A 56,552-nucleotide genomic window follows, 5' to 3' on the forward strand; every position below is an offset into this window, starting at 1 on the left:
AGCCGGTGAAGTGGCGCCACACGGCGTTGCGCTCCTCGTCGCGGGCGGCGGGCTCGCCCAGCAGCGCGACCCACGGCCGGTTCCACGCGATGAGCGTCCACATCGCGTCGTGCACGGCGATCGGGTGGTCGTCGAGGCGTTCCAGCAGCCGCCGGGTGCTCTCGGGCACCAGCCGCCCGACGCGGCCGCCGCCCAGCTCGTGGCCGGCAAGCCGGAACAGCCGTTCCTGCTCGGCGTCGGACAGGTGCAACGCCCGCGCGAGCGCGACGCACACCTGCACCCCGGGAGCGGGCGCGCGGCCCTGTTCGAGGCGCACGACGTGATCGACCGAGAGCCCCGCCAGCACGGCCAGCTCCTCGCGCCGCAGCCCGCGCGCCCGTCTCGGCCCGTGCACCGGCAGGCCGGCCCGGCCGGGCACCAGCCGTTCCCGCCAGCCCCGCAGCGTCGACGCCAGCTCGTCCGGGCTGTTCACACCACCCATCCTCGCAAATCGCGGCCGGTGATCCTACCGCCGCTTTTCGCAAGCCTGGGAAGGCGTTCGGCTCCGGACGGGTCGGCCACCCGCCCGGAGCCGCACCGCCGGGCGCACCACTCAGTGGCGCAGACCTGCCTGCTTCAGCAGCGGCATCACGTTGTCGCCGAAGTACTTCAGCTCCTCGTTGTAGTCGATGAGACCGAAGATCATGCCCTCCATCCCGGCCTCGTTGAGCGCGCCGAGCTCCTCGGTCACCTGCTCCGGAGTGCCCACGATCGGGTAACCGCCCCAGCCGGCGATGAAGCGCTCCTGCATCTCCTTCACCGCGTGGTCGAACGACTGGCTCGCGCCCGACCCGGCGATCTTGATGACATTGCCCGCGGCTCCCCAGTCGCCCTCGTCCACGACCTGCTGGAAGGCGCGCTTGGCTTCTGCCTCGGTGTCGCGGCAGACGACGAGGCCGTAGGTCATCACCTTGATGTCGCGCCGGTAGTCGTCGCGGGCCTTGGCCTTGACCTTCGCGGTGTAGGCCTTGATGTTCTCCAGCGTGTCGAGCGAAGCGAAGTTGATGTCCACGTTGCGCGCGGAGAACTCGATGCCCGCGGGCGAGTTGCCCGCGTTGAGCAGCGCCGGGCGGGGGCCCTGGTGCGGCTTGGGGTAGGCCTCGACGTCGTTGCCCTGGAAGTACTTCGAGGCGACGTCGAACGAGCCGGGCTCGGTCCACAGCCGGATGGCGTAGTCGATCCACTCCTGCCCGAACGCGTAGCGCTCGTCGTGCTGGCGCTGCTCGCCGCCGAACATCTCCATCTCCGGCGGCACCCAGCCCATCACCAGGTTGAGCGCGAAGCGCCCGCCCGAGATGTGGTCGATCGTGGTGGCGGCCTTCGCCGCGACGATCGGGTGCACGGTCGGCAGGTGCGAGGTCGACGCGATGGCGATCCGCTCCGTCGCCTCGGCCAGGCCGGCGGCCCAGGCGTAGGTCTCGAAGCAGTTGCCGTTGAAGTTCGTGGAGCCGCCGAAGCCCTTCCAGCGCGCGACCGGCACGAGCACGTCGAAGCCGAGGCCGTCGGCGCGACGGGCGATCTCGCGGGTGTGCTCCCAGGTGATCTTGTAGGTGCTCGGGGCGTGGCTCATGATCAGCCCGTAGGAGCAGTTGGTGCCGAACAGGCCCAGCTTCATCTTCTGGTCGCCGAACAGCGGGTTCGTCTCGGCCCGGTCCACCAGCGGCCGGGTCTCCTCGGCGGGGCGCGGGTCCGTCGGGGCGAGGCCGAGGCGTTCGTTGGCGGTCATCGTCATGGGGGTCTCCTTCGTGGAACGGTGGTGGCTCAGCCGAGCTGGAACGGGTCGCGGGTGCCGCCGGTGAGCTCGACGAACACGGATTTGTTCTCCGTGTACTCGTTGATCGCGTCGACGCCGTTCTCGCGGCCGATGCCGCTGGCGCCGAAGCCGCCGAAGGGCATGTTCGGGGCGATCACGCGGTAGGCGTTGATCCACACGGTCCCGGCGCGCAGCTTCGCGGCGACGCGGTGGGCGCGGTGCACGTCCTTCGTCCAGACCGCACCGGCCAGGCCGTAGGGCGTGTCGTTGGCGAGCTTGAGCGCCTCGTCCTCGTCGTGGAACGGGTAGACGGCCAGCACCGGGCCGAACACCTCCTCGCGGACGATGGTGTTCTCCGCCGTCACGCCCGTGACCACGGTCGGCTTCACGAACAGCCCACCGCGAGCGGCGTCGGGCTCGCCGCCACAGGCGAACGTCGCGCCCTCCGCGGCCGCGCCCTGCAGGTAGCCGAGCACCTTCTCGTACTGCGGCCGGTTGGCGACCGGGCCCATTTCGGTGCCGGCGTCGGTCGGGTCACCGAGCTTGATGGCGTTGGCCCGCGCGACGACCTTCTCGACCAGCGCGTCGTGGACGTCGGCGTGCACGATCAGGCGCGAGCCGGCCATGCAGGTCTGCCCGGTGGCCGCGAACACGCCCGCGACCAGGCCGTTGGCGGCCGCGTCGAGGTCCGCGTCGGGGAACACGACCTGCGGCGACTTCCCGCCGAGCTCCAGCGTCACGCGGTTGAAGTTCGCCACCGCGGCCTGCGCGACCTTGGCACCGGTCGCCGACGAGCCGGTGAACGCGACCTTGTCGATGCCCGGGTGCTTGGCCAGCGCCTCGCCGGTGGCGCGGTCCCAGCCGGTGACGACGTTGAGCACGCCCGCGGGCAGCCCGGCCTCGTGCAGCACCTCGGCGAACGCGACGGTGGAGGCCGGCGCGTGCTCCGACGGCTTGACCACCATCGTGCAGCCTGCGGCGAGCGCGGGGGCGAGCTTGAACGTGAGCAGCAGCAGCGGCGAGTTCCACGGCGTGATGGCGCCGACCACGCCGACCGGTTCGCGCCGGGTGTAGCCGAAGTAGTTCGGGTTGACCGGCGGGACCGTGCGGCCCTCGATCTTGTCGGCCAGGCCGGAGAAGTAGTAGTACCACTGCGGCAGGCTGTTGAGCTGGCCCAGCATCTCGCGCAGGAGCTTGCCCGAGTCGTTGACCTCCAGCCGGGCGAGGCGCTCGGCGTTGGCGGCGATCGCGTCGCCGCAGCGGCGGATGATCGCGGCGCGCTGGAAGCCGGTCATCGCGCCCCACTCGCCCTCGAACGCCGCCCGGGCCGACGCGACGGCCTCGTCGACGTCCTCGGGACCGCCGTCCGCGAGCCGGGCCCACGGCTTGCCGGCGTAGGGGTTCTGCGACTCGAAGGTCCGGCCCGAGCGGGCGTCGACGGACTTGCCGTGGATGAAGAGCTTGAGTTCCTCCAGCGGTGGCGCTGAGGTGGTCGTCATCGACCTCTCCTTCGTTGCAGGGGGCTGGCGCCTGGGGATGCCGGGAAACGCTAGGGATCGGCGGCGGCCCGCCGATATCCCCGGACGGCAGCCGCGGATCCGCTCCGTGCGAAGGTGCCCGTCCCACCGGGCGAGACGAGAAGCACACGCGACCGCGCAGTGCTGCACTCAGCGGATAGCGCCACGCGCTTTCGGGCTAGTAAGGGGCCTCGGAGAGCACCTACTGTCGAGCTGCCCCGATCACCGCAACAGACGACACAGAGCAGATGAACGACACAAGGAGGTGTCGGATGGCTGCCCGTCCCGAGGGCGTCCCGGCCGAGGCGCCGCTGTCGCGCTACCGGGTGCTCGGCACCCGCTCGCTCGAGGAGGCCCGCGACGCGGTCACCAGGATCTACCTGGACCACGACCTGACGGTGCCCGGCAACGAGCTCGACATGACGCTGAACTCGACCGCCGACCGGATGTTCACCGTCGGCTACCTCAGCTACCGGTCGTGCGCGAAGCTCGTGATGCCGCCGACCGAGGACTGCTACCACGTCAACCTCACCATCGCCGGCCGCACCGACGCCGACCGCACCGACGGCCGCCGCGCCACCACGCGGGCGCACACCAGCGGCGTCGTGCTGCTGCCCGACCAGGTCAACACCGTGCGCTGGTCGCCGGACGCGGAGCAGCTCATCCTCAAGATCGGGCGCCGGACGCTGGAGACCCACCTCGGTGAGCACCTCAACCGCCCCGTGGACGACGTGCTCGACTTCGACTTCGGCATCGACTTCACCACGCCCGCCGGCAGCACCCTGCTCTCGTCGGTGGAGTTCCTCGCCCGCGAGCTCGAACGGCCCGGCGGCCTCGCCGACATGCCGATCGCGCGGGAGCAGCTCGAAGCGTTCGTGATGACGCAGCTGCTGCACGCCGGGCGCCACCAGTACGCCGACGACCTCGCCGCGCCCGACGACCCCGTGCGCCAGAGCCGCCTCGGTCCGGTGATCGAGTACATGGAGGCCCACGCCGACGAGCCCCTCACCCCGCAGGAGCTGGCGAAGGTCGGCTGCATGAGCGTGCGCACGCTGCACGCCACGTTCCAGCAGGTCCTGGGCGAGTCGCCGATGAACCACCTGCGCCGCATCCGCCTCGACCACGTGCGGGCCGAGCTGCTGCGCAGCGACCCGGCCCTCACGCGGGTCACGGACATCGCGCTGCGCTGGGGTTTCTTCCACCAGAGCCGCTTCGCGCAGCAGTACCGGGAACGCTTCGGCGAGCTGCCGCGCGAGACGCTGCGGGCCGTGTCGGCCTGAGCCTCAGTCCTGCAGACTGATCCCGTACGCACCGCGGTGGAACAGCAGCGGCGCGCGCGAAGGATCCGCCCCCAGCGCGTGCACGCGGGCGGCGACGATCGTGTGGTCCCCGCCCGCGTATTCGTGTTCCAGCGTGCAGTCGATCCACGCGGCGACGCCGTCGAGGACGGGCGCGCCGGACGGGGCCGGACGCCATTCGACGCCGGCGTACTTGTCGGTGCCGGAGCGGGCGAACGCGGTGCTCAGCCCGGCGTGGTCTTCGGCGAGGACATTGACGCAGAAGCGGCCGGCGGCCCGGATCTTCGGCCAGCTCGCGGACGAGCGGGCGGGCGCGAACGACACCAGCGGCGGGTCGAGGGAGAGCGAGCTGAACGACTGGCAGGTGAACCCGGCGGGGCCGCCCGGCGCCAGCGCCGTGACGACCACGACGCCGGAAGCGAAGTGCCCGAGGACTTCGCGCATGTGCGTGGGCTCGACCTGTGGCGGCTCGCTGCGTGTCCGGTTGTCCATGCGCCGCAACGGTAAGAGCAGTTCCGTCCCGGCACCATCCGCCAACCGCGGGCGAATAGCCGCGGCGCGCGGACCGGTTTCCGGCGGCGGCGCACGGGACGGATAGTCCGCCACCGCGATCGGATATCTCGCCGTGCGCCCGCGTTCCTACGGTGTGCGTCGTGTCTGCCACCGACCTCCCCGCCGGCGCGCTCGCCGGGATCCGCGTCCTCGAGCTCGGCACGCTCATCGCCGGCCCGTTCTGCGGCCGGCTGCTCGCCGACCACGGCGCGGACGTGATCAAGCTCGAAGCCCCCGACCGGCCCGACCCGCTGCGCGTGTGGGGCCAGGCCGAGCTCGACGGGCACCACTTCTTCTGGACCGTCCACGCCCGCAACAAACGCTGCGTCACGCTCGACCTGCGCCGCCCGCAAGGCCGCGAGCTGTTCCTGCGCCTGGCCGACTCCGCCGATGTCGTGGTCGAGAGCTTCCGCCCCGGCACGCTCGAACGCTGGGGCCTCGGCTTCGACGTGCTGGCCGCCCGCAACCCCGGCCTGATCCTCACCCGCGTCTCCGGCTACGGGCAGACCGGCCCGCACGCCGGGCGGCCCGGCTACGCGTCGGTCGCCGAGGCGATCGGCGGAATGCGCTACCTCAACGGGTTCCCGGGCGGCCCGCCGCCGCGCGCGGCGCTGTCGCTGGGTGACTCCCTCGGCGGGATGTTCGCCGCGCAGGGGGTGCTCGCGGCCCTGCACGCACGCGGGACGAGCGGGCGCGGCCAGGTCGTGGACGTCGCGCTGGCCGAGGCGTGCCTGGCGATGCTCGAGTCCGTGATCCCCGACTACGACGCCACCGGGCTGGTGCGCGAGCCGTCGGGCACCCGGCTCGACGGCCTCGCGCCCTCGAACCTCTACCGCTGCGCCGACGAACGCTGGATCGTCATCGCCGCCAACCAGGACACGGTGTTCGCACGGCTGTGCGCGGCGATGGACCGCGAGGACCTCGTGACCGACCGGCGCTTCGCCACCCACGTGGCCCGCGGGCGCAACCAGGACCGGCTCGACGCGCTCGTCGGCGAATGGGCCGCGCGCCACGATTCCGCCACGCTCACCTCGATCCTGGAAGCCGCCGGCGTGGTCGTCGGCCCGGTCGCCACCGTCGCCGACGTGGTCGCCAACCCGCAGTTCCAGGCGCGCGACATGCTGCTGCCGCACTTCGACGAAGCGATCGGCAAGGAAGTGCTGGGGCCCGGGGTGATGCCGGTGCTGAGCGGCACGCCGGGCGCCGTGCGCTGGGCCGGGCCCGCTCGGCCGGGCTCGCACAACGCGGAGGTCTACACCGGACTGCTCGGCCTCACCGGCGCCGAGCTGGCCGAGCTCACCGAAGCCGGAATCGTCTGAGAGGCAAGCATGAACCTGCGTGAAGTCGGGCTGCGCGACGGCCTCCAGCTCGAAGCGCCGATCCCGCTGGCCGCCAAGCTGGACATCCTCGACGCCGTCGCCGCCACGGGCGTGCGGCGCGTCGAGGTGACGTCGTTCGTCTCCCCCGCCGCCGTGCCCGCACTCGCCGACGCCGAGCAGCTCGCGGCCGAGCTCGGCCGCTGGCCGGATCTCGCGTTCTCCGCGCTGGTGGCCGGCCGCGGCGGCGCGCGCCGGGCCGTGGCCGCCGGGATGGCCGACCTCGAGTATGTGATCTCCGCGTCCGACGGGCACAGCCTCGCCAACGCGCGCCGGACCACGGACGAGGCCGTCGCCGCAGTGCCGGACATCGCGAAGCTGGCTCACGACGCGGGCGGCCGGCTGGAGGCGATCCTCGCCGTGGCGTGGGACTGCCCGTTCGACGGGCGCACGGCGGTGAGCCGCACCGTGGACCTCGCGCGACAGGCCGTCGACCTCGGCGCGGACGAGCTGTGTTTCGGCGACACCATCGGCACCACCGTGCCCGGGCGGGTCACCGAGCTGCTGAGCCGGGTGCGCGAGGCGTGCCCGGACGTCGAGCTCGGCGTGCACTTCCACAACACCCGCGGCGCCGGGCTCGCGTGCGTGCTCGCCGCGCTGCAGGCGGGGGTCACGAAGATCGACGCGTCGGTCGGCGGGCTGGGTGGCTGCCCGTTCGCGCCCGGCGCGAGCGGGAACATCGCGACCGAGGAGGTGGTGTACCTGCTCGAAGAGTCCGGTGTGGACACCGGCGTCGACCTCGGCAAGGTGCTCGAAGCCGCCGCGGTGGTGGAACGCGCCGTCGGCCACGACCTGCCGGGCAACCTCTACCGCGCGGGCGGACCGAACCGGCCCCGCGGGCGCGGCTGACCGATACGCACAACGGCCATTCCGCTGCGGGTTACGGCTATTGCGGCCGCCGCGGTCCTCGTACCCTCACGCCCACGCCCACCGACCTCCCAGGAGCCGACGATGACCCAGCCCCGCACCCCGGCCGGCCTGCCCTCGACGCTCGCGGTGCAGCGCGCGGTCGCGGCGCTCGCGGCGGGCCGGATGATCGTGGTGACGGACGCGGCCGACCGGGAGAACGAGGGTGATCTGGTCCTGTCCGCCGCCGTCGCCGACGCGGAGCGGCTCGCGTTCGTCGTGCGCCACACCACCGGCATCGTGTGCGCGCCGATGACCGCCGAGCGCGCCGACGCGCTGCGCCTGCCGCCGATGGTCGAGGACAACACCGACGCCCACGGCACCGCGTTCACGGTCACCGTCGACCACGTCGGGAGCGGCACCGGCGTGTCGGCGGCGGACCGGGCCACGACGCTGCGCGCGCTCGCGGCACCGGGCACCCGGCCCGGCGAGCTGCGGCGGCCCGGGCACGTGTTCCCGTTGCGCGCCAGGGAAGGCGGGGTGCTCGTGCGTGCCGGGCACACGGAGGCGGCCGTCGACCTGCTGCGCCTGGCCGGGCAGGAACCGGTGGGCGTGATCGGCGAGATCGTCGCCGAGGACGGCTCGATGTGCCGCGGCGAACGGCTCACGCGCTTCGCGGCCGAGCGCGGCCTGCCGGTGCTCGCGATCGCCGACCTGGTGCGCTACCGGCGGGTCACGGAACGGTTCGTGGAGCACGTCGCCACCTCCGCCATGCCCACCGTCTTCGGCGAGTTCCGCGCCGTCGCCTACCGCTCCACCACCGACGGCACCGAGCACCTCGCCCTCGTCCACGGCGACGCGGCCGCCGCGAGCCGCGGCCCGCGCGGCGCTCTCGTGCGCGTGCACAGCGAGTGCCTCACCGGCGACATCGTCGGCTCCCTGCGCTGCGACTGCGGTGCCCAGCTCGAACAGGCCCTGCGCGCCATCGCCGCCGAGGGCGCGGGCGCCGTGGTCTACCTGCGGGGCCACGAGGGCCGCGGCATCGGGCTGGCGCACAAGATCCGCGCCTACGCCCTGCAGGAGACCGGCCTCGACACCGTCGACGCCAACACCGCCCAGGGCCTGCCCGTCGACTCCCGCTCCTACGGCGTCGGCGCCCAGATCCTCGCCGACCTCGGCATCACCCGCCTGCGCCTGATCACCGGCAACCCCGCGAAATACGGCGGTCTCGACGGCTACGGCCTCGAGATCGTCGACCGCGTCGGGCTGCCCGCCGCCGCCACGGCGCACAACCTGCGCTACCTGCGGACCAAGCAGCAGCGCCTCGGCCACACCCTCGACGTCGACGAGAGCACCGGCTGAGCCGTTACCGAACCAGTACGCGCCGCGGACAGCCCGCGCACACCCGCCCGGCACCGTCGGACCCGACGAAGACCGATGACGGGAAGGCGGACGACGTGGCCAAGGGTGCGGCCGTGGTACTGGCGGTTCTGGCGGTGCCGTTCACGACGGCGGTGGCGCCGCCACCGGCGCAAGGCATGCAGTGGCAGCAGTGCGCGCAGATCGCCGAAGGCTGGGCGAACGGCGAAGTGAGCGAGTGCGCGACGGTCCGCGTACCGCTGGACTACCGGCAGCCCGGCGGCCGGCAGCTCACGATCGCCGTCAGCCGGGTCCGCGCGAGCGATCCCGCGAACCGGCAAGGCGTCGTGCTCGTCAACCCCGGCGGCCCGGGGGAACAGGGCACCACCTTCCCGGACGAGCTCACGCGGACGGAGCTGGCCGGCATCGGCCGCACGCACGACCTGATCGGCTTCGACATCCGCGGTTCGGACTACAGCGACAAGATCCTCTGCCCGGAACTGGATCCGGCGAACGTGCCGCGCCCGCCCTCCACCGGCACCGCCGAGCAGCGCTTCAAGGACCAGGCGAAGACCGTCGCGGACCGCTTGCGCACCTGCGCCGGGAAGGACCCCGACCTCGCCCGGTCGATGACCACGGCGAACGTCGCCCGCGACATGGACGTGATCCGCCGGACACTGGGCGAGGAGAAGATCGGCTACTTCGGCAACTCGTGGGGCACGGCGCTCGGCACCGCCTATCGCAGCCTGTTCGGCGAGCACGTGGACCGGATGCTGCTGGACTCCGTGCTCGCGCCGGGCGAGGCCGTCGCACGGTCCGACGACCAGGCCGCCGCGTCCGAAGCCCATTTCGACGACTTCACGAGCTGGCTCGCCGAGCGCGACGCGACCTACGGGTTCGGCAGCACCGGCCCGGCCGTCTCGCACGCCTTGCTGGCGCTGCGGAGCCGGCTCGCGGCCCAGCCCCTGGGCGACCACGACGACCACTGGGCCAACCGGCAGCTGCTCGCCGCGCGCGCCGACTGGGCGACGGCCGCGCAAGCGCTCGCCGACGCCCGCGACGGGAAGCCGCCGGCGACCACGGCACCGCCCGCGTCCGCACCAGCCGGCAACGGGTTCGACGTCGGCTACCGCGACGGGGAGATCGGGTTCGTCCTGGCCGCCGTGAACTGCAACGACTCCCCCGGCGCCCGCGACATCGACCAGGCGTGGGAGCACGGGCTCGAGCTCGCCGCCCGGTACCCGGTGGCCGCCTTCGAACCGGGTGGCGACGCGCGGTGCGCCGGCTGGCCGTTCGCGCCGCGGCCCACGAAACTCGTGCGCGGCTCCGGCCCGCTGCAGCTCGTCGGGCACGAGTTCGAGACCAACACCCCGTTCCCGTGGGCACGCGAGATGCGGGCCAAGGTCGGCGGTGCGCTCCTGACCGTGACCGACGACGTGCACTCGTCGTTCGCCCACCTCCCGTGCGCCGTTGAGGGTGTCGAGTTCTTCAGCACCGGGGCGACGTCGAACGGCACCTGTGCCGGATAGTCCTTTGTGGACCTGGCAGCTGGGTACCCCAGCACGGTTTCGGCCAAGGCGCCCGGTCCGGACCTGTCGGAGGCGACGCCGACCGCCCGGGCCGAGCGGGACGGGAAACCCGGCCTCCGGGCGGAGCACTCCGGCGGTCACCCTGCGTGACATTTCACGGGATCCACTCGGCGTAGCCGGAGCTAGGCCGTTTCGTGGCCCAGTCGTTGCTCCGCGCGAAGCGGCGCGCGGAGCGGTTCGCCGGGTCCTGTGAGGGCGATCACTGCAGCGTAGGGGCCGGATGTGGGCGGTGTGCCCCGGTTTCCACCTGGTTGGCGGCGTCTCTAAATGAGACTCCCGCCTTCCGGGGACAGGCGTATACCGAGCGATGTGCCACCGCGACGACCAGGCACACGACCAGGCACATTCCGGATGCCCGACCAGGGAGCCCGCTCATGACCACCCTCGATACCAGTGCCGAAAGTGTCCCCCGAGTACCTGCCCAGCACACTGCGGAGGCCGCTCCCGAAGCGCCCCCGGCCGCCGACCCGATGATGGTCGGTCTGCCCAGTTTCGTCGTCGGATCCGTCGCGCTGGGGCTCGTCCTCATCGGCTACGTGCCCGCGACCGCCGTCGGCGCGTCACTCGCCGTCATCATCGCCGCGACCGGCCTCGGCCTGGTCATCGCGGCGGTCTGGGCCGCCGCTGTGGGCCAGAGCGCGGTGGCGGGCGTGTTCGCCATCTTCTCCGGGTTCTGGCTGAGCTACGCACTGCTCGTGCTCGGCCTGACCCACAACTGGTTCGGGATCGACGCGTCAGCGGCCGTCGCCACCCAGGGGTTGTTCCTCATCTCCTGGCTCGTCATCGTCGGCATGCTGACGCTCGCGACCCTGCGGTTGCCGGTGGCCTACACCCTGTTGTTCGTCCTCATCGAGGTCGCGCTCGTGCTCGTGCTGGTCGGCACGCTCCAGGGCTCGGCCGGCATCCTCCAGGTCGGCGGGTACGTCGTGCTCGTGTTCGCCGCCGTCGGGGTGTACCTGTTCTTCAGCTCGGCCTCGACGGCCACGGGCGGGTCCGCGCTCCCGCTCGGCCCGCCGATCATGCACTGAGCGAACTGCGTCACACGTGCCCCGGAGTCCGCGACTCCGGGGCACTTTCCTGCGACGATCGCGGTCTCGCCCAGGGGACACCAAGACGTGACAGGAGGACCATGCCCGACGGATTCCGCGACATCCCGACCACGACCCTCGCCGACCTGCTGAGCCGCGACCAGGTGATGGACATCGGCGTGCGGCCGCTGTGGGGCCCGGTGCCGCGCGTCGCCGGCCCGGCCTACCCGGTCCAGTGCCCGGCGGGCGACAACCTGATGCTGCACGCGGCCATCCACCGCGCCCCGGCGGGCTCGATCGTCGTGGTGGAGTCCGGCGACCTGGACTACGCGCTGGCGGGCGGGAACGTCTGCGCCGTGGCGCAGCGCAACGGGATCGCGGCGTTCGTGCTCGACGGCGTGATCCGCGACCTCGCCGAGGTGCGCGAGCTGGGGTTCCCCGTCTTCGCCCGCGGCGTGATCCCGATCCCCGGCACGAAGGCGGCCGTCGCGCCGCTGGGCGAGCCCGTGAGCTGCGGCGGGGTCACCGTGCACGCCGGCGACATCGTGACCGCTGACGAGGAGGGCGTCGTGGTCACGCCGGCCGCCGACGCGGAGCGGATCCTCCTGGCCGCGCAGGCCCGGCTCGCCAAGGAGGAGGCGCAGACGCTCGACGAGTGGGACGCCGACCACGCGGCCCGGATCGACGCGATCTTGAAGGAGCACGGCTTCGAAGGCTGAGGGTCCCGCGCCGCGACCGTCGGGTGTGGACGGTCGCGGCGCGGTTTTCGTTGTCCGGAACAAGTGTTACGGGTACGACTTCAGCATTGCCAGGCCCGTGACGGCGTCCGACGGGCCACCCGTGTCGTTGACGACGTGGGCGATCGTGCCCTGGCCGCCGCCGAGCGAGAACGTGATCATGCTGTGGAACCGCACGCCCGGGCGGTGCGGTGCGGCGATGGCGCGGTCGGACACGATCGTGCGGTCCTCGGCGAAGATGCAGTAGCTGCCCAGGCCCCACGCTTCGTGCGTGCGGACGTGGTCGCCCACCGCATAGGCGGGGAAACCGCGGTGGGTCCCGTCCATCCACGCGGCCTGGTTCGGCGGGTCGTAGGGCATCTCGTTCTGGAAGAAGTAGGTGCGGCCGCCCTCGCCGTTCCACTGCACCTGCGCCTTCTGGTGGTGCTCGACGAACAGGCCGTAGGCGATCACGCCCGAGCCGTTCACGACCAGGCCGACGTCGGAGGTGTTGGCGTCCCAGCCGACGCCCGCGCCGTGGTCGGCCCGCCACAGCCACATGTTGTCGATGAGCACGTCGTCGCTGTTGACGACCACGCACCGCTTGGCCTTGCCCACGCCGGCCCCGCCGACGCGCACGAACACGTCGTGCATGGAGCTCGGGTTGCGCGCGTGGCCGCGGCGCGACCCGTCGGGCCCGAAGCGGATCAGCGGGTCGGACGCGACCGGTCCCGCGTCCACGAGCAGGCCGGCGACGCGCACGCCGTCCACGTCGGCGACGTCCAGCGCGGTGACGCCGTTGTCCGGGATCAGCGTGGCGTAGCCGAGGCCGAGCACGACGGTGTTCGCGCGCGTGACGGTGAGCGGCCGGTCGAGGTGGTAGATACCCGGCGTGAGCAGCAGGTGCTTGCCCTGCGCGAGGGCGGCGTTGAGGTCGGCGGCGGACTCCGCCGGCTTGGCGATGTGGAACGCGTCGATGGGCAGCGACGTGCCCTCGGGCTTGCGCGCCTCCCAGCTGGTGGCCTCCGCGTCGGTGCGGACGGCGGGCACGAACACCTGGTAGGCGCCGGCTCCGTCCACGTACAGGAACGGCTTCTCGCAGATCACCGGCGTGCGTTCGACCGAGGTGTAGGGCGGCGTCGGGAACGAGGTCGCGGGCGAGCCGGGCGAGCCGACGAACACGAAGTTCCAGTTCGAGCCCACCCACGAGCCGACCACGGAGTTGCGCGTGAGCCACTGCTGCTGGGTGCCGGAGTTGACCTGGCCGGTGAGCTGGCAGTCGGCGATGAACCCGCCACTGGAGTAGCCGCCGTCGGACAGCTTGAGGTCTCCGAGCAGGTAGATGCGGCGGTAGTAGGTGGCCTGCGAGACGGCCCAGGTGTCGACGCCGCTCTTCGGCACGGCGTTGAGGTTCTCGGCGCCGCGCCAGAAGTTCACGAGCGTGCCGTTGCCGTGCGCGTCGCCCTCCACGCCGAGCGAGCCGGTGATGCTGGCGCCGCTGGGCTGCAGGCCGAGGCCGGCGACCTGGGTGTAGTAGCCGAGCTTGACGTCGACGGAGTAGGCGCCGGGCTTGAACAGCAGCGCGTAGCGGCCCTCGCCGAACTGGCTGCCGCGCTGCTGGGCGTAGACGGCGTCGAGGGTGGCCTGGATGTTCGCGGTGCCGGAGTCGAAGATGTGGACGTTGGGGCCGAAGTCGGGCTGGCCGGCGGCGTGGGCGGCCGGGGGCGGGGCTTGCTTCGGGGTTTCCGTCGCGCGTGCGGCCCCGGCGGGGCTCGCGAACGTGAGCCCGGACGTCGCCGCGAGGGCGGCGCCGGAGCCCAGCGCCAGGAAGCTTCTTCTCGCGAGTGTCTGATCGGGGTGTTCGGACTGTGCTGGCACTGGGGAGGACCGTCCTTTCGACACGACGCGACACGTGGCGGCGTGTGCGGGCCGAGGAATCCGTGCGGCATCGACATTTCCGAGCCGGGTTCACCGGTGTCAAGGCGGCTGTCGGTGACCGGGACAGCCGAAAGTCCTGAACACCGCGGCCGCGCCGCTACCGGGCAAAGGCGACTGGTTGCGGACACGGCTAGGGTCGGGGGTGGGGACCGCGACGGCAGGAGAGCCACATGACCACGAACCAGCCCGGCGACAACCAGGAACCGCTGGACGCCGAGATCGTCGAGAGCCCGGCGAACCCCGGCGTTCCGGCGGCGGACCTGCCCGAGCCCGACTACAGCGAGGGCGGCGTGCCGTCGTTCGACTTCGTGCGCGACCGCATCGAGAACCGCTACAACACCTCGGTGGGCGCGCAGGAGCTCGCGGGCATCGGCGGGCCGGAGACGATCGAGTCGCTCGACAAGAAGATCGCCGACCGCGACAAGGCCGCGAAGGACAAGCTCGCCGAGATCCGCCGGTCGATGGGCAAGCAGTAACGTCCCTTGTGGACGGTCAGCCCAGCAGGCCCAGCACGGCGCCGGCCGCGGCTTTCGCGCCGCCCGCGGCGGTGATCTCCTTGGCCATCCGGGCCAGCCGGTCGTGCAGGCCCGCGTCGCCGGCGACGCGCAGCACCGTCTCACGCACGAGCTCCGGGGTGAGGGCCTCGGAGTCGAGCGCCTCGCCGAGGCCCAGCGCCCGGACGCGGCGGGCGTTGACGGCCTGCTCGGGCACCTGCGGCAGCGTCACCAGCGGCACGGCTCGCGAAAGCGCCTCCATGATCGAGTTCATGCCGGCGTGGGAGACGAACGCGCTCGCGTGGCCCAGCACCGCCTGCTGCGGCACCGACGGCAGCGCCTCGGCGTTCGGCGGCAGCTCGCCCAGCAGCGCCGGGTCCGTGCGGCCCAGCGCCATCACCACGTGCCACTCCGTGCCGGCGAACGCCCGCGCGCACGCGCGGAACACGTCGGGCCGGTCGGTGAACGCCGTACCCAGCGACACGAGCAGCACCGGCTTCGCGGCCGGCGGCGCCCACTCCTCGGCACGCACCGTCGGGCCCACGAACCGGTAGGTCGCGTCGAAGGTCTCCGCCGCGATCGGGAACGCGGCCGGCACGGACACCAGCGTCAACGGCACCGGCGGCGCCGCCGTCGGCACCAGCGGCGCGGGCAGGCCCTGCTGCCGCGAGAACCCGTGCAGGCGCGTCGCGAACCGGACCAACGCCTCGTTGTCCGGCCGGAAGTCGGGCGGCAGCAGCTCCGCCGGCGGCAGGTGCTCGTTCACGGCCATGCTGGCCACCATCGCGACCGCCGGCACACCCAGCCGATGCGCGACCGCGGCGGCGACGGGCGCCACGGTCGCGTCGAAGCACACCACTTCGGCATCCCGGACCGTTTCGACGAGCGCGTCGATCTCGGGCGCCGCCGCCTCCAGCAGCCCGTCCAGCAGGTTCACGAAGCTCGTGGTGCTGAACGTCTCCCGCGACAACGCCGTGGGGCCCAGCGTCCACGGCAACCGCACCGCCTCCGCCCCGGCCCCCTCGACGGCCCCCGCATGCGCCGGCCCACTCGCGAACGTCACCCGATGCCCCCGCTCCACCAGCTCCGCCACGAGCGGCAACGCCGGGTTGACATGCCCCGCCGCCGGCGCGGCGACGAAGAACAGGCGCTTGCCCACAGGTGCTTTCCCCTCGCAGTCCGGACAAGATCACCGTAGCCGCGCCCGGGGCTCTCCAGGCTGGACGCTTCCCGTTCGACCACCACGCACCACCCCGGCCCGACACCCTCTTGCCGGGGTCTGGGTGAACGGACTGCTCGCGGCACCGGCCCGCCGTGATGGACCGTTCGTGGCGTGTTGGTAGCACGAACCTCCCCCTCGCGCGTCGCCGATCCCGCGACGGGACCGTTCGGGCCGCAGCAACAGCCCGACCGGACCGCTCACACCACCCACCACCCGACCAGATGACACGGCGCAGGCCCGCCTTCGGCCGTGCCCGCACGCTCAGCTGCACCCCGCGATACCGACTGCCAACGCGAGCGGACGACTACCCGCGCGGACCGGCCGTTTGCCGCCCACCACCAACCCACGACCCGACCACCCGCGCAGCAGCAGCGGCGCGATCGGACCGCCCACACCGCCCAATGAGACGGCCCAGCGCGGAACCGCCTGCACCGCGCACCAGCGCCGCCGCCACGCACCCCGGCTGCCGCCGCGACCGGACCACTCGCCGCGGGGACGCTGCACGAACCGTCCGCTCGCACAGCATCAACCCCACGGGCGTGACCACTCGCGCCGCAGCAGCAGCCCGACAAGACCCTTCATCCGGTCCGCCGCAGGCGACCGGTCACGCCGCACGCCCGGTCACGATCGGTCCCGCCGCGCCGACGTTGCGGCGCCGACCGCCCGCTCGCACACCACCAACCCCGCGACGGGACCGCTAACGCCGCACCAGCAGCGCAAGCCGACCGTTCGCGCCACCAACCCGCCAAGCCCAGGCGGTGGAGCCCGCCGAAAACCACCCCGCCCGGCCGGCTCAGGCGTGATTTGATCGACCCCATGCCTACCTCCGTGCGTGTCCCCGGTCTGGTTCTCACCGAGCACGAGTTCGACGTCCCGTTGGATCACGGGGACCCAGGGGGTGAGCGAATCACCGTGTTCGCGCGGGAGGTCGCGGCGCCGGACGGCGGGGAGGAGCGGCCGTTCCTCGTGTTCCTGCAGGGTGGGCCCGGGCACGAGGCGCCGCGGCCCTCAGGTGGGGCCGCGGGGTGGCTGGGGCGGGCGCTGAGGGACTACCGGGTGCTGTTGCTGGACCAGCGGGGCACCGGCAACTCCACCCCCGTCGGCACGTTGCCGGGGCGCACACCCGCCGAGCAGGCGGAGTACCTCGCGCACTTCCGCGCCGACTCGATCGTGCGGGACGCGGAGCTGGTCCGGCAGCGGCTGGGCGTGGACCGGTGGAGCGTGCTGGGCCAGTCGTTCGGCGGGTTCACCGCGCTCGCCTACCTCTCGCAGGCGCCGGAGGGCCTGCGGGAAGCGTTCTTCACCGGCGGCCTGCCGCCCGTCGAACGCCATCCCGACGAGGTGTACAAGGCGACGTACGCGACGCTGCTGGAGCGCAACCGCCGCTACTACCAGCGCTACCCCGGAGACCGCGAGCGCGTGCGGAAGCTGCATGCGCGCTTCGACGCCGGCGAGCTCGCCCTGCCCGACGGCACGCCGATCACGTCACGCCTGTTCCGCCAGCTCGGCCACGTCCTCGGCTCGAGCGAAGGCGCCGAGGCGCTGCACTACCTGCTGGAGCGCGACCCCGGCTCGCCGGCCTTCGCCCACGACGTCGCGGCGACGCTGCCGTTCTCGGCGCGCAACCCGCTCTACGCGGTGATCCACGAGGCCTGCTACGCCGACGGCCACACCACCCGCTGGTCGGCCGAGCGCACGCGCCCGGCGGAGTACGACGACGACGTCACGCTCTTCACCGGCGAGCACGTCTTCCCCTCGGTGTTCGCCGACCTGCCCGGCCTCGCCCCGCTGCGCGAAGCCGCCGAGCTGCTCGCCGAGCGCGAGTGGCCGCGCCTCTACGACGCCGACGTGCTGCGAAGCTGCGAAGTGCCGTGCGCCGCCGCGATCTACGCCGAGGACGCGTACGTGGACCGCCGGTTCTCCGAAGAGACCGCGCGGCTGATCCCGACGATGCGCCCGTGGGTCACGAACGAGTACGAGCACAACGGCCTGCGCGCGGCGGGCGAACAAGTGCTCGGCCGGCTGATCGACCTCGTCCGCGGCCGCGCCTGAAGATCGAAAAGAAGTGCCGGATAGCCCACGGGAATGGTGGGCGTGTTACGATCGGTTTCGTTATCACGCCCACCGTCTTCGTTATCAGGTCGTTTCCTGAGGTCACACCAGAGCAATTCCATCGGCCCGGAAACGCGGAACGTTACAGAATTCGAGCGTGGTTTTCCCCACCCGGGAATCATTTCCCTTCGACGCTTTTCTGCGGCAGAATCCCGCCATTGCCCGACGTCGGGCACCGTCGCAGCAGGGAGTCGCCGTGAAGAAACCGCTGGGCCGTCTCGCAGGTGCCGTGCTCGCCGGCGCCGCCCTCACGCTCGCGTCCGCGCCCGCCGCGTTCGCGCAGGACGACCCCACCGCGCCGGTCGAGACCACGGCGACGTCCGAGTCGACGGACCCACCGGCACCGGCCACATCGGACTCCAGTACCTCGGAGACCCCGACCAGCGACTCGAGCACTCCGACCTCCGCCAGCGCGCCGAGCACGACCGGCGCCATCGAAACACCTGCCGACCCCGAGGTGCAGACCACCGAGGGCCGCCGCGCCCCGGCCGCCGCGAAGCCCCGCGCCGAGAAAGACACCGGCCAGGACGCCGACGAGACCACGGAAACCACCGCCCCGTCCGACCCGTACACCGACAACGCCGGCCACGGCTTCGTCGGCCTCGGCGGTGAAGGCGTGCTGGTCATCGCCTGCGCCTCCGGGGCGCCCGGGAACGTCGCGACCGTCGGCCTCACCGTGACCGCCGGTCCGGACCAGGACGGCGCCGACGGCCGCTACTGGAACTACGACGTACGCGTGGTCGACGGGTTCACCGGCACCACCGCGCCGTTCAGCTGGACCTGTGACGGTCAGGAAGGTGACGGCGACGTGACCTTCGAACAGGTCGCACCGCCCACTTCGGACACCAGCGAAACTCCGGCCGCCAGCGACACCCCGACCGGCACCAGCGCCAACCCGGCCACTTCGACGTCCACTTCGGACACCACGAAGGCCGCACCGGGCCCGGTCGTCACCCGTCCGACGGTCCAGGTCCGCTACGCACCCCAGGGCGGCGTCGAGACCGGTTTCGGCGGCACCGCGCGGTTCTGGTTCTGAGCCGATGAACCGAACCAAGCTCATCGCGGCGGTTGCCTCGGCACTGGCCGTCACCGCCGTGCTGGCCGGCTGTAGTTCCGCACCCGCCCCGGCACCGGCCGCCGCGGCCAAACCGGTTCCGAGCAGCGTGCCGGTCACGAAACCGTTCAAGGGTCTGCGCCCGACGTCGGTCAGCATCCCGAAGATCGGCGCGCAGTCCAGCCTGGTGTCCGTCGCGGTCAACCTCGAAGGCAAGATCTCCGTGCCCTCGGTGAAAACTCCGATGCAGGCCGCGTGGTACCGCCTCTCCCCCGTGCCCGGCGAAGTCGGGCCGGCCATCGTCCTCGGCCACGTGGACGGCGACAAGAAGCCCGGCATCTTCTACAAGCTCAAGGACCTCGCCCCCGGCGACGAGGTGGACATCGACCGCAGCGACGGCAAGAAGCTGAAGTTCACCGTCGACCACCTGACGCAGGTCCCCAAGGACCAGTTCCCCCAGGACGCCGTCTACGGCAACAGCACCAAGCCGGAACTCCGGCTGATCACCTGCGGCGGCGTGTTCGACCACGCCGAGGACAGCTACGAGGACAACATCGTGGTCTACGCGAACCTCGCCGCGTAGCTCAGACGAGCGAGCCGACCACCGCGTACCCGAGCGTCGCCGCGCCCAGTCCCGCGGCCACGCTGAGTACCACGTTGGCCACCGCGAGACCGTACGCCCGCCGTTCGAGCAGGCGTACGGTCTCGTAGCCGAACGTGCTGTACGTCGTCAGCGCTCCGCAGAACCCCGTACCCACCAGAATCGAGACGGCGCCGGGCAACGTCGACCCGGCGCCGGCGAGCGAGCCCAGCACCAAGGACCCCACCAGGTTGACCGTGAACGTGCCCCACGGAAACCCGCTGCGGTGGCGAGCCTGCACGAAGCGATCGGTGACGTACCGCAGCGGCGCCCCGATCACCGCGCCGACGAACACGAGCAGCACCGTCACGACTCGACCGTCCTTTCCGGACGGATGAACACTCTTCGCGCGAGCACCATCCCGGCCACCACCGCGAGCAGCGCCGCCACGAGCGTGCCCGCGAGGTAGCCGAACGCGAGCCCGACCGTGCCCGGCCGCAGCAGCCCGTGGATCTCGACGACGTAGGTCGAGAACGTGGTGTAGCCGCCCAGGATCCCGACCCCGAGGAACGGCCGCACCAGCCGGTGCGCGGTCCACGCCTCGGTGACCGCGACCATGAGCACCCCGATGAGGAAGCAGCCGGTGACGTTGATCAGGAACGTCGCCAGCGGGAAGTGCCCGGGTGCGGTGGGGAGCAGCTCCGCGAGGCCGTACCGCGCGAGCGCGCCGAGGCCGCCGCCGAGGGCGACCACGGCGAGGACCGGCGCGTTCTCCCGCACCGCCGTTCGGCGCCACAGCGGCGTCCGAGGGGAAGAACCAGATGATTCGGGCACAGACGTCTCCTACTCAACGCGGGCATGCTAGCGCCCTCGGTTCGAGTAGGGACTGTTGGCAGCGAGCGCTGCGGTTGCCCGGACGGCCCGGAGCGGCGAGCCCCACCGCCGCGCGCGCAGCTTAGCGGACCAGATCCGCCGGCGTGCGCAGGGCCGTCAACGCGGACGCGAACATCGTGGACTTAATCGCCCCGAGCGTGCCGCGGTCCTTGCCCGCCAGCGGCGCGACGACCTCGCTCGCCGTGCTGACCAGCGCGGCCTCGTCGGCCGTCGCGTCGACCTGGCCCAGCTCCCGGGCCTGCGGGCCGCCGAAGCGCCGCCCGGTGGTCATCGACGCGACCGCCGCGGCCGGCGTGAGCTTGGCCTGGATGAGCGCGGCCATGCCGGGCGTGAACGGGATGTTGATATCGGCCTCGGGGAAGCAGAAGAACCCGCGGTCGGTGCGCATCACGCGGAAGTCGTGGGCCATGGCCAGCATCGCGCCAGCACCGAACGCGTGCCCGTTCACCGCCGCGACGGTCGGCACGGGCAGCGCGAGCACGCGGGCGAGCAGTTCGTGGACGTCGGTGACGTACTTGCCGGCTTCGTCACCGTGGGCGGTCAGCCACTCGAGGTCGAGGCCGTTGGAGTAGAACTTGCCGCTGCCCGTGGTCACGAGCGCGGCGGGCGCCGAGCCGGCCGTGACCGTGTCGAGATGGGTGTTCACCTCTTCCAGCCACGCGGGTGAGAACCGGTTCTCGTCGGCGCCGAAGTCGAGGACGGAGACGGCTTCGTGGTGGGTCAGTGCGGGCATCGCGAGAGTCCTTTTCAGACAGTGGTTGCGGAACGGGACGAACGCCGCTTCGGCGGCGGCAGAGCGAGCACCGCGCGCACGGCGGCGGCGAGCCGGCGGCGGCTGTCCTCGCCGACGCGGCCTTCGGCCAGCTCACGGCGGTAGATCGCACTCGGCAGGTCGACGACGCACGTGGTGATCACCTCGACGGCCACGCCGTCGCCGCGCTGCCACAGCTCGCGCGCGAGGCGCACGAGCAGGCGCACCAGGCGTTTGTCCAGCGCGTGCAGTGCCTCGGCGACCTCGTCGGGCAGCTGCGGGCCGAGCACGCGGTCGGGTGAGACGCTGATCATCAGCCGCGCGGCATCCGGGCGCTGTCCGGCCACGACGGCCGGTGCGTCGGCGGCGGCGACCACCGCCGCGACCGGACCGGCCTCGGCCAGAGCGGCGTCGACCAGGCCCTCCTGCACGTCGACGAAGTGGGTCGCGGCCCGCAGCCACGTCCGCCCGACGAGCGCGGGCAGCGAGCCGAAGCTGTGGTAGATCGCGCTGTTCGGCACGCCCGCGGCGAGCGCGAGCCCGCGCGCGGTGAGCTCTTCCGGACCGCGGTCGGCGACGAGCCGCTCGGCGACGTCGAGCAGCCGTTCGGGGTCGTGGATGCGCGGCCTGGGCACGAACCCGAGAGTAAAGGAACACGCGCTCCACAACAACGGTGTTGTGGAGCACACGTTCCCTTACTCCGCGACGAAGACGCAGTCATGCCCGTCGCGGGTAGACACGTCGGGGTCGTCGAGCCACTGCCCGCCTGTCGCGAGGTAGCGGAAGCGCAGCTTCGCGCCGGGCCGCACCTCGACGGCGGCCGAGCGCGTGCCGTTGGACCGCTTGCGCAGCTCGTGGCGCCCGGGCTGCCAGTCGTTGAAGTCGCCGACCACGCTGACGGGCCCCGGCGGGGTGTCGAGCGGGAGGACGAACGTCACCTTCCGCACCCCGCCGCCACCTCGGCTGGTCTTGATCACGAGCGCTCCCCTTCACTTCCCGGCTGGTTTCGCCGAAAAGGGTTCCACGCGTTCCCGTTCGCGGGCGTGAGAACCGCCTGCCCGTCCGGGTGAACTCACGGGGTGCGGCCGGGGACCACCTTCACGGTCTTGTTCGGGAACCGGCGTTCCACATGGGACTTGGCGGGCGACGCCGGGGTCACGTAGATCGTTTCTTCCTTGTCCTGCAACGGTCGCAGCACCGTGCGCATGAACTCGCGCCGGTCTTCGAGGTACGGTCCGAGCACGTCCTCACCCGCCGGGCACACGGCCATGCAGTAGGCCGCCTTGTAGTTCGGCTTGAAGGAAAGGCTTTGCCACATCGACGCGTTCTCGGAATCGGTCACGCGCCGGCGGAACTCCGCACCGTCGGCACTGTCGGCCACGGTTTCCACCCAGTCGGTGAACCCGCCCATGAACTCGCGGTAGTTGTGCGTGGAGCAGGCGGCCCAGTCGAACTCGCCCGTCTTGGCGATGGCGCCGACCGGGCACGCGGCCACGCACAGCTTGCACTCCACGCACGGGTTGTAGTCCAGCGCCTCGCCGTAGCCGGTCACCTCGGCGTCGACGAGCAGCGTGGCCAGCAGCACGAAGTTGCCGAACTTCGGGTGGATCACGTTGCGGTGCAGGCCCATCACGCCGAGGCCGGCCGCGACCGCGACGGTCTTGTGCGCCACCACCCAGATCCGGCCGGGGAAGCGGTCCATCTCCATCGGGAACGTCGCCGACGGGTTGAGCGCGCGGTAGCCGGCGTCCTGCAGCTCGCGGGTGATCGTGCGGGCCGCCTCGTTGATGATCTCGCCGCTGCGGTGGAACTCCTGGTTCGCGACGCTGCGCGCCGGCGTGCGCACGTTGTCGCGGTTCATCCGCACGACGAGGGAGACCAGGCTGCGCGTGCCGGGCAGCGCGGCGAGCACGTGCGGCCGCTCCCCCGCCAGGTCCGGGTGGTCCAGCGACACGGCCGCGACGTCGTCGGCACCCGCGGCCAGCGCGAGCTCCCGCAGCCACGCGGCGTCGATCGGCCCGGGCTTCGGCCGCGTGCCGCGCTTCAACACGGCCTGCACCGACGGGTGGGCGGCGAGTTTGCGCGGCAGCTCGGTCACGAGGAGTCCTCCATCGGTAGGAATTTCCAACCAACGGTCCCACGTGCTGAGTCCGATAACAAGACCGATCCTGCCGCGGCGGGGGAAGGTCCCGCCGCGGCGCCGGGCTCAGCCGGTGACCGAGATGTCGTCGAGCTGCTCGGCGGCCGGGCGGACCGGGTAGAGATCACCTCCCGGCGGGGCGGGGATGTGCGGGAGCGCGGCCTTGGCCTGGGCGTCACCCGCGTCGGCGGCGGCGTGGACACTGTCGAGCGCCGCGTACTGCAGGAAGTTCAGGTCGGGCAGCGGCCACTGCGCCGCCCCGCCCGTCGCGGCGGGCAGCAGGTGGTCGACGGCCTTGAACAGGCTGGCGCCCTCCGGCGTCCGGTAGGCCCACAGGTCCACGCCGACGTGGCGGCCGATCTGCGCGAGGCGGGTCAGCGCGACGAGGTTGAACGTGTGGTAGTGGAAGCTGCGCGTGCGCGTCGACTCCTCGGGCTGGCTGCCGTCGGCCGCGATCTGGTGGTCGAGGCGGGTCTTCTCGGCGGTGACGACGATCTGCTTCGTGAGCGCCTTGTCGCCGGTGTAGAGCGCGATGCCGGCGGAGAGCATGTCGTAGAAGGAGCCGTGGTTGTTGGTCTCGGCGGCTTCGTCCGTGCCGTTCTTGCTCGTGCGCAGCCAGGTCAGGAAGTCGGCCGACCAGCCCTTCATCGCCGCGGCGTCGGTCTTCGACCAGCCGGGCGCGCCCGCGTCGAGGATCCGCGCCGCGTCGAGGACCTGGGTGAAGGTGTAGGCGAACTCGATGATGCCGATGCCGCGGCCGTCGTTCTTGCAGGGGATGCCCTGCGCGAAGTTCAGGTTCGGGTTCATCTTCGTGGCCGCGTCGAGGAACCAGGTGCGCAGGTCGAGGGCCGCGCGCTGCGCGTACTCGGGCTTGCGCGTGTAGAACCAGGCGAGGGAGAGCTGGTAGACGGAGCTGAACGCGGTGAGCCGCTCGGCCTTGTCCGGCACGGCGGTGGTCTCGGGGTTGAGCACACCGTCGCGCTGGACGTACGGGCAGCCCTGCGGGTTGTCGGCCGTCGCGGGCTGGCTGGGCCACCAGTACGGCGCGAGGCTCAGGTAGTCGTGCTTGTCGCCACTCGGCGGCACGCGCTCCTTGTCGACGACCGTCCACGGGCCCTTGGTGAGCGCCGCGTCGGCCTGCTTGAGGAGGTCGGCCAGCGAGGTGCGAAGGGTTCTGTCGCCGAGCAGCAACCCGACGCGGTTCTTCGTGAGCCGCGCCCCGTCGAGCACGACCGTGTCGGGCTGACATGCGAGCGACACGATCGGCAACGAACACACCAGAGGCGGCGGCTGCTGCGCGGGTGTGGCACCGGCCGCGGTGGCCGTGGTGGCGAGCAGCCCGGCGACGGTGGCGAGGATCAACGAGAGCCGGAACCGGGACCGTGAAGGAGGCAGCACTGCAACTCCGTTCAAGTATCTGAATAGCTGGCAGATATGTGAACTCAACGTAGGCAGTGGAACGGGTCGAGCCCAGTCGGCAGCACGGCCCTGCGTTACGAAACTGCTGCTCGGATGCGCTCAAATGGCTCTGTCGGGCGTTACGGCCGCGACTCTAGGGTCCAGACCATGCCGACGGACCCGCGCTGCCTCAGCTGCGGCGCTCCCCTGCCGGCCCCACCCGGCCCCGCAGGCGGCCGCCGGGCCCGCTTCTGCTCCGGCGCCTGCCGCCAGCGCGCCTACCGCCGCCGGCTGAGATCCCGCCGGGGCGGCACGGGCTGCCCCGGGCGCGCCCCGGAACTCGCCACCCTGCGCCGGCTGCTGACCCACCACCGGCTGGTGACGATCACCGGGCCGGGGGGCATCGGCAAGTCACGCCTGGCGGCGGAGCTGGGTGGGGCTTGCCGGGTGGATGTGTCCACTGTGGAGCTGGTGCCGGCCGGGCCCGGGGAGCGGGTTGCACCAGGCGGGCACTACTCCGCGGCTGACGCGAGCACAGTCGGCCCCGCGGCCGGGCTCGGACAGTCGTCGGTTCACGACCGCAGCGAGCGCCCGTCCGAGACAGGCACGACTGGTTACACCTCCGACGCCGGCCGGCCGCGCACGCCCGGCGATGCGCTCCGCCCTCGCGCGAGCACGATCCACGACCCGGACAACGTGGGACGACCACTGTCGCACCGGAATGATCTCCAGCTCGGCGAGAACACAGCCGGGAGCGCAGCCACCCCCGCACCACCACTCGCCTCCGACCCGAGCGAGCGGCTCCTCGGAACGAGCACGCTCCCCCTTCCCGCCGAGGTCGGGGACCTGCTCGTGCTCGATGGTTGCGAAGGACGGCCCGAGGTGTGCGCCGCGCTGGTCAGGCGGTTGCTGCGGGAGCGCCGAAACCTGCGGATCGTCGCGACCAGCCGGGTGGTGTTGGGGGTCGAGGGTGAACAAGTGCTGCCGTTGCGCGGGCTGGCGCCGGCCGATGCGGCGCGGGTGCTGGTGGACCGGGTTCACCTGCTCGACCCGTTCTTCTCCGTGATCCCGGCGGAGGTCACGGGGCTGTGCCGGGTGCTCGAAGGTGTGCCCGCGGCGCTCGAGCTGGTCGCGCCGCGTGTGCGGCTGCTGGGGCCGGCCGGGGCACTGGAGGGCGTCCGGACCGCGCTCGACCTGGAGCCCGGCCGGGGTTCGGTGCGCGCGGGCCTGGAGCGCGACCACGGGCGGCTCGGTGCGGCCGAACGTGAAGCGTGGCAGCGGCTGTCGGTGCTGCCCGGGCCGTTCGACGCCGAGCTCGCGGGCGTGCTGGGCGCCGGCCCGGAGGTGCTGGAGCGGCTGGTGGCGGCGTCACTGCTGGTGTCCGAGCCGGCGGCCGACGGCACGACCGGCCTGCGCCTGTGGGCGGCCGGGCGCGCCTTCGCCCGTGAGCAGCTCGAGGCGGCGGGCGGTGCCGACGCCGCGTTCGAGCGGCTGGCCACCTACCTCGTCGCGGAGATCGAGCCGCACCTCACGGCGTTCCTGCTGCCGGACGGGCTCTGCCGGAAGCTCGTCGCGCGGGCCGAACCGGTGCTCGCCACCGTCGGCCGGCTCACCGCGCGGGGCGACGCCCGGCTCGCGGTGCCGGCCTGCGGGCTCGCCCGGTCGTGGCTGGCGCTGGGCCGCAACGTCGCCGAAAGCGAGCAGCTGCTGCGCGACGCCCTGCCGCACGTCGAGGACCGGCCGGACCTCAGAGCGTCGCTGCTCGCCGCGCTGTGCAAGGCGGCGCACCGCACCGGCCGGTACGCCGAGCAGCTGCGCCTGGGCGAGGAAGCCCTCGCCCTGGAGTCCACTTTGGACCGCAAGGCGCGCGTCGCGTCGATCCTCGACCTGCTCGCCGCCGGGCTGCGAGCGTCGGGCCGGCGCGCGGACGAGCGCTACGGCGAAGCGCTGACGATCGCGCGCGAACTCGCCGACCCGGCCGTGATCTCGTTGCTGCTCAACGATCTCGCCTGGGCCGCCCTCGAATCAGGCGACCTCGCGACCGCCCGCGACGTCCTCGCCGAAGGCCTGCCCCTCGCCCGCGCGCACGCGACGCCCGGCCGGCTCGCCAGCGTGCTGCACACCGCCGGCGCGCTCGCCCTCGCCGCGCACGACCACGCGACGGCCGAGGCCCGGTTCGTGGAGGCGCTGCTCGTCACCAATCCCACCGACGGGCTGAAGGTCCCGTACTTCACCGAGGGCGTCGCGATCGTGCTGGCCACCCGCGGCGAGCACGAGCGCGCGCTGGGCCTGTTCGCCTGCGCCGAAGCCGTCCGCCGCGGCCTGGGCGCCGTCGCCGAACCCGCGTGGCGCCGCCGCGTCCGGCAGGCGACCGCGACCGCCACCGCCGGTCTCGACCCGCGCCGCGCCCACGCCGCCACCCGGGCCGGCGCGCGCGTGTCCCTCGCCGCCGCCGTCACCCACGCCCTCGACGCGAGCGCGCACTTCCACGCCACCGGCCACGGCCGCCTGACACCCCAGGAGCACACCGTCGCCGCGCTCGTCACCGACGGCCTCACCAACCAGCAGATCGCCCGCCGCCTCGGCATCGCCCCGCGCACGGTCGCGACCCACCTCGAACGCATCCGCGCGAAACTCGGCGTCCGCCCCCGCTCCGCACTGGCGGCCTGGTTCACCCGCACCACCGCCGACGGGTGAGCGGACCCGGTCAGTGCGAATCGCGGGGAACGCCCGGGCCGCGGGAACCGTGCAGGAAGTCGAAGTCCGCGCCCTGGTGCGCCTGGGTCACGTGGTGCGTGTAGAGCCACGTGTACCCGCTGACATACGGCGATTCCGGCGCTTCCCACTCCGCACGCCGGGCTGCCAGCTCCTCGTCCGCCACGTGCAGGGTCAGCGAACGCGCGGGCGTGTCCAGGGTGATCCGGTCGCCCGTGCGCACCAGGGCGAGCGGGCCGCCCGCGGCGGACTCCGGGCTGACGTGCAGCACGACCGTGCCGTAGCCGGTGCCGGACATGCGGCCGTCGCAGATGCGCACCAGGTCGGTGACGCCGTCCTTGAGCAGTTTGGCCGGCAGGGGCACGTTGGCGACCTCCGGCATGCCCGGGTACCCCTTCGGGCCGGCGCCGCGGATCACCAGCACGGTGTCGGCGGTGACGTCGAGGTCCGGGTCGTCGGCGACGCGGTGGTAGTCCTCGGCGGTGTCGAACACCAGCGCCGGACCGGTGTGTGTGAGCAGCTCCGGCGAGGCGGCCGACTGCTTGATCACCGCGCCGTCAGGAGCGAGGTTGCCGGTGAGCACGGCCGTGCCCGAACCCGTGGGCTGAAACGGCTCGGCCACCGGGGTGATCACCTCGTCGTTCCAGCACTCGGCGTCGGACACGTTGTCCGCCAAGGACTTCCCGGTCACCGTGACCGTGCCGGGGTGCAGCAGCCCGGCTTCAGCCAAGCGCCGCACGACGACGGGCAGGCCGCCGGCGTAGCAGAAGTCCTCCATCAGGAACTTGCCCGACGGCATGAGGTTCACCAGCGTCGGGACGTCGCGGCCCAGCGCGTCGAAGTCCGCCATCTCCAGCGGCACGCCGACGCGGCCCGCGAGCGCCAGCAGGTGGATGATCGCGTTGGTGGACCCGCCGATGGCCGCGTTGACGCGGATCGCGTTCTCGAACGCCTCGCGCGTCAGGATCGACGAGGGCCGCAGCTCCTCCTCCACCATCGCCACGATCCGCTGCCCCGCCGCCTGCGCCGTTTCGAAGCGGCGCGCGTCGACGGCCGGCCAGGTCGCCGAGCCCGGCAGCTGCATGCCGAGCGCCTCGGCGAGGCACGCCATGGTGGACGCGGTGCCCATGGTCATGCAGTGGCCGTTGGACCGCGCCATGCAGCCCTCGGCGAAGAAGCACTCCTCCTGGCTCATGCGCCCGGCCTTGAGCTCCTCCTCGAACTTCCACACGTGCGTGCCGGACCCCACGTCCTCACCGCGGAACTTGCCGTTGAGCATCGGCCCGCCGGTCACCATCACCGCGGGCAGGTCCACGCTCGCCGCGCCCATCAGCATCGCCGGGGTGGTCTTGTCGCAGCCGGACAGCAGCACCACGCCGTCGAGCGGGTTGGCCCGGATGAGCTCCTCGACCTCCATCGCCATGAGGTTGCGGTAGAGCATGGCGGTGGGGCGCATGAGCGTCTCGCCGGTGGCCATCGTGGGGAACGCCAACGGGAACCCGCCGGCCTGCCACACGCCGCGCTTCACCGCCTCGGCCACGCGAGTGAGGTGCACGTTGCACGGCGCCAGTTCCGACGCGCTGGTCGCGATCCCGATCACCGGCCGGCCGTCGAACACGTCCGGGCCGAAGCCCTGCGACCGCATCCACGACCGGTGGATCATCCCGGCGCGGCCCGACGCGCCGAACCAAGCCGCGCTGCGCCGTTCTCCAGCCTGCTCACCCACGCGAACCTCCTGCCGCCGACGGTGCGTACCTCCTCACTCCACCGCAGACCGCGGGTCCGGGCAAGTGATCAGCCCTTGACCGACCCGGTCAGCCCACCCACGATCCGCCGTTGCGCCACCACGAAGAACCCCAGCGCCGGCACCATCGACAGCGCGGTGAACGCCAGTACCCGCGCCGTGTCCTGCGAATACTGGGACTGGAACGTCGCCACGCCCAGCGGCAGCGTGAAATGCGCGCTGTCGTTGAACACCAGCAGCGGCAGCAGGTAGGCGTTCCAGCTCGTGACGAACGCGAGCACCGACACCGTGGTGAGCGCGGGCGCCGAGAGCGGCAGCATGATCCGCCAGAAGAATCCGAGCCGGCTCGCGCCGTCGAGCACGGCCGCGTCCTCCAGTTCCCCGGGCACGGCGTGCATGAACGGCCGCAGGATCACGATCGTCACCGGCAGCGAGAACGCCGCCTCCGGGATCGCGACGCCCAGCGGGTTCTCCAGCAGCCCGAGCTGGCGCAGCCACAGGTACAGCGGCAGCGTGGCGACGCCCAGCGGGAACAGCAGCCCGAGCGTGAACAGGACGTACACGGCTTCGCGGCCTTTGAAGACGTAGCGGGACAAGGCGAACGCCGCCATCGAACCGAGGCCCACGGCCAGCACCGTCGCGATCACCGCGATCAGCGCGCTGTTGCCGAGGAACCGCCAGAAGTCCGGTGAGGTGACCACACTGCGGTAGTTGTCCCACACCCACGGCCCCGGCAGGCCCGCCGGGTCGGTGTTGAGCTGCCCGTTGGTGCGGAAGCCGCCGAGCACCACGAACAGCAGCGGCACCACCGTGACCACCACGACGACGACCGCGGCCACGTAGCCCGCGACCAGGCCCCAGCGCCGGCCCGCCACGTCAGCTCACCGCCCGGGTCAGGGCACCCGCGGTGTCGCGGCGAAGCGCGAACCGCTGGTACACCAGCGCGAACACGAAGCAGATCGCGAACAGCACCACCGCCACAGCGCTGCCGAAGCCGAATTCGTAGCGCTTGAACCCGTGGTCCACGAGGTAGCTGGCCATCGTGGTCGACGCGTTGGCCGGGCCGCCGAGGGTCATGATCCACACGAGGTCGAACAGCTGCAGCGAACCGATCACGCTCAGGAAGATCCAGATCCGGATCGTCGGGCCGAGCAGCGGCAGCACCACGTGGCGCGTGGTCTGCCACGAGGTGGCGCCGTCGAGCGCGGCGGCTTCCCGCAGCTCCGGCGGCACGCCCTGCAGGCCCGCGAGCAGCAGGATGATGCCGAAGCCGAGGTACTTCCACGTCATGACCACGAACAGCGTGTACAGCACGATGCCCGGGTCCGCGAGCCACTGGTGCACGAGCCCGCCCAGGCCCACGCCGCGCAGCAGCTCGTCCACGAACCCGTTCGGCTGCAACATGAGCAGCCAGATCACGGCGGTGATCGCCTCCGAGAGCACGTACGGCGCGAACACCACCATCCGCAGGAAGGCGCGGCCCTTGAGCTTGCGGTCCAGCAGCAGCGCGATGCCGACGCTCAGCGGCAGCTGGATCACGATCGAGAGCACCGCGATGACGACGTTGTGCCAGATCGCGCCGCGGAACACCGCGCCGCCGAACGCGTCGGCGTAGTTCTGGAACCCGACGAAGTCGGTGAGCGGCCCGAATCCGTTCCACGAGTACAGGCTGTAGTACACCGCGATGCCGATGGGCACGAGCACGAACCCGGTGAACAGCACCAGCGCGGGACCGAGCAGCAGCACCAGCTCGAGCCGGGTGCGACCCCGGCGCCGCGCGGGGCGCCGGGGTGCACTGTGGACGGTCCGCGCGAGCGGCCGGGGCGGGGCGGGAGCCGCCATCACTTGTTCCCGGTGGCGGCCTGGTTCACGGCCTGCACCACCGCTTCCGGGTTGCCCTGCCCCGCGAACAGGTTCGCGACCGCGTCGTTGAGCGCCTGCCCGACGGCGGTCGGGAACGCGCGGTCGAAGTACATCTGCACGGACGACGCCTTGCGCGTCTGCTCCGCCACGGACTTCAGCGACTCGTTCTTCAACGACGCCACGGCGTCCGCGTTCACCGGCAGGCCCGAGCCGGCCTCGGCGATCTTCTGCTGCACCGGCGTGCTCGTGAGGTACTGCAGGAACCCGGCACACGCCGCCGCCGCACGCGTCGTGCACGAGAACCCGTCGCCGCCGCCGAGCAGCGCGGCGGGGTCACCCGCGGCACCGGGCACCGACGGGAAGGGGAACCAGCCGAGCTTGCTGTCGAGATCCTTGTCGTCGGTCAGCGAGGACATCGTGCTCGGGTCCCAGTCACCCTGCAGCTCCATCGCGGCCTTGCCGTTGGCGACGAGCCCGGCCGAGCTGCCGGCGCCCTGCTGGGCCGGCGTGCCGTTGAAGCCGGTCTGGAACGGCTGCGTCGCGAGGAAGCCCTGCAGGTCCTGGCCGGCCTTGACCCAGCACGGGTTCTGCAGCTTCACGGCCGCGATCTCGTCCTTGAGCACCTGCGGCGAGCACTCGCGCACGGCGAAGTAGTCGTAGTAGAAGGCGTCGGGCCAGCGGTCCTTGCCGCCGAGTGCGATGGGTGCGATGCCCGCGGCCTTCAGCTTGCCCACAGCGGCGTTGAAATCCGCCATGGTCGTCGGTGGCGCCGTGATCCCGGCCTGCGCGAACAGATCCTTGCGGTACCAGAACCCGACGACGTGCTGCACGTACGGCACGCCGTACTGCTTCCCGCCGACCTGCCAGCCCTGCGCCATCGAGCCCAGTCCGCCGATCCAGCCCTGCACCGACGACGTCAGGTCCGCCACGCGGCCCGATTCGACCTGCGAAGCCTCGTCCCCGCCGCCCCACTGCTGGTAGAGGTCCGGCGGCGTGTTCGACTGCAGCGCCAGCGGCACCTTCGTCGGAAACTCCTCGTTCTGGATCGGCTGCACCGTGAACGACACGTCGGGATGCGCCTTGTGGTAGTCGTCGGCGACCTGCTGCCACAGCGACCGCACGGGTTCCGCGGTGCCGTTGTGCCACCAGGTCAGCGTGACCGGTCCTGACGCGGCGGCCGGGCTCTCGTCGCCACCTCCCCCGCACGCGGAGAGCGTGAGCGCGGCTGCCGCGACGAGCGCGGCGAGGGGGAATCTCCGGCTGTGGCGCATGACGGATCCACTCCTGACGACTTCGGCCGAGTTGGACGGGGCGTGACGGTGCCCAGGATGGCGAAGAGTCTGCGCGTCCGAAATTCCCGTGTCAATCGTTGTCGATAACGTTTTACATCGCTAGTCTGAGCCCGTGCAGCCTCGTTCCCGTGTCACGATCCGTGACGTCGCCGCCCGTGCCGGAGTGTCGGTCGCGACGGTCTCGAAGGTGATCAACCAGCGCTACGGCGTCGCCGCCGACACGTTCGCGCGCGTTCGGGCCGTGATCGACGAGCTGGGGTACGAGGCGAGCCTCGTGGCGCAGAGCCTGCGCAACCACAAGACCAACGTGATCGGCATCCTCGTGGCCGACCTCGAGCCGTTCAGCACCGAGCTGCTCAAGGGCGCGGCGGACGCGATCCGCGGCACCGGGTTCGAGCTCGTCGTGTATTCGGCGGGCGGGCGGACCGGCGACCCCGAGGGCTGGGAGCGCCGGTACCTGTCGCGCCTGAGCGGCACGCTCGTCGACGGCGCGGTGCTCGTGACGCCCGCGGCCGAGCTCGAAGGCCTGCCGGGGACGCCCGTCGTCGCGGTGGACCCGCACACCGGGCGCTCGCCGCTGCCGGCGATCGTCTCCGACAACCTGCGCGGCGCGCAGCTGGCGACCGAGCACCTGCTGGAGCTCGGGCACCGGCGGATCGCGCTGCTCGCGGGCCGGCCGGACCTGCAATCCGCCCAGCTGCGCGAAACCGGCTACCGGCGCGCGCTGGCCGCGGCCGGCGTCGGCGTGGACGAAACCCTCGTCGTGGCCGGGGACTACGACGGCGAGCTGGCGGCCGCGTCGGCGCGGGAGCTGCTGACGCGCCCCGACCGGCCGACGGCCGTGTTCGCCGCCAACGACACCTCCGCCATCGCGACCCTGGCCGCCGCCGCGGCGCTGGGCCTGCGCGTGCCGGACGACGTGTCGGTGGTCGGCTTCGACAACATCCCCGAGTCAGCGCTGTGCACTCCCCCGCTCACCACGGTGCAGCAGCCCATCCGCGAGATGGGCCACCGTGCCATCACCGTCCTCATCGGACTGATCAACGGCGACCCCGAGGAGCGTGAGCCCGTGGTGCTCGACACGGAACTGGTGGTGCGCTCGTCGAGCGCCGCGCCGCGGGTCCGCTCATGACGACCGAGACCGCGCCCGAGCCCTGGCGCGACCCGCGGCTGCCCGTCGCCGAGCGGGTACGCGATCTCGTGGCCCGGATGACCACGCGCGAAAAAGTGGCACAGCTGTCCGGGATCTGGGTCGGGATGGACTCCGGGGGCGACGTCGCGCCGCACCAGCACGACTTCGCTCAGGACCCGCCGGACTGGGACGCGCTCGTGCCGCACGGGGTCGGGCAGCTGACCCGCGCGTTCGGCACGCGCCCGGTCGACCCGGAGATCGGCGCGCGGGGCCTCGCGCGGACGCAGGAGGAGATCGTGGCGCGCGGGCGCTTCGGCATCCCCGCCGTGGTGCACGAGGAGTGCCTCACGGGCTTGGCGGCGTGGCAGGCCACGGTGTACCCGGCGCCGCTGTGCTGGGGCGCGAGCTTCGACCCGGATCTCGTGGGGCGCATGGCTTTCCGCATCGGGGAGACCATGCGGGCGCTCGGCGTGCACCAGGGGCTCGCTCCGGTGCTCGACGTGGCGCGGGACCTGCGCTGGGGCCGCGTCGAGGAGACCATCGGCGAGGACCCGTACCTCGTGGGCACGATCGGCGCCGCCTACGTCGCCGGGCTCGAGGCGGCCGGGATCGTCGCGACGCTCAAGCACTTCGCGGGCTACTCCGCGTCGAAGGCCGGGCGCAACCTCGCGCCGGTGTCGGTGGGACCGCGCGAACTCGCCGACGTGCTGCTGCCCCCGTTCGAGCACGCGCTGCGCGCCGGGGCGCGGTCGGTGATGAACTCCTACACCGACCTCGACGGGCTGCCGGCCGCGGCTGACCCGGAGCTGTTCACCACGCTGCTGCGCCAACGCTACGGGTTCACCGGCACGGTGGTGTCCGACTACTTCTCCGTCGCGTTCCTGCACGCCCTGCACCACGTCGCCACCGGACCCGCGGACGCGGCGGGGCAGGCGCTCAATGCGGGCATCGACGTCGAGCTGCCCACAGTGGACTGTTACGGCTCGCCCCTGTTGGCCGCGCTGGCGGACGGCGGCATCGACGAGTCCCTTGTGGACCGTGCGCTGCACCGCGTGCTGACGCAGAAGTTCGAGCTGGGCCTGCTGGATCCCGAGTGGTCGCCCCACCCGGCCTCGACCGACCTGGACGACGCCGAGTCGCGGGCGCTCGCGCGGGAGCTCGCCGAGCGATCGGTGGTGCTGCTGTCGAACACCGGAGCGTTGCCGCTGCGTTCCGGTGTTCGGCTGGCGGTCGTCGGGCCACGCGCGGACGAGCCGGGCGCGATGCTCGGCTGCTATTCGTTCCCGATGCACGTCGGCGTGCACCACCCGGACGTGCCGTTCGGCCTCCACGTGCCCACGGTCGCCGAGGCGCTGCGGGAGTCGTTCGACGTCACCTTCGCCCCCGGCTGCGGCGTCACCGACGGGACCGACGAGGACCTCGCCGAGGCCGTCGAGGCGGCCGCGGCGGCGGACGTCTGCGTGGCCGTGCTCGGCGACCGCGCGGGTCTGTTCGGCGGCGGCACGTCCGGCGAAGGCTGCGACGCCGCCGACCTGCGGCTGCCCGGCCGGCAGGAGGAGCTGCTCGAAGCGGTGCTGGCGACGGGCACACCCGTGGTGCTGGTGCTGCTGTCCGGCCGGCCCTACGAGCTGTCGAGGCAGGTCGAGCGCCTGGCTGCCGTCGTGTGCGGGTTCTACCCCGGGGAAGAGGGCGCGGCGGCGCTCGCCGGGGTGCTCACGGGCCGGGTCGAGCCGTCGGGCCGCCTGCCGGTGAGCTTCCCGGCCGCCGGGGCCAGCCAGCCGTCGACCTATCTCGGCGCGGCGCTGGCCGCGCGCAGCGACGTCAGCTCGGTCGATCCCACGCCGTTGTTCCCGTTCGGCCACGGCCTCACCTACCACCCGGCCACGTGGGTTTCGGTGACCGGCGCGACCGCGTGGCCGTCGGACGGCTCGTGCCGGGTGAGCGTGACGCTGCACAACCCTCACGACACGGAGACGTCGGAAGTCGTGCAGGTCTACCTCCACGACCCGGTCGCCGAGGTGGCGCGCCCGCTGCGGCAGCTGATCGCCGCGCCGCGCGTGCCGCTCCCGCCCGGGCAGACCCGTGTGGTGCACCTGGACCTGCACGCGGACCTCGCCTCCTACACGGGCCGGGCCGGCGACCGGATCGTCGACACCGGCCCGGTGGAGCTGCGCGTGGGCCCGTCGAGCGCGATCGCGCACACCGTGCTGGCGGTGCCGATCACCGGATCGCGGCGCGTGGCAGGGTTCGACCGGGTGCTCCAGCCGCGGGTCACGGTGGTTCCCGGCTGATAACTCGCTGAGAACTCCGGCAAACGGGACACTCCGTGGGCGCTCCCGGCGTTGAGCCAGGTGAACGACCCACCCTGAGGAGTGTGTGATGAGCCTGATCGGAACGCTGGTCGGGTACGTGCTGACCCTGTTCATCCTCGTTTTGATCGCGCGCATGATCCTGGACTGGACGCGCCTGGTGACCACCGGGCCGTCCTGGCTCGGGAAGGCGCGCTACTACAGCCACCGCGCGACCGAACCCGTGATCGCGCCCGTGCGCCGCGTGCTGCGGCCCGTGCGCGCCGGCGGGCTGTCGATCGACCTCGCCTTCACCGTGGTGTTCTTCGCGGCGGTGATCGTGCGGTCCATCGCGTTCGCCCTGTGACGGCTGCCGGCCGCGCGGGCGAGGGGCAGCACCGTCCCGGAGTGCGAAATCGGTCCGGATGCCGGGAAAACACCACCTCGTCCCGCTTCCTGGTACGGCTACCGGTCGGAGGCCGGGGTGGGTGATAGTCGGCTCGTGACCCAGGTGCTCCCCGCTCTCCCGCAGACGGCCCCGCCGGACCCCGAGCCCGCCGCCGGCAGGGTGCTCTACCGCGACGCCGTGGTCGCTCCCCTGCTCGGCTACCGGCCGGTGCTGCTCGACCTCGCCGTGCCGGCCGGTCCGCCGCCGCCCACCGGGTGGCCGGTGGTCGTGTTCGTGCACGGGGGCGCGTTCGCGCTCGGTTCGCCCAAGCACGCGCCGCTCGGGCGCCACCTCGCGCAGCGCCTGCCCGCGGCCGGGTTCGCCGTGGCTTTGGTCCCGTTCAGGCACAGCCGCGAAGCGGTGTACCCGGCGCAGCTGCACGACGTGAAGGCCGCGGTGCGCTGGCTGCGGCACCACCACACGACGCTCGCGCTGGACCCGGACCGGTTCGCCGCGTGGGGCCACGCCGCGGGCGGGCACCTCGCGGTGATGCTCGCCGTGACCGGCGGCCGGCCCGAACTGGAAGGCGACATCGGCGTGCTCGGCCCGGACAGCGGCGTGCAGGCGGCCGTGGCGTGGAGCCCGCCGTCGGACTTCACGCGGCTGCCGCCGCCTCCGCCGAGCTCACCGTTCCACGCCACCGGCGAAGACCCGCACGCGTGGCTGCTCGGCGGCGCGCCCGCGCAGCACCCGGCGCTCGCCGCCGCGGCCAGCCCGCTCACGCACGTGAGCGAGTCCGCCGCGCCGCTGCTGGTCGTGCACGGCACCGCCGACGACGTCGTGCCCATCACGCAGAGCGAAACCCTCGTCGCCACGTACTGGCAGGCAGGCGCCGACGCCGAGTTCACGTGGCTCGAGGACACCGGCCACGTCTACGGCCTCGGTACCCGCGAAACCATGACCACCGCGGGCATCGGCTTCCTCCGCGAACGGTTCGGTGCTCCGAGCCCGAGGACCCGGAGCACCGAACAGAACTGAAGACCTACAGCTGCACACCGCGCGTCAGCGCACCGTCGGCCACCAGGTTGGTGCCGGTGATGAACGACGCCAGCGGGCTGGCCAGCACGGTCACCGCGTAGGCGATCTCCTCCGGGGTGCCCATGCGGCCCATCGGGTTGAGGCCCAGGGCCTGGTTGAACAGCTCCGGGTTGCCGCTCTCGGTGCTGTGCCAGATGCCGCCCTCGAAGTAGGTGTTGCCGGGCGAGACCGTGTTGGCGCGGATGCCCTTCGGGGCCAGCTGGAACGCCAGGCCCTGGATGTAGTGCACGACCGCGGCCTTCATGGTGCCGTACGCGGGGGCGGCGAAGTCGATCTCGCGGCCCGAGACGCTGGAGATGGCGATGATCGAGGCGGCCTCGCTGCGTTCCAGGTGCGGGAGCGCCGTCTCGGCGACGCGCACCGTGTGCATGAGGTCGACCTCGAAGCTGGAGCGCCAGTTCTCCTCGGTCGGGCCGATGGACAGGGCGCTGACGTTCGCCACCACGATGTCGAGGCCGTCCAGGTCGGCCGCGGCACGCTCGACCCACGCGGTCAGCGCCTCGCCGTCGGCGACGTCCACGGCCTCGCCCGACACCGTCGCGCCCGCGTCGCGGAACTCCTTCTCGGTGGCGCGCACCTCGGATTCGGTGCGCGCGCAGAACGCCACCGCGGCGCCCTCACCCGCGAGCGAGGCGACGACCGCGCGCCCGATCCCCTTGGTACCGCCGGTCACCAGGGCTTTGCGCCCGGCCAGCCGCAGATCCATGCGTTTTCCTCCTAGAGCTTCGCGGCCTGCTCGCGCAGGTACCGGTGCATTCCGCCGTAGGCCTCGCCCGTGGGCAGCAGGCGCTTGGCGATCTTGGTGACGGCGCTGTAGTTCGCGTCGACGACGTTGGCCAGCGGGGCCTGGCTGATCTGCGTGAGCAGCTGGTAGGCGTCGAGCGGGTCGAGCCCGTAGAGCTCGCCGAGCCAGCCGATCATGCCGTGCTGGCTCGAGCGCCACGCGTCCTCCAGCGGGCGCGAGGACGCGACGACCACGTAGTTCTCGTCCTGCTCGATGCGCGGCCACACCGGGGCACCGCCCTTGATCAGCTCCACGATCAGCGTCACGTTCATGGCGCCTTCCACGGCCGTGCCGCAGGCCTCGCCCTCACCCTGGCGGTAGTGCCCGTCGCCGACCGAGAACAGCGCGCCCGGCACGTTCACGCCGAGGTAGCAGGTGCTGCCCGCCTTCATCTCCGGCGTGTCCATGTTGCCGCCGAACATGTCCGGCACCAAGGACGTGCGGACCTCCCGCCCGGCCGGCGCGACACCCACCGTGCCGAGCATCGGCTCCACCGGCAGGTCCACGCGGAAGTCGCCGCGCAGCGCCTCGAACACCACGACCTGCTTCTCGCGGTCGAGCTGGTAGATCCAGGTCAGCTCGGGCAGCGGCTCGTGCAGCATCGCCGTGCGGTCGGTGGCGGTGAGCCCGCCGAAGAACGGGATGGTCGCCGACGCGGCCCAGTCGCGCGCCGGTTCCAGGTCCACGAAGTGCAGCGCCAGTGTGTCACCGGGTTCCGCGCCGTCCACAAAGAACGGTCCCGTCTGCGGGTTGACCTCGCGCATGTCGAGCTTCTCGCTCGGCTTGTCCGACGCGCTCTGCAGCCGGCCGCTGAACGCGTCCTCCGTCCACAGTTTCAGCACCGTGCCGGGTTTCACCTTCCGGATGGGGGCGACCCCGCCGAAGGTCCACGCGTACTGCTCGCGTTCGGGGGTGAACTCGACGATCTCCACGCTGGCTCCTCATGCCGAAGGCTGCACTCGACCGGCCCCCCGCCGCGGTCGATCTTGCCGACCCGAGCGGCCGCGGGCAAGTCAGCGCGCCGGTGTCCGTGACGGGGTTAGCATGGAACGCCTGACGTGACGGGGAGACCCAACGCCGCGCCAAACCTGTTCACCGACGAACGAGGAAGGCGGCAAGAAATTCATGGCAGGCAACAAAGCGGTCAGTTATGTAGGCCCGGGCAAGGTCGAGGTCGACACGATCGAGTACCCCGGCTTCGTGCTCAAGGACGGGCCGGGGGTGAACCCGGCGAACGTAGGCCGGGAAACCCAGCACGGTGTGATCCTGAAAAACGTCGCGACCAACATCTGCGGCTCCGACCAGCACATGGTCCGCGGCCGCACGACGGCACCGCAGGGACTGGTGCTGGGCCACGAGATCACCGGAGAGGTGATCGAGACCGGTCGTGACGTGGAGTTCATCAAGGTGGGCGACCTGGTTTCGGTGCCCTTCAACATCGCGTGCGGACGCTGCCGCAACTGCAAGGAGGGCAAGACGGGCATCTGCCTGAACGTGAACCCGGACCGGCCGGGTTCGGCCTACGGCTACGTCGACATGGGCGGCTGGGTCGGCGGCCAGGCGGAGTACGTGATGGTGCCCTACGCCGACTGGAACCTGTTGAAATTCCCGGACCGCGACCAGGCGATGGAGAAGATCCTCGACCTCACGATGCTCTCGGACATCTTCCCGACCGGCTTCCACGGCTGCGTCACGGCGGGTGTCACGGTGGGGTCGACGGTCTACGTGGCGGGAGCCGGCCCGGTGGGGCTGGCCGCGGCCGCGTCGGCGCAGCTGCTCGGGGCCGCGGTGGTGATCGTGGGCGACCTCAACGCCGAACGGCTCGCGCAGGCCCGCAGCTTCGGCTGCGAGACCATCGACGTGTCGCAGGGCGACCCGAAGGACCAGCTCGCCGCGATCGTGGGCGAGCCGGAGGTCGACTGCGCGGTGGACGCCGTCGGGTTCGAGGCGCGCGGGCACGGGCGCGAGTCGGCGACCGAGCACCCCGCGACGGTGCTCAACTCGCTGATGGACCTCACGCGCGCGGGCGGGGCGTTGGGCATCCCCGGCCTGTACGTGACGGGCGATCCCGGGGCCGGCGACGAGGCGGCGCGCCACGGCTCGCTGTCGATCCGGATCGGGCTGGGCTGGGCGAAGTCGCACTCGTTCACCACGGGCCAGTGCCCGGTGATGAAGTACCACCGGAAGCTGATGATGGCGATCCTGAACGACCGCGTGCAGATCGCGAAGGCCGTGAACGCGACGCCGATCAGCCTCGGCGACGCGCCGCGCGGCTACCACGAGTTCGACCAGGGCGCGGCACGCAAGTACGTGCTCGACCCCCACGGTCTGCTCAACTGAGCACCATCCGGTGGAGCGGCGCCGCGGCGCCGCTCCACCGGCTCGGCTCAGACCCGCGCCAGGTCTTCGGCCGGTTCCGGAACGGGCTGTTCGAGCGCGGCGCCGTACAAGGCGATCTTCGTCCGGATGTGCTCCTGGTGCCCGCGCAGCCGGTCGATCTGCTCGGCCACGCGCGTCTCGTGGTCCTGCAGCACGGCGAGGCGTTCGGCCTGGGTGTCGTCGCCCTCGCGCAGCAGCTCCACGTAACGCAGCATCTCCGCGATCGGCATCTCCGTGTCGCGCAGGCAGCGCAGCAGGTGCAGGAACCGCAGGTCGTCCTCGGTGAAGCGACGGCGCCCACCCGTGGTGCGGTGGACGTCGCGCAGCAGGCCGATGCGCTCGTAGTAGCGGAGCGTGTCGATGGTGAAGCCGGTCCGGGCGGTCACTTCGGCGGGTGAGTAGGAATCCACCCGTCCAGACTCCCACCTGGAGCGCGCTCCAGGTCAAGCTCCGGGTCCGGGTCGTTGCGCTGGGCGGCGCTCGACCGAGCGCGCGCCGACGAGCAGGCCCGCGATGCCGGGCCGTCGTGAGCGCCCCGTGCATTCCGACCTGCGCCGGCGTGTGGCCGGTGCGCACGGCAAACGACGAAGCCTCGCGCGCGGTGTCCCGCAGCTACATCGACACGGGCGGCAGCGAGGAGTCCGTCGGCGAGGCGAAGCAGCTCAGGGACACGCTCGGGGCGCCGGAGCTGGGCCTGCCGGCGGGGTGCTCGACCGGCTCACGGACGTGAGCCGGTCGAGCTGCCGTTCCCGCACGACATCCTCGCCCGGTTGCGGTGACCGCCGATCAGGCCTCGCCGCCGAGCCGGTCCACTGTGGACGCCGGGCCGAACTCCGATTCGAAGCGCGCCAGGAGATCGGCGAGCAGCGTGTTGAGGGTCGCCAGGCGGTCGGGTTCGAGGGCGCCCGCGAAGAGGCCGCGTTCGTCGTCGGTGCGCTGTTTCGTCGCGGCGGCCCAGCGGGCGCGGCCCTTGCGGGTGAGGCGGATCGGGCGGCGGCGGCCGTCGGCGGCCGGGACGCGTTCGACCAGTCCCGCGCGGGCGAGCCGGTCGATGCGGACGCTGACGGTGCCCGACGTGACGCCCAGCAGGTCACCGAGCTCCTTGGGGGTGAGCACGGGTGGCTCACCGGAGCGGTGCAGGGCCGAGAGGGCCTGCCAGTCGCCGGGCGTGAGGTCGTGGTCGGCGGCCGCGCGGCCCAGCACCTGCTCGAACTGCCGCGACAGCCGCCCGATCCGCTGGCGCGCGGCCTCGACGTCCGCGTCGACCCCGGCGGGCATCACGCGCAGCCACGCCGCGAGGCCGGCGCCGACCGAGTCCTGGTCCACTGGACACTCCCTTGAGTCTCAAGGTAGTTTGGTTTGAGTATCAAGATACCGCGAATCGAGGAGACGGACATGAGCCGGGTCTGGTTCATCACGGGCACGAGCGCCGGTTTCGGGCGGGTGCTCGCCGAGGCGGTGCTCGCGCGCGGCGAGCGGGTGGTCGCGACCGCGCGGGACGTCGAGTCGGTGAAGGACTTCGCCGAGCGGGCGCTCGTCGCGCGCCTGGACGTGACCGACCCAGCGTCGATCCGCTCGGCCGTCGACGCCGCGCTCGCCGAGTACGGGCAGATCGACGTGCTCGTGAACAACGCGGGCCACGGTCTCATCGGCGCGCTCGAGGAGCTCACCGACGAGCAGACGCGCAAGGTCATGGAGACCAACGTGTTCGGTGTGCTCGCCGTGACGCGCGCCGTGCTGCCGCACATGCGCGCGCGGCGCAGCGGGCACATCGTGCAGCTCTCCTCCGTGGGCGGCGTCGTCGGCAACCCGGGCCACGCGATCTACGCGACGTCGAAGTTCGCACTGGAAGGCATGTCCGAGGCCCTCGCCGGCGAGGTGGGGCCGCTCGGGATCCGCGTCAGCATCGTCGAGCCGGGCCCCTTCCGCACCGAGTTCGCCGGCCGCTCCATGACGTTCGCCGACCCGATCGCCGACTACGCCGACACCCCCGCCGGGCGGCTGCGCTCGCAGTTCTCCGCACAGGACGGGCACCAGCCCAACGATCCGGCCCGCGCCGCCGCGGCCATCCTCACGCTCGTCGACACCCCCGGCGCACCACTGCGGCTGCCCCTAGGCCCGGAGGCGGTCACGCGGATCAGGGCGAAGCTGGAGAAACAGCTGGCGGACCTCGCGGAGTGGGAGGCGGTCGCGCTGGACACGCGGTATCCGGACGCGTGAATCCGCGCGCTCGGGCCGCAGCCCGGCAGGAGCCGACACGCGCGCGGGCGGCGCCCTCGCGGGAGCCAGGTGCCTGAGACGGTTCAGCACCCGGCTCCCCCGGCTGCGCCGTAGCACCTCCCGCGACCGCCACGTGGGTGCGCCGGACCGGTGGGCACCGGGCGCGCGCAGCCCCAGACGTGGTCACGCCCCAGGTCAGAAGCGGTAGCGCAACACGCACGTCCCCCGCCTCGCCACCGCCGTGCTGCGCGCGGCCAGGCGGGTGAACCAGCGCAGCGCGAGCGGCTGCGACGCGACCTCGGGCGCGCGGGAAGCGAACTGCTCGTCGACCAGCTCCAGCTTCGGCACCCAGCGCTGCGGGACGCGCGGGTCGTCGAAGCCGGGGTTGGCCACGACGCCCGCGATGGAATCGGTGCCGCCGTAGTGCTTGATGGCCCAGACGTGGAAGCGCGTGTAGCTGTTGAACGCGATCTCGCCCACCGGGAAGCGGCCGGCGATCCCGGCGAGCAGGGCGACGAACGCGTCCTGCGGCAGGAAGGCGACGAGCCCGTCGGCGACCGCCACGGCGGGCCGGCCGGCCGGAATGCGCTCGAGCCACGCCGGGCCGGTGAGGTCGGCGGCCATCAGGTGTGCGTTCGCGGGCCGGGACAGGAGCCGTTCGCGCACCGAGACCACGGCCGGCAGGTCGAGGTCGTACCAGTCCACTGTGGAGGGTGGTCGCACGCGTTCGATCCGGCCGTCGAGGCCGCAGCCGAGCTCCAGCACCACGGCGTCGGGGTGGCGGCCGACGAACGAGCGCACCACGTCGTCGAGCATGCGCGAGCGCACGGCGATGTCGAACACCTGACTCTTCGCCAGCGGCCCCGCGGCGGGGTCGTGCCCGAGTGCCGCCACGACGCCCGCGGCCGTCGGGTCGCCGAGCACCGGATGGGGTGCGCGGGCGTCGAGCGCGCGGCCGTCGAGGGTGAGGTACAAGCTGTTCTCCACCGCGGTGAACGCCGTCGCGTCCATGGTGACCCCCTTTCCCGATCGGGAAACTACGACTGTCCACCGGGGTCCGTCAACTCGGGTTTTCCCTGTGTTGCAATGGCTGTCACGAGTGCAACGGGGCGTCCGCGTTGCAATGACGGCGTACGCTCGGGCGCATGCCGGGAAGCCGTCTGACCCACGAGGACCGCCGATCCGTCGCCGAGGGGCTGAAAGCCGGGCTCGCCTACGCCGAGATCGCGCGGCTCCTCGGGCGGCCGACGTCGACCGTGAGCCGGGAGGTCCGGCGCAACGGCGGCCCGCGCGGCTACCGCGCCGACCACGCCCAGGAGGCCACGCACGAGCGGGGCCGGCGCGTGCCCACGGGCGCTCCGGCGGTGAGCGGGTTCGAGGAGAGGTTCACGGAGATGATGGTCCGCACCGGACTCCCGCGGATGCCGGCCCGCGTGCTCGCCACGCTCCTCACCAGCGACCGGCGCGCGCTCTCGGCGGCGGACCTCGTGACGCGCGTGCGCGTGAGCCCGGCGTCGGTGTCCAAGGCGATCGCGTACCTGGAGCAGCTCGAGCTCGTCCGGCGCGTCAGCGAGCCCGGCCGCCGTGAGCACTACCGGGTCGACGACGACGCCTGGTACCGCTCGTGCCGTCGCGAAGCCGACGTCTGCACCGCGTGGGCCACCTCGGCGCGCGAGGGCGCCGACCTGCTGGCCGGCTCCCCCGCCGCCGCGCGGCTGGCCGCGATGGGCGACTACTTCGACCACGTCGGCCGCGACCTCGCCGATTCGGCCGAACGGTGGCGGCACGTCTTCGCCGCCGGGTGATCAGGACGCGGCGGACAGCCCGCCGTCGATGGTCACGATGGTGCCGCTGATGTAATCGGCGCGGGCCGAGGCCAGGAAGGCCACGAGGTCGGCGACCTCGCCCGGCTCGGCGACGCGGCGCGAGGGCAGCGCGGCGAAGCTCGCGTCGACGTCGTCGTTGGCCGCCCGCATGGTGGCGATCCGCTCGGTGGCCACCGGGCCGGGGTTCACGCCGACCACGCGCACTCCGTCGCGCGGGCCCTCGGCGCCGAGCGCGCGCGTGAAGGCCATCAGCGCCGCGTTGCCCGCACCGCCGGCGATGTACTCCGGCTTCGGCCGCTCGCCGCCGGCGCCGATCACGTTGACGATCACGCCGCGGCCCTGCACGCGAAGCCGCGCGTAGACGAGCCGGGTGAGGTCGACGCAGCCGAAGACCTTGAGGTCCCACGCGTGCCGCCACCGGTCGGCGCCGACCTGGTCCAGCGTGCCGGCCGGGATGTCACCGGCGTTGTTCACGAGGATGTCGGCGTCGGCCGTGGCCTCGGCGAGCCGTTCGAGATCGGCGGTTTCGCGCAGGTCGACGACGTGCACGGTCACCTCTACCCCGTGCGCATCCCGCAGCTTCCTGGCGAGGGCTTCGAGCGCGTCGCCGCTGCGCGCGGCCAGGTGCAGGTGGCTGCCCTCGGCGGCGAGCACCTCGGCCACGGCCGCGCCGATGCCTTTCGACGCGCCGGTCACCAGGGCACGCCTGCCGCGGAGTTTCAGGTCCATCGCTCGTCCTCACGATCTTCGCCGGTGGTCCCCAGTCTGCCGAAGGTCACCGGCGGCCCGCCATGTCTCGTGGGTCTCAGGCGGGGCGTCTCAGGGGAGCGTGTCCAGGAAGGGCGCGTGCGCGTTCTGGAACGCCCAGCCCGAGAAGTGGTCCCAGTTGATCGACCACGTCATGAGGCCCCGCAGGCCCGGCACGGTGCCGCCGCGCAGGGTGTAGCCGCCGCAGCCCGTGCCCTTCGTGAGGCAGGTCAGGGCCGTCTGCACGTCGGCGGGGGCGGTGTAGCCGTTGCCCGCGTTGCCGGTGGCCGGCACGCCCAGGGCGATCTGGTCGTCGCGCAGGCCGGGGAAGAACGCGCCGCCGGCGACGGGGAAGCCGGCCTTGAGCATGTCGGTCATCGCGATGTGGAAGTCGGCGCCGCCCATGCTGTGGTACTGGTTGTCGAGGCCCATGACCGGCCCGGAGTTGTAGTCCTGAACGTGCAGCACGGTCAGCGAGTCGCGCAGGGCGTTGATCACCGGCAGATACGCGCCGGTGCGCTGGTCGCCGGCCGAAGAGCCGCCGTAGAACTGGTAGCCGACCTGCACGAAGAACGTCTCGGGCGCCATCGTGAGCACGAACCCGCTGCCGTAACGGGCCTTCAGCGTCTTGAGCGCGGAGATCAGGTTCACCACGACCGGGGTGGTCGGGTTGCGGAAGTCGGTGTCGCCCGCGTTCAGCGACAGCGAGTGGCCCTCGAAGTCGACGTCGAGCCCGTCGAGGCCGTACTTGTCGATGATCGCGGAGACGGAGCTGACGAACGCGTCGCGCGCGGCCGTGGTGGTGAGCTGCACCTGGCCCTTCTCGCCGCCGATGGAGATGAGCACCTTCTTGCCTTGCGCCTGCTTCGCGCGGATCGCCGCGATGAAGTCGGCGTCGCTCTCCACGCCGGCGCATTCGGTCGCCGGGCAGCGGTTGAAACGGATCTCGCCGGACGTCGGCGTGGTCGGCTCGCCGAACGCGAGGTCGATGATGTCCCACGCGTCGGGCACGTCGGCCATGCGGACGTAGCCGGAACCGTTGGCGAAGCTGGCGTGCAGGTAGCCGATGAGCGCGTGCTTCGGCAGGCCGGCGTTGGTGCAGCCGCCGGTGCTGCCCGACACGGTGGCGCTGCGCGGCGACTCCCCCGCCGCGTTGTACGCGGCGACGGTGTAGCTGTGCGTGGTGCACGGCGACAATCCGGTCAACGTCGCCGAGGTGCCCGTGACCGTGGTGCGCAGCGTGCCGTCCTCGTAGACGCGGTAGCCGGTCACGGTGCCCGCCGGCGCGGTCCACGTCAGGCCGATCGAGGTGCTGGTGACCGCGCCCGGCCGGAGCGCGGCCGGCGCGCTCGGCGCACCGGCGGTGCCGCCACCCGGGCCGTCGAGGCTGACGTCGTCGGCGTAGTAGGTGCCGCCGCCGTACCAGCCGTGCAGGTAGAGCTGCGCGGAGGTCTGGCTCGTGCCCGTGGTGAACGACAGCGCCAGGCGGGTGTAGTCGCCCGAGCCCGCCCAGGTCGAAGGCCCTCCGGTGACGCCAAGGTAGACCGGATTGCCCCGCACCCACGCCTCCACGGCGTACGTCGTGTCCGGCCGCACGGACACCGTCTGGCTGCACTGGCCGGTGTCCGCCGCGGACGCCGTCACGGCCAGCGCTCCCGCGCCCGAACGCACCGGCGAAGCCACGGTGGCCGCCCCGCTGGCGCACTCCCACCCGGCCGTCGACCCGGCGTCGAACCCGGGGTTGACCAGCAGGGTCGCGGCCCCGGCACTACCGGGCACGGCCACGAGCCCACCCAGGGCCACGGCGACCGCGGCCAGGAACAGGGACAGTCGGGAACGCCTCATCGCGTACCTCCGGCTTCGGCGGGGAGGAACCCATTGTCTGGACCAATATGCGAAATGTCCAGACCACTCCTCGAAGGACACCCGGACGCCGAGCCGCGGGCGGGACTTCTGCCGAAGAGGGGGGCTAGGTAGAGTTCTTGCGTGGCCGGTCCACGGATGGCCCTCCCGACGCAGCTGGTGCTCCACACGATGCTGCGGGAACCCGCCCAAGAGCTGTACGGGCTCGAGATCTGCGCTGCCGCCGGGCTGCCCAGCGGCACGATCCACCCGATCCTCGCGCGCCTCGAGAAGGCGGGCTGGCTGCGGTCGCGGTGGGAGGAAGCGGATCCGGCGCAGGCGGGCCGGCCGCGACGGCGCTACTACCGGCTCGACCCCGACGGGCTCGAGAATGCGCGGGACGCGTTGCACCGCGCGGAAACGTCGGCGCGCGCGTTGACGCGGCTGCGTCCGGGCCTGACGGGGGACGCGCGGTGAACCCGCCCCTCGACCTGTTGCTGGGCCTGGACCGGATGCTCGGCCGGACCCACGACGACGTCGCCGCGAACCTGCTGCCCCACTTCAGCATTTCGCGGCGGATGGTGGACCTGCCCGTGGTCGCGCCGCGGCTGCGCGAGCTGTGCCGTGAGCTCGAGGTGCTGGCCGACCTCGCGGGCCCCGCCGAGCTCCCTCCTTCGCTGGGCAACGCGCAGTCCTACGCGTGGCGCGCGCTGGCCCTCGTGGGTGACAGCACCGACCGGGCCGACCACGACCTCGCGAGGCGTTGCGTGACCGAGCTGGTGGACCAGCTCGACCTGGCGCGCTCCGACGTCGTCCGAGTGCTCACCGAACACGGCCTCGGTACGCGCCGCCCCCGCTGGAGCGGCTGGGCGGGGCCGGGCGCGACACGCACGCAGGTCATCGCCTTCTCCCGGATCACGGCCACCTGCGCGGCGGCGTTGCTGCCGGCCGGGAGCCGGGCCGAGTACGCCGAGCTGTTCCTCTCCGAACTGCGCGACCTCGCCGAGGCACGCAGCGGCCGGTGGGCCCAGGTGCGCTACGCCTGCCGGGTGCTCCTGCGCGCGCCCCGGCTGCGGCGCGCGCTGGGCTGAGCCCCTGCGGGTCGCCGGTGACACCGGTGAGCGGGCGAAATAGGCTGAGCCCGTCCGAAGGTTTCACGAACGGAGAGTGCCGGCTGATGTCCGACAGCTACACCGCAGCGATCGTCCCCTCGCCCGAGGCCGGGGTGCGGCTGCGTCCCGAGGGAGGCGAGCTGCCGACCGACGCGAACGACGTCAACCTGCTCGGCATGGCCATCGCGCTGGCACTCGGGCGAGCCGGGTACGAGCACCACCCCGAGCCGCGCGACCCGCAGCTGCAGACGCTCGACGCGCTGATCGCCGGCGACACCGTGATGCCGTGGCGCCGGCCCGGTGACGAGACCGGCGAGACCGACGAGCAGCAGCTCACGTGCACCCGCGGCGCCGGCGGCGCGTGGCGCTGCGAGGTCAAGTCCGCCTGAGCCGCCGCGGCACCCTGGCCCGAGCGGCCCGGAGCGCCGCGCCTGGTCCCCCGCGCTGCCCGAACGGGCCGCGGTGCTGCCCGCTCTCCCGGCGAACCCTGTCCCCAATGGTCTGGACCTGTTAGCGTCCGGCGGTCTTCTTCCCCGTCGAAGGGAAAACGATCGTGCTGAGACGTCTGGTCACGGCCGGGGCCGGGGCGGCCCTGGTACTCGCCTCGCTCGCAGCGCCGGCAACGGCGACCACACCGGCACCCGCCCCGGCCGCGGCGAATCACCAGCCGGACCACAAGGTCATGGCCTACTTCGCCGACTGGGACGTGTACGCCCGCAACTACCACGTCAAGGACATCGAGACCTCCGGCTCCGCCGCGAAGCTCACCCACATCAGCTACGCGTTCGGCACCGTCTCGGCCGGCCAGTGCGCGTTCGGCGACGAGTGGGCCGACGCCGACCAGCCCTACGACGCCGCCACGAGCGTCGACGGGCAGGCCGACAGCACGGCACCCGGTGCGTTGCACGGCAGCTTCAACCAGCTCCTCCAGCTCAAGAAGCTGCACCCGAACCTGAAGATCGTCTGGTCGTTCGGCGGCTGGACCTTCTCCCCCGGCTTCACCGAGGCCGCGAAAGACCCCGCGAAGTTCGCGGACTCCTGCTACGCCCTCGTGAACGACCCGCGCTGGGCCGGGCTCTTCGACGGCATCGACGTCGACTGGGAGTACCCCAACGCGTGCGGCCTCGAATGCGACGTCAGCGGCCCCGCCGCCTTCACCAAGGTCGTCCAGGCGCTGCGCGCCAGGTTCGGGAAGCAGCTCGTGACCGCGACGATCACCGCGGACGGCACGTCCGGCGGCAAGATCGACGCCACCGACTACGCGGGCGCGAGCCGCTACCTCGACTGGTACAACGTGATGACCTACGACTACTTCGTCGCCGGCGCCGCCCCGACCGGTCCCACCGCGCCGCATTCGCCGCTGCGCTCCTACTACGGCATTCCCACCGCGGGGTTCTACGCCGACGCCGCCATCCAGAAGCTACGCGGTGACGGCGTGCCGTCGGCGAAGCTCTTGCTGGGCCTCGGGTTCTACGGCCGCGGCTGGGACGGCGTCACGCAGAAGCAGCCCGGCGGCACCGCGACCGGCCCGGTGAAGGGCACCACCACGGGCGAGGACGGCGTCGAGGACTACAAGGTCCTGAAAACCACGTGCCCGTCCAACGGCCTGATCGCCGGCACCGCCTACGCGAAGTGCGGCTCGCAGTGGTGGAGCTACGACACCCCGGCGACGGCGTCGGCCAAGGCCGGCTACGCGCAGTCGCAGGGGCTCGGCGGCGTCTTCGGCTGGGAGCTGTCCGGCGACACCACGAACGCCGAGCTGCTCTCCGCGATCGCCCGCTGATCGCCGCCGGGGCCCGGGCCACGACCCCGGGCCCCGGTGAAAAGCCCGTCGTTGTCCGGTTCGGGCGGCTCTGCGAATACTGGGTGATGCCCGAAGACCCCGCCGAAGCCATGGCGGCGCGCGTGTTCGACGCCGCCGTCGCGACTTCCGACCTCATCGCGATCGCGCTCGGCGACCGCCTCGGCTACTACCGCTCCCTCGCCGGCGGCGACCGCACGCCCGCCCAGCTCGCGGAGACGACCGGGACCGACGAGCGGTGCGCCCGCGAATGGCTCGAACAGCAGGCGGTGTCGGGGTTCCTGGAAGTCACCGGAGCCGACGAAGAGCGGCACTACCGCTTCGCCCCCGGCGCCGAGACGGTGCTCGCCGACCAGGACGCGCTCGCCTACCTCAGCCCGCTCGCGCGCCAGCTCGTGAGCGCCGCCGGGCACGTGCCCGAGGTCGCGGAGGCATTCCGCACCGGCCACGGTTTCCCGTGGGCCGGCTACGGCGCCGACATGCGGGAATCGCAGGCGGCGCTCAACCGTCCGGGTTTCCTGCACCTGCTGGCGCCCCAATGGCTGCCCGCGATGCCCGACGTGCTCGTGCGCCTGGCCGACGGTCCCTCGCGCGTCGCCGACATCGGCTGCGGTGGCGGCTGGGCCGCGATCGCCCTGGCGCGCGCGTTCCCCCGGACCCGCGTCGACGCGTACGACCTCGACCCAGCGTCGGTGGAGCTCGCCCGGACCAACGTCGCCGAAGCCGGCCTCGCCGACCGGATCACCGTGCACCGCCAGGACATCGGCACGGTCGAAGCCGAACCGTACGACCTCGTGATGGCCTTCGAATGCCTGCACGACCTGCCCTACCCGGTGCGCGCGCTCGCGGCGATGCGCGGCCTCGGCGGGCCGGTGCTCGTGGCCGACATGAAGGTCGCCGACGAGTTCACCGCACCCGGCGACGCGGTCGAGCGGCTGATGTACGGCTTCAGCGTGGCGATCTGCCTGCCCGACAGCATGAGCAGCCCGAGCTCGGCCGCCACCGGCACCGCGATCCGCCGCTCGACCGTCGAGGCCTACGCGCGCGAGGCCGGGTTCGACCGCGTCGAGACCCTGCCGATCGACCACGACATGTGGCGCTTCTACCGGCTCGGCTGAGCGCTCACTGGATGCGCCGCTCCACGCCGGCCCAGGCCTTCTCGCGCAGCACGTACTTCCGGATCTTCCCGGTCGAGGTCTTCGGCAGGTCCCCGAACGTCACGGACTTCGGCGCCTTGAACCGCGCCAGCCGCTCGCGCACGAACTCGACGATCTCGGCCTCCGTGGCCCTCTCGCCGTCGCGCAAGGTCACGTACGCGGCGGGCACCTCGCCCCAGCGGTCGTCCGGCACGGCGACCACCGCCACCTCCAGCACGGCCGGGTGCTCGGCGATCGCCTGCTCCACCTCCACCGACGCGATGTTCTCGCCACCGGAGATGATCACGTCCTTGCTGCGGTCGCGCAGCTCGACGTAGCCGTCCGGGTGTACGACGCCGAGGTCGCCGGTGCGGAACCACCCGTCGGGCACGGCGGCGCGCGTCGCTTCGGGATCGTCGAGGTAGCCGAGCATGACGTTGTTGCCGCGCAAGGCGATCTGGCCGACGGTGGCACCATCGGCGGGCACGTCGGTGCCGTCGTCGGCGATCACGCGGGCGGTGCACGAGATCATGTTGCCCACGCCTTGGCGTGCTTTGAGCCGCGCCTGTTCCTGCTCGTCGAGCGCGTTCCACTCGGGGCGCCAGTCGCAGATCATCGCCGGGCCGTAGGTTTCGGTCAGGCCGTAGAGGTGCGTCACGTCGAAGCCGAGCTCGCTCATGCGCCGCAGGATCGCCGGCGACGGCGGCGCTCCCCCGGTGGCGACGCGCACCGTCGTTTCGACCCGCGCCGCTTCCGGCGCGTAGGCGAGCATCGACAGCACGGTCGGCGCGCCGTTGAGGTGCGTCACGCCCTGCTCGCGGATCAGCTGCCACACGCGGGCGGGCTCGACCTTCGGCAGGCACACGTGCGTGGCCGCGGCCGCGGTGACCGCCCACGGGAAGCACCAGCCGTTGCAGTGGAACATCGGCAGCGTCCACAGGTGCACCGCCGAGGGCGACAGGCCGGTGTGCCCGACCATCGCCAGCGCCTGCAGGTACGCGCCGCGATGGCTGTACAGCACGCCTTTCGGCCGGCCGGTGGTGCCGGAGGTGTAGTTGATCGACAGCACGGACCGCTCGTCCTCGGGCGTGATCGCCAGCGGCTCGGCGGCCGCGAGCAGCCGCTCGTACTCCTCGCCCGCGCGGATCCGGTGGGGCGCGGTTCCGGGCAGCAGCGCGACGGCGTCTTCGACCAGCTCGTCGAACACCGGGTCGTGGACCAGCACCGCCGCTTTCGCGTGCTCCAGGATGTAGGCGACCTCGCGCGCCGCGAGCCGCGTGTTCACCGCGACGAGCGGCACGCCCGCCCACGGCACGCCGAAGTTGGCCTCCAGCAGCACGTGGGTGTTGGGCGCCAGCACGGCCACCGGCCGCCCGTCGGCGAGCGGCGCCAGCGCCCCGGCGAGCCGGCGGCACCGCTCGTGCAGCTCGGCGTAGGTCCAGCGGTCTTCACCGTCGACCACGGCGATCCGGTCCCCGTGCGCGGCCGCGGCGCGGTCGAGGTAGGCGATCGGGGTGAGCGGCTCGTACGACAGGGTGCTGATGGAGTCCACGGATTCCTCTCCCGGCTTCGGCGACGGTGCCGCTGCAGAGAATAGGCCGCGCTCAGCCTCCGAAACCGGGAATGTGAGGCACGAGCGACTCCGGCGGCGGCCCGGGCGGGCCCGAGACCAGCTGCACCACGGCCCCGGCCCCCGACGCCCCCGTCAGCCGCACCGCGAGCACCCCGGTCTGGGCCTCCGGCCGCGGCACGGCACCCGAGTAGCACGCCGACCCGCCCCCACCCTCGTAGAACGTCGAGACACAGCCGGTGGTCAGGTTCCCGGAGCCGCCGCCGTGCGCGCCCTTGAGCTCGTAGTCCACGCCGGCGGGCCCGATGCGGGTGATCGACAGCGTGTCGACGTCGCCCCGGCCACCCGCCGGGAGGTCGACCGGTTTCGTCACGAGGACTTCGCAGTTGCCGTCGGCGCAGGCGGCGTAGTCGCGCCCGTCGGCCGCGTCCGGCAGCTCGCCGCCGGCGGGGTGCGCCTGGCCGGTCGTGCTCGCACTGCAGCCGGTGACAACCAGCAGCAGCAACGGGGTGAACCAGTTGCGGGCCATCGGGCTTCCTCCCTCGCGTCGGGAGGAAGGTAACGCCGCAACGGCGGGAGGGGTCCCGGTCCGCGACGTCGGCGCTGACGCGTGACGGCGTTCTCGCGCCGGGGTCGAGCGGCGCGATCGGAGGTCGTCACCCTGACGTCGCGCCTTCCTGTTCGGCGAGGAACGTGTCGAGCCGTTCGAAGAGGCCCGCGAGAACTTGTGCCTCCTGCTCCCGGTGCGAGGTTCCGCCGGTCGCCGGCATCGGGGAGGGCGATCTGCCGGATCTGGGCCTCCCCGACGAGGTTCGGGCCGACCTGGTGATTCGCCATCAACCAGTCGCGCCACCCTCCCAAGCCCGGCCTGCCCTCCCGGTGGGCCGCCCGGTCGTAGCCGTTCAGGAAAGCCACCACCGCGGCGAGAGACACCGGGCCGACGAACATGCCGGGCCGCTCGGCGAACTGGGCGAAGTACTCACGCTCGCTGAGGTCGGTCAGGTCGGTCCCTCTGGAAACCCTGCCCGTCCCGGCCCGGGTTGTGGACCGGCTTCCGGCAGCCGGACCATGCCCCGGCGCTCACGACGCTTCACCGCACGATGCCGTCAACGGTTCGCGGCGAACCGGCCACGTTCGTGCAGTGTGGTGAAGCACATCCGTCGACTGAACCCGTCCGGTTCCCGGTGCGGCGCCGCGACAGCGGAAGGGGTCCCGGTCCACAACGGTCCGGAACCCCTCCTCGTGTTTTCTGGCTCAGCCGACCGGGCCGCTGACCGGCGTCACCGAGACGTCGTGCTGCTGGCCGGTCTGGTCCACCACGGTGATGGTGAGCTTGTCGCCCGGGTGGTGGGTGTCCATGAGCGTGGTGAGCGCGGTCGCCGAGTCGACGGCCTTGCCGTCGACGGCGGTGATCACGTCGCCGCCGGTGAGGCCGGCCGAGGCCGCGGGGCCGCCCGCGACGACGTCCTGGATCTGCGCACCGGTCGAGCCGCCCTGGGCCTGGCCCTGGGCCTGGCCGCCCTGGGCCTGGCCCTGTCCCTGGCCGAAGCCGCCCGGGGCCTGCTGTGCCTGGCCGGCGTCGCTCACGGACACGCCGAGGAACGCGCTCTGTCCGATGTGGACGGAGTCGGACGACTTGCCGCCGATGATCTGGTGGGCGAGGTCGATCGCCTCGTTGATCGGGACCGCGAAGCCCTGGTGCCCGCCCGAGGCGCCCTGCTGGCCGTCGCCTTCGCCGGGGCCGCCCTGGCCCAGACCGCCGTCGCCCTGGCCGAGGCCGCCCAGGCCGCCTTGGCCCTGACCCAGGCCGCCTTGGCCCTGACCCAGGCCGCCTTGCCCCAGACCGCCCTGCCCGAGACCGCCCTGCCCTTGGCCGAACCCGCCGCGGCCACGGCCGAACCCGCCTTGCCCCTGGCCGCCGTTGAACTGGAAGCCCTGCGACGCGGCGGTGTCGACGCCGATCACCTGGCCGTTGGCGTTGACCAGCGGGCCGCCGGAGTCGCCGGACTGGATGTCGGCGTCGACCTGGATCAGGCCGGTGAGCTGCTCCGACGAGCTGGCGGACTCGTCCGACGCGGTGATCGACTGGTTCAGCGCGGTGACCTTGCCCGCCGCCACGGCCGGGGTGCCGCCGGCGCCGCCCGCGTTGCCGATCCCGACCACGGCGTCGCCGACCGCGACCGCGGACGAGTTGCCGAGCGTCGCGGTCTTCAGACCGGAGGCGCCGTTGAGCTTGATCACCGCGATGTCGTGGCTGCGGTCGTAGCCGAGCACGGAGGCGGTGTAGGTCTTGCCGTCGCCGATGTCGGTCACCTTGATGCTGGTGGCGCCTTCGACGACGTGGTTGTTGGTGAGGATCTCGCCGTCGGAGGTCAGCACGATGCCGGTGCCCGCCGCGGCGGCGCTCTGGTAACCCAGCTCGGTGTTCACGTCGACCAGGCCCGGGTCGACCTTCGTCGCGATCCCGTTGGGGTCGATCGACGTGCTCGACGTGCCCCCGGGAGGAGCCACGGACCCGAAGTTCTGGTTGCCCGCGGCGGAATCCGAGCCGGGCGTCCACACGAAGTGCCCGATGCCCAGGCCGAGCACCACCGAAAGCCCGATGGCCCCGACGGCGATCGCCGCGCTGCGCATCGGCCGCGGCGGCCGGTGGTACGGCGTCTGCGGGAACTGCTGGGTGCCCGGGTACTGTCCCCACGCGCCCTGCGGTGCCCAGCCCTGGTTGTAACCGGCGTAGGGGCCGTAGTGACCCTGCTGCCCCGGCGTACCCGCCTGCCCCGCCCCGCCCGGCTGACCCGCTGCGCCGTACTGTCCGTACGCGCCCGGCTGGGTCTGGTCGCCGTGTCCGTACGGCGTGCCGCCGGTCTGCCCACCGGTCGACCCCGGCTCCTGTTCGCTCATGTTCCCGCTCCAGCCTCGTCCCGCTCCTGGCTACCGCCTCGACCAGAACACACCCCGTACCTGAGATTTTCCTTGCCGGGCTCCGTGGGAAACCTGTGGAGTTCTCCCAGGTTCGGCCGCGGATCGGGTGATTCCCCTCGCGAGCACCCAAATCGGACTCGCCTGGTGGCCGCGCGCGGCGGTGGTTACCGTCGGGGACATGGGTGAGCTGATCGAGGACGAGGCACAACGCGCGGCGCGTTTGCTGGACGCGCAGGCCAAGGCCGTCGAGCTGTTCGAAGAGGTCGAGCGGCGCGGGCTGCTCGCGCCCGGCGTGCGCGAGACCGAGGCGAGCAACGCGGTGCGCGACCTCGCGGCGGAGCTGTTCGGCGTGGACCGCTACTGGCACAAGCGGATCGTGCGCGCGGGCGAGAACACGCTGCGGCCGTACCGGGAGAACCCGCCCGACCGCGTGATCGCCGGGGACGACATCGTGTTCGTGGACTTCGGGCCGATCTTCGAGGAGTTCGAGGCGGACTTCGGGCGGACGTTCGTGCTCGGCGACGACCCCGTGAAGCTGCGGCTGCGCGACAGCCTGCCCGTGGTGTGGCAGGCCGGGCGCGAGTACTTCGAAGCCCACGCGGACGTGACCGGCGCCGAGCTGTACGAGCACGTCACCAAGCTCGCCGCCGAGGCGGGCTGGGAGTTCGGCGGCGCGCACTCCGGGCACCTCGTGGGGCAGTTCCCGCACGAGACGATCGACGGCGAGCGGATCGAGTCCTACATCGCGCCGGGCAGCGAGCGGCCGATGCGCCGGCCGGACCGCAACGGGCAGACGTCGCACTGGATCCTCGAGGTCCACCTCGTCGACCGCGAACGGCGGATCGGCGGGTTCTTCGAGGAGCTGCTCGACCTCGGCCACGAGCGGTCCGGCGGCGTCCCGGATTAGGGCGTGTCCTGTAAGTGGTTGAGCTGTGGGTCTGGTAATCGTGTGTGGTGGTTGGGCGGGGTGAGCTGACGGATCGGGCGTGGGCGGTGATCGAGCCGTTGTTGCCGCCGGTGTCCGGTGGTGGCCGGCG

General features: G+C 72.4%; 53 protein-coding genes and 1 pseudogene (2 of these 54 running past the window's edge). 27 read left to right on the forward strand and 27 right to left on the reverse strand.

Going from position 1 to position 56,552, the window contains the following annotated elements:
• The 3 genes from AB0K15_RS37505 to AB0K15_RS37515 all read right to left on the reverse strand — a co-directional run.
• Positions 1-472: the 5' portion of a helix-turn-helix domain-containing protein gene (locus AB0K15_RS37505; RefSeq protein WP_364061857.1), read on the reverse strand. Its footprint begins 377 nt before the window's first position; 472 of the gene's 849 nt are visible here — the first part of the coding sequence; it begins with the start codon at positions 470-472; its stop codon lies off the left edge, out of view.
• A gap of 120 nt (positions 473-592) precedes the next feature.
• Positions 593-1,771, reverse strand: coding sequence for an LLM class flavin-dependent oxidoreductase (locus AB0K15_RS37510; protein WP_364061860.1), 1,179 nt, complete (start codon positions 1,769-1,771; stop codon positions 593-595).
• Between the two features lie 29 nt (positions 1,772-1,800).
• On the reverse strand, positions 1,801-3,291 hold the full coding sequence (locus AB0K15_RS37515) for an aldehyde dehydrogenase (RefSeq protein WP_364061863.1): 1,491 nt from the start codon (positions 3,289-3,291) through the stop codon (positions 1,801-1,803).
• Between the two features lie 290 nt (positions 3,292-3,581).
• On the opposite strand from AB0K15_RS37515, the gene AB0K15_RS37520 reads away from it, so the two are divergent.
• Positions 3,582-4,589: an AraC family transcriptional regulator gene (locus AB0K15_RS37520; RefSeq protein WP_364061865.1), complete on the forward strand. Its 1,008-nt coding sequence runs from the start codon at positions 3,582-3,584 to the stop codon at positions 4,587-4,589.
• Between the two features lie 3 nt (positions 4,590-4,592).
• Here the strand turns inward: AB0K15_RS37520 and AB0K15_RS37525 are convergent, their stop codons facing one another.
• A complete protein-coding gene (locus tag AB0K15_RS37525; protein WP_364061868.1) occupies positions 4,593-5,099 on the reverse strand; it encodes a flavin reductase family protein in 507 nt (168 codons plus the stop codon).
• Between the two features lie 161 nt (positions 5,100-5,260).
• On the opposite strand from AB0K15_RS37525, the gene AB0K15_RS37530 reads away from it, so the two are divergent.
• From AB0K15_RS37530 to AB0K15_RS37555, 6 genes are all read left to right on the forward strand, one after another.
• Positions 5,261-6,478 carry a CoA transferase gene (locus AB0K15_RS37530; RefSeq protein ID WP_364061871.1) on the forward strand — a complete coding sequence of 406 codons (1,218 nt, stop codon included), beginning with the start codon at positions 5,261-5,263 and terminating at the stop codon, positions 6,476-6,478.
• A 9-nt stretch (positions 6,479-6,487) separates the two neighbouring features.
• Positions 6,488-7,384: a hydroxymethylglutaryl-CoA lyase gene (locus tag AB0K15_RS37535; RefSeq protein WP_364061874.1), complete on the forward strand. Its 897-nt coding sequence runs from the start codon at positions 6,488-6,490 to the stop codon at positions 7,382-7,384.
• Positions 7,385-7,486: 102 nt separating this feature from the next.
• Positions 7,487-8,743 (forward strand): bifunctional 3,4-dihydroxy-2-butanone-4-phosphate synthase/GTP cyclohydrolase II, encoded by a 1,257-nt coding sequence (locus AB0K15_RS37540; protein ID WP_364061877.1) that lies wholly within the window; start codon positions 7,487-7,489, stop codon positions 8,741-8,743.
• Between the two features lie 95 nt (positions 8,744-8,838).
• The gene (locus AB0K15_RS37545) at positions 8,839-10,269 is read left to right on the forward strand and encodes an alpha/beta fold hydrolase (protein WP_364061880.1); all 1,431 of its coding nucleotides are present in this window, start codon (positions 8,839-8,841) and stop codon (positions 10,267-10,269) included.
• Positions 10,270-10,703: 434 nt separating this feature from the next.
• A complete protein-coding gene (locus tag AB0K15_RS37550; protein ID WP_364061883.1) occupies positions 10,704-11,357 on the forward strand; it encodes a GPR1/FUN34/YaaH family transporter in 654 nt (217 codons plus the stop codon).
• Between the two features lie 101 nt (positions 11,358-11,458).
• Positions 11,459-12,076 (forward strand): RraA family protein, encoded by a 618-nt coding sequence (locus AB0K15_RS37555; RefSeq protein ID WP_364061886.1) that lies wholly within the window; start codon positions 11,459-11,461, stop codon positions 12,074-12,076.
• Positions 12,077-12,142: 66 nt separating this feature from the next.
• On the opposite strand, the gene AB0K15_RS37560 is transcribed toward AB0K15_RS37555, so the two are convergent.
• A complete protein-coding gene (locus tag AB0K15_RS37560; protein ID WP_364061889.1) occupies positions 12,143-13,951 on the reverse strand; it encodes a coagulation factor 5/8 type domain-containing protein in 1,809 nt (602 codons plus the stop codon).
• 230 nt (positions 13,952-14,181) lie between these two features.
• Between AB0K15_RS37560 and AB0K15_RS37565 the strand changes: the two genes are divergently transcribed.
• Positions 14,182-14,487 carry a hypothetical protein gene (locus AB0K15_RS37565; protein ID WP_364061892.1) on the forward strand — a complete coding sequence of 102 codons (306 nt, stop codon included), beginning with the start codon at positions 14,182-14,184 and terminating at the stop codon, positions 14,485-14,487.
• Between the two features lie 16 nt (positions 14,488-14,503).
• Here AB0K15_RS37565 and AB0K15_RS37570 read toward each other — a convergent pair whose 3' ends face one another.
• A complete protein-coding gene (locus AB0K15_RS37570; RefSeq protein ID WP_364061895.1) occupies positions 14,504-15,664 on the reverse strand; it encodes a macrolide family glycosyltransferase in 1,161 nt (386 codons plus the stop codon).
• An 879-nt stretch (positions 15,665-16,543) separates the two neighbouring features.
• Between AB0K15_RS37570 and AB0K15_RS37575 the strand changes: the two genes are divergently transcribed.
• From AB0K15_RS37575 to AB0K15_RS37585, 3 genes are all read left to right on the forward strand, one after another.
• Positions 16,544-17,779 (forward strand): alpha/beta fold hydrolase, encoded by a 1,236-nt coding sequence (locus AB0K15_RS37575; RefSeq protein WP_364061898.1) that lies wholly within the window; start codon positions 16,544-16,546, stop codon positions 17,777-17,779.
• 256 nt (positions 17,780-18,035) lie between these two features.
• Positions 18,036-18,875: a hypothetical protein gene (locus AB0K15_RS37580; RefSeq protein ID WP_364061901.1), complete on the forward strand. Its 840-nt coding sequence runs from the start codon at positions 18,036-18,038 to the stop codon at positions 18,873-18,875.
• A gap of 4 nt (positions 18,876-18,879) precedes the next feature.
• Positions 18,880-19,476 (forward strand): class F sortase, encoded by a 597-nt coding sequence (locus AB0K15_RS37585; protein WP_364061904.1) that lies wholly within the window; start codon positions 18,880-18,882, stop codon positions 19,474-19,476.
• 1 nt (position 19,477) lies between these two features.
• On the opposite strand, the gene crcB (AB0K15_RS37590) is transcribed toward AB0K15_RS37585, so the two are convergent.
• The 7 genes from crcB (AB0K15_RS37590) to AB0K15_RS37620 all read right to left on the reverse strand — a co-directional run bounded on the left by crcB (AB0K15_RS37590) (position 19,478) and on the right by AB0K15_RS37620 (position 24,656).
• A complete protein-coding gene (crcB, locus tag AB0K15_RS37590) occupies positions 19,478-19,843 on the reverse strand; it encodes a fluoride efflux transporter CrcB (RefSeq protein WP_364061907.1) in 366 nt (121 codons plus the stop codon).
• Positions 19,840-20,307 carry a fluoride efflux transporter CrcB gene (gene crcB / locus AB0K15_RS37595; RefSeq protein WP_364061910.1) on the reverse strand — a complete coding sequence of 156 codons (468 nt, stop codon included), beginning with the start codon at positions 20,305-20,307 and terminating at the stop codon, positions 19,840-19,842. Before crcB (AB0K15_RS37595) ends, crcB (AB0K15_RS37590) begins: the two co-directional genes overlap by 4 nt.
• A gap of 121 nt (positions 20,308-20,428) precedes the next feature.
• On the reverse strand, positions 20,429-21,100 hold the full coding sequence (locus AB0K15_RS37600) for an enoyl-CoA hydratase-related protein (RefSeq protein WP_364061913.1): 672 nt from the start codon (positions 21,098-21,100) through the stop codon (positions 20,429-20,431).
• Between the two features lie 14 nt (positions 21,101-21,114).
• On the reverse strand, positions 21,115-21,753 hold the full coding sequence (locus AB0K15_RS37605) for a helix-turn-helix domain-containing protein (RefSeq protein ID WP_364061916.1): 639 nt from the start codon (positions 21,751-21,753) through the stop codon (positions 21,115-21,117).
• Positions 21,754-21,813: 60 nt separating this feature from the next.
• The gene (locus AB0K15_RS37610) at positions 21,814-22,095 is read right to left on the reverse strand and encodes an isoamylase early set domain-containing protein (RefSeq protein ID WP_364061919.1); all 282 of its coding nucleotides are present in this window, start codon (positions 22,093-22,095) and stop codon (positions 21,814-21,816) included.
• Positions 22,096-22,190: 95 nt separating this feature from the next.
• A complete protein-coding gene (locus AB0K15_RS37615; protein WP_364061922.1) occupies positions 22,191-23,216 on the reverse strand; it encodes a 4Fe-4S binding protein in 1,026 nt (341 codons plus the stop codon).
• A 108-nt stretch (positions 23,217-23,324) separates the two neighbouring features.
• The gene (locus AB0K15_RS37620) at positions 23,325-24,656 is read right to left on the reverse strand and encodes an alginate lyase family protein (RefSeq protein WP_364061925.1); all 1,332 of its coding nucleotides are present in this window, start codon (positions 24,654-24,656) and stop codon (positions 23,325-23,327) included.
• A gap of 168 nt (positions 24,657-24,824) precedes the next feature.
• Between AB0K15_RS37620 and AB0K15_RS37625 the strand changes: the two genes are divergently transcribed.
• On the forward strand, positions 24,825-27,353 hold the full coding sequence (locus AB0K15_RS37625) for a LuxR C-terminal-related transcriptional regulator (RefSeq protein WP_364061928.1): 2,529 nt from the start codon (positions 24,825-24,827) through the stop codon (positions 27,351-27,353).
• 10 nt (positions 27,354-27,363) lie between these two features.
• On the opposite strand, the gene AB0K15_RS37630 is transcribed toward AB0K15_RS37625, so the two are convergent.
• The 4 genes from AB0K15_RS37630 to AB0K15_RS37645 form a co-directional block, all read right to left on the reverse strand.
• Complete coding sequence (locus AB0K15_RS37630) at positions 27,364-29,097, reverse strand: IlvD/Edd family dehydratase (protein WP_364061931.1); 1,734 nt, start codon at positions 29,095-29,097, stop codon at positions 27,364-27,366.
• A 68-nt stretch (positions 29,098-29,165) separates the two neighbouring features.
• Positions 29,166-29,990 (reverse strand): carbohydrate ABC transporter permease, encoded by an 825-nt coding sequence (locus tag AB0K15_RS37635; RefSeq protein ID WP_364061934.1) that lies wholly within the window; start codon positions 29,988-29,990, stop codon positions 29,166-29,168.
• Between the two features lies 1 nt (position 29,991).
• On the reverse strand, positions 29,992-30,957 hold the full coding sequence (locus AB0K15_RS37640; protein ID WP_364061937.1) for a sugar ABC transporter permease: 966 nt from the start codon (positions 30,955-30,957) through the stop codon (positions 29,992-29,994).
• Positions 30,957-32,249, reverse strand: coding sequence for an extracellular solute-binding protein (locus tag AB0K15_RS37645; RefSeq protein ID WP_364061940.1), 1,293 nt, complete (start codon positions 32,247-32,249; stop codon positions 30,957-30,959). The genes AB0K15_RS37640 and AB0K15_RS37645 overlap by 1 nt, the downstream gene beginning before the upstream one ends.
• Before the next feature lie 133 nt (positions 32,250-32,382).
• On the opposite strand from AB0K15_RS37645, the gene AB0K15_RS37650 reads away from it, so the two are divergent.
• The 4 genes from AB0K15_RS37650 to AB0K15_RS37665 all read left to right on the forward strand — a co-directional run bounded on the left by AB0K15_RS37650 (position 32,383) and on the right by AB0K15_RS37665 (position 37,116).
• Positions 32,383-33,402 (forward strand): LacI family DNA-binding transcriptional regulator, encoded by a 1,020-nt coding sequence (locus AB0K15_RS37650; protein ID WP_364061943.1) that lies wholly within the window; start codon positions 32,383-32,385, stop codon positions 33,400-33,402.
• Entirely contained in the window at positions 33,399-35,693 is a 2,295-nt protein-coding gene (locus AB0K15_RS37655; RefSeq protein ID WP_364061946.1) for a glycoside hydrolase family 3 N-terminal domain-containing protein, read from the forward strand. Before AB0K15_RS37650 ends, AB0K15_RS37655 begins: the two co-directional genes overlap by 4 nt.
• Positions 35,694-35,781: 88 nt before the next feature.
• On the forward strand, positions 35,782-36,057 hold the full coding sequence (locus AB0K15_RS37660; RefSeq protein ID WP_364061949.1) for a YggT family protein: 276 nt from the start codon (positions 35,782-35,784) through the stop codon (positions 36,055-36,057).
• Positions 36,058-36,192: 135 nt separating this feature from the next.
• Positions 36,193-37,116 carry an alpha/beta hydrolase gene (locus AB0K15_RS37665; protein ID WP_364061952.1) on the forward strand — a complete coding sequence of 308 codons (924 nt, stop codon included), beginning with the start codon at positions 36,193-36,195 and terminating at the stop codon, positions 37,114-37,116.
• Positions 37,117-37,120: 4 nt separating this feature from the next.
• On the opposite strand, the gene AB0K15_RS37670 is transcribed toward AB0K15_RS37665, so the two are convergent.
• Both AB0K15_RS37670 and AB0K15_RS37675 read right to left on the reverse strand, forming a co-directional pair.
• The gene (locus AB0K15_RS37670; RefSeq protein WP_364061955.1) at positions 37,121-37,882 is read right to left on the reverse strand and encodes an SDR family oxidoreductase; all 762 of its coding nucleotides are present in this window, start codon (positions 37,880-37,882) and stop codon (positions 37,121-37,123) included.
• An 11-nt stretch (positions 37,883-37,893) separates the two neighbouring features.
• Complete coding sequence (locus AB0K15_RS37675; RefSeq protein ID WP_364061958.1) at positions 37,894-38,892, reverse strand: acetamidase/formamidase family protein; 999 nt, start codon at positions 38,890-38,892, stop codon at positions 37,894-37,896.
• Between the two features lie 193 nt (positions 38,893-39,085).
• Here AB0K15_RS37675 and fdhA point away from each other — a divergent pair, with 193 nt between their 5' ends.
• A complete protein-coding gene (gene fdhA / locus AB0K15_RS37680) occupies positions 39,086-40,300 on the forward strand; it encodes a formaldehyde dehydrogenase, glutathione-independent (protein ID WP_364061962.1) in 1,215 nt (404 codons plus the stop codon).
• A gap of 47 nt (positions 40,301-40,347) precedes the next feature.
• Here the strand turns inward: fdhA and AB0K15_RS37685 are convergent, their stop codons facing one another.
• Positions 40,348-40,749 carry a MerR family transcriptional regulator gene (locus tag AB0K15_RS37685; RefSeq protein ID WP_364061965.1) on the reverse strand — a complete coding sequence of 134 codons (402 nt, stop codon included), beginning with the start codon at positions 40,747-40,749 and terminating at the stop codon, positions 40,348-40,350.
• Between the two features lie 158 nt (positions 40,750-40,907).
• Between AB0K15_RS37685 and AB0K15_RS37690 the strand changes: the two genes are divergently transcribed.
• Positions 40,908-41,069 (forward strand): hypothetical protein, encoded by a 162-nt coding sequence (locus AB0K15_RS37690; RefSeq protein WP_364061968.1) that lies wholly within the window; start codon positions 40,908-40,910, stop codon positions 41,067-41,069.
• 56 nt (positions 41,070-41,125) lie between these two features.
• On the opposite strand, the gene AB0K15_RS37695 is transcribed toward AB0K15_RS37690, so the two are convergent.
• The gene (locus AB0K15_RS37695) at positions 41,126-41,665 is read right to left on the reverse strand and encodes a MarR family transcriptional regulator (RefSeq protein WP_364061971.1); all 540 of its coding nucleotides are present in this window, start codon (positions 41,663-41,665) and stop codon (positions 41,126-41,128) included.
• 69 nt (positions 41,666-41,734) lie between these two features.
• On the opposite strand from AB0K15_RS37695, the gene AB0K15_RS37700 reads away from it, so the two are divergent.
• The gene (locus AB0K15_RS37700) at positions 41,735-42,559 is read left to right on the forward strand and encodes an oxidoreductase (RefSeq protein ID WP_364061974.1); all 825 of its coding nucleotides are present in this window, start codon (positions 41,735-41,737) and stop codon (positions 42,557-42,559) included.
• A 195-nt stretch (positions 42,560-42,754) separates the two neighbouring features.
• On the opposite strand, the gene AB0K15_RS37705 is transcribed toward AB0K15_RS37700, so the two are convergent.
• Positions 42,755-43,570 carry a class I SAM-dependent methyltransferase gene (locus tag AB0K15_RS37705; RefSeq protein WP_364061977.1) on the reverse strand — a complete coding sequence of 272 codons (816 nt, stop codon included), beginning with the start codon at positions 43,568-43,570 and terminating at the stop codon, positions 42,755-42,757.
• A gap of 134 nt (positions 43,571-43,704) precedes the next feature.
• Between AB0K15_RS37705 and AB0K15_RS37710 the strand changes: the two genes are divergently transcribed.
• Entirely contained in the window at positions 43,705-44,364 is a 660-nt protein-coding gene (locus AB0K15_RS37710) for a helix-turn-helix domain-containing protein (protein WP_364061980.1), read from the forward strand.
• Here the strand turns inward: AB0K15_RS37710 and AB0K15_RS37715 are convergent, their stop codons facing one another.
• Both AB0K15_RS37715 and AB0K15_RS37720 read right to left on the reverse strand, forming a co-directional pair.
• Positions 44,365-45,114 (reverse strand): short-chain dehydrogenase/reductase, encoded by a 750-nt coding sequence (locus tag AB0K15_RS37715; protein ID WP_364061983.1) that lies wholly within the window; start codon positions 45,112-45,114, stop codon positions 44,365-44,367.
• 90 nt (positions 45,115-45,204) lie between these two features.
• Positions 45,205-46,977, reverse strand: a complete 1,773-nt coding sequence (locus AB0K15_RS37720; RefSeq protein ID WP_364061986.1) for a glycoside hydrolase family 18 protein — start codon at positions 46,975-46,977, stop codon at positions 45,205-45,207.
• A gap of 141 nt (positions 46,978-47,118) precedes the next feature.
• On the opposite strand from AB0K15_RS37720, the gene AB0K15_RS37725 reads away from it, so the two are divergent.
• From AB0K15_RS37725 to AB0K15_RS37745, 5 genes are all read left to right on the forward strand, one after another.
• A complete protein-coding gene (locus tag AB0K15_RS37725) occupies positions 47,119-47,451 on the forward strand; it encodes a PadR family transcriptional regulator (protein ID WP_364061989.1) in 333 nt (110 codons plus the stop codon).
• Positions 47,448-48,065 carry a hypothetical protein gene (locus tag AB0K15_RS37730; protein WP_364061992.1) on the forward strand — a complete coding sequence of 206 codons (618 nt, stop codon included), beginning with the start codon at positions 47,448-47,450 and terminating at the stop codon, positions 48,063-48,065. Before AB0K15_RS37725 ends, AB0K15_RS37730 begins: the two co-directional genes overlap by 4 nt.
• A gap of 86 nt (positions 48,066-48,151) precedes the next feature.
• A complete protein-coding gene (locus AB0K15_RS37735; protein WP_364061995.1) occupies positions 48,152-48,475 on the forward strand; it encodes a hypothetical protein in 324 nt (107 codons plus the stop codon).
• A 164-nt stretch (positions 48,476-48,639) separates the two neighbouring features.
• Positions 48,640-49,869: a glycoside hydrolase family 18 protein gene (locus tag AB0K15_RS37740; protein ID WP_364061998.1), complete on the forward strand. Its 1,230-nt coding sequence runs from the start codon at positions 48,640-48,642 to the stop codon at positions 49,867-49,869.
• Positions 49,870-49,955: 86 nt separating this feature from the next.
• Positions 49,956-51,005 (forward strand): methyltransferase domain-containing protein, encoded by a 1,050-nt coding sequence (locus AB0K15_RS37745; protein WP_364062001.1) that lies wholly within the window; start codon positions 49,956-49,958, stop codon positions 51,003-51,005.
• Between the two features lie 4 nt (positions 51,006-51,009).
• Here the strand turns inward: AB0K15_RS37745 and AB0K15_RS37750 are convergent, their stop codons facing one another.
• The 3 genes from AB0K15_RS37750 to AB0K15_RS37760 all read right to left on the reverse strand — a co-directional run bounded on the left by AB0K15_RS37750 (position 51,010) and on the right by AB0K15_RS37760 (position 55,494).
• Positions 51,010-52,566: an AMP-binding protein gene (locus AB0K15_RS37750; protein ID WP_364062028.1), complete on the reverse strand. Its 1,557-nt coding sequence runs from the start codon at positions 52,564-52,566 to the stop codon at positions 51,010-51,012.
• Positions 52,567-52,627: 61 nt separating this feature from the next.
• Complete coding sequence (locus AB0K15_RS37755) at positions 52,628-53,122, reverse strand: hypothetical protein (RefSeq protein ID WP_364062004.1); 495 nt, start codon at positions 53,120-53,122, stop codon at positions 52,628-52,630.
• Positions 53,123-53,847: 725 nt separating this feature from the next.
• The gene (locus tag AB0K15_RS37760; RefSeq protein WP_364062007.1) at positions 53,848-55,494 is read right to left on the reverse strand and encodes a trypsin-like peptidase domain-containing protein; all 1,647 of its coding nucleotides are present in this window, start codon (positions 55,492-55,494) and stop codon (positions 53,848-53,850) included.
• A 199-nt stretch (positions 55,495-55,693) separates the two neighbouring features.
• On the opposite strand from AB0K15_RS37760, the gene AB0K15_RS37765 reads away from it, so the two are divergent.
• Together AB0K15_RS37765 and AB0K15_RS37770 are read left to right on the forward strand one after the other, a co-directional pair.
• Positions 55,694-56,422 (forward strand): M24 family metallopeptidase, encoded by a 729-nt coding sequence (locus AB0K15_RS37765; protein ID WP_364062010.1) that lies wholly within the window; start codon positions 55,694-55,696, stop codon positions 56,420-56,422.
• A 47-nt stretch (positions 56,423-56,469) separates the two neighbouring features.
• Positions 56,470-56,552 (forward strand): annotated as a pseudogene (locus tag AB0K15_RS37770) (IS5 family transposase) (it continues 786 nt past the right edge of the window).

Origin of the sequence: Amycolatopsis sp. NPDC049253 (genome assembly GCF_040678995.1) — a bacterium.
Classification (GTDB): domain Bacteria; phylum Actinomycetota; class Actinomycetes; order Mycobacteriales; family Pseudonocardiaceae; genus Amycolatopsis.

Excerpts from the sequence above, each read along its gene's own strand:
- AB0K15_RS37540 (WP_364061877.1), top strand. The coding sequence starts at position 7,487 with ATGACCCAGCCCCGCACCCCGGCCGGCCTGCCCTCGACGCTCGCGGTG.
- AB0K15_RS37745 (WP_364062001.1), top strand. The coding sequence starts at position 49,956 with ATGCCCGAAGACCCCGCCGAAGCCATGGCGGCGCGCGTGTTCGACGCC.
- AB0K15_RS37645 (WP_364061940.1), bottom strand. The coding sequence starts at position 32,249 with ATGCGCCACAGCCGGAGATTCCCCCTCGCCGCGCTCGTCGCGGCAGCC.
- AB0K15_RS37625 (WP_364061928.1), top strand. The coding sequence starts at position 24,825 with ATGCCGACGGACCCGCGCTGCCTCAGCTGCGGCGCTCCCCTGCCGGCC.
- AB0K15_RS37600 (WP_364061913.1), bottom strand. The coding sequence starts at position 21,100 with ATGCCCGCACTGACCCACCACGAAGCCGTCTCCGTCCTCGACTTCGGC.
- AB0K15_RS37670 (WP_364061955.1), bottom strand. The coding sequence starts at position 37,882 with ATGGATCTGCGGCTGGCCGGGCGCAAAGCCCTGGTGACCGGCGGTACC.
- AB0K15_RS37755 (WP_364062004.1), bottom strand. The coding sequence starts at position 53,122 with ATGGCCCGCAACTGGTTCACCCCGTTGCTGCTGCTGGTTGTCACCGGC.
- AB0K15_RS37640 (WP_364061937.1), bottom strand. The coding sequence starts at position 30,957 with ATGGCGGCTCCCGCCCCGCCCCGGCCGCTCGCGCGGACCGTCCACAGT.
- AB0K15_RS37765 (WP_364062010.1), top strand. The coding sequence starts at position 55,694 with ATGGGTGAGCTGATCGAGGACGAGGCACAACGCGCGGCGCGTTTGCTG.
- AB0K15_RS37535 (WP_364061874.1), top strand. The coding sequence starts at position 6,488 with ATGAACCTGCGTGAAGTCGGGCTGCGCGACGGCCTCCAGCTCGAAGCG.
- AB0K15_RS37655 (WP_364061946.1), top strand. The coding sequence starts at position 33,399 with ATGACGACCGAGACCGCGCCCGAGCCCTGGCGCGACCCGCGGCTGCCC.
- AB0K15_RS37525 (WP_364061868.1), bottom strand. The coding sequence starts at position 5,099 with ATGGACAACCGGACACGCAGCGAGCCGCCACAGGTCGAGCCCACGCAC.
- AB0K15_RS37585 (WP_364061904.1), top strand. The coding sequence starts at position 18,880 with ATGAACCGAACCAAGCTCATCGCGGCGGTTGCCTCGGCACTGGCCGTC.
- AB0K15_RS37760 (WP_364062007.1), bottom strand. The coding sequence starts at position 55,494 with ATGAGCGAACAGGAGCCGGGGTCGACCGGTGGGCAGACCGGCGGCACG.
- AB0K15_RS37575 (WP_364061898.1), top strand. The coding sequence starts at position 16,544 with ATGCCTACCTCCGTGCGTGTCCCCGGTCTGGTTCTCACCGAGCACGAG.
- fdhA (WP_364061962.1), top strand. The coding sequence starts at position 39,086 with ATGGCAGGCAACAAAGCGGTCAGTTATGTAGGCCCGGGCAAGGTCGAG.
- AB0K15_RS37700 (WP_364061974.1), top strand. The coding sequence starts at position 41,735 with ATGAGCCGGGTCTGGTTCATCACGGGCACGAGCGCCGGTTTCGGGCGG.
- AB0K15_RS37565 (WP_364061892.1), top strand. The coding sequence starts at position 14,182 with ATGACCACGAACCAGCCCGGCGACAACCAGGAACCGCTGGACGCCGAG.
- AB0K15_RS37515 (WP_364061863.1), bottom strand. The coding sequence starts at position 3,291 with ATGACGACCACCTCAGCGCCACCGCTGGAGGAACTCAAGCTCTTCATC.
- AB0K15_RS37710 (WP_364061980.1), top strand. The coding sequence starts at position 43,705 with ATGCCGGGAAGCCGTCTGACCCACGAGGACCGCCGATCCGTCGCCGAG.
- AB0K15_RS37510 (WP_364061860.1), bottom strand. The coding sequence starts at position 1,771 with ATGACGATGACCGCCAACGAACGCCTCGGCCTCGCCCCGACGGACCCG.
- AB0K15_RS37660 (WP_364061949.1), top strand. The coding sequence starts at position 35,782 with ATGAGCCTGATCGGAACGCTGGTCGGGTACGTGCTGACCCTGTTCATC.
- AB0K15_RS37705 (WP_364061977.1), bottom strand. The coding sequence starts at position 43,570 with ATGGACGCGACGGCGTTCACCGCGGTGGAGAACAGCTTGTACCTCACC.
- AB0K15_RS37735 (WP_364061995.1), top strand. The coding sequence starts at position 48,152 with ATGTCCGACAGCTACACCGCAGCGATCGTCCCCTCGCCCGAGGCCGGG.
- AB0K15_RS37520 (WP_364061865.1), top strand. The coding sequence starts at position 3,582 with ATGGCTGCCCGTCCCGAGGGCGTCCCGGCCGAGGCGCCGCTGTCGCGC.
- AB0K15_RS37555 (WP_364061886.1), top strand. The coding sequence starts at position 11,459 with ATGCCCGACGGATTCCGCGACATCCCGACCACGACCCTCGCCGACCTG.
- AB0K15_RS37720 (WP_364061986.1), bottom strand. The coding sequence starts at position 46,977 with ATGAGGCGTTCCCGACTGTCCCTGTTCCTGGCCGCGGTCGCCGTGGCC.
- AB0K15_RS37550 (WP_364061883.1), top strand. The coding sequence starts at position 10,704 with ATGACCACCCTCGATACCAGTGCCGAAAGTGTCCCCCGAGTACCTGCC.
- AB0K15_RS37715 (WP_364061983.1), bottom strand. The coding sequence starts at position 45,114 with ATGGACCTGAAACTCCGCGGCAGGCGTGCCCTGGTGACCGGCGCGTCG.